General features: G+C 52.2%; 53 protein-coding genes and 3 tRNA genes (1 of these 56 running past the window's edge). 13 read left to right on the forward strand and 43 right to left on the reverse strand.

The window, feature by feature from the left end; all coding sequences use genetic code 11:
- Window positions 1–35: 35 nt before the first annotated feature.
- Window positions 36–644: a phosphatase PAP2 family protein gene (locus M0651_RS11380; protein WP_248551873.1), complete on the reverse strand. Its 609-nt coding sequence runs from the start codon at window positions 642–644 to the stop codon at window positions 36–38.
- 227 nt (window positions 645–871) lie between these two features.
- Between M0651_RS11380 and trhO the strand changes: the two genes are divergently transcribed.
- Window positions 872–1,765 (forward strand): oxygen-dependent tRNA uridine(34) hydroxylase TrhO, encoded by an 894-nt coding sequence (trhO, locus tag M0651_RS11385; protein WP_248551874.1) that lies wholly within the window; start codon window positions 872–874, stop codon window positions 1,763–1,765.
- 39 nt (window positions 1,766–1,804) lie between these two features.
- Window positions 1,805–2,443, forward strand: coding sequence for a helix-turn-helix transcriptional regulator (locus M0651_RS11390; RefSeq protein WP_248551875.1), 639 nt, complete (start codon window positions 1,805–1,807; stop codon window positions 2,441–2,443).
- A gap of 34 nt (window positions 2,444–2,477) precedes the next feature.
- Here M0651_RS11390 and M0651_RS11395 read toward each other — a convergent pair whose 3' ends face one another.
- Entirely contained in the window at window positions 2,478–2,729 is a 252-nt protein-coding gene (locus tag M0651_RS11395; RefSeq protein WP_193416319.1) for a YuzB family protein, read from the reverse strand.
- A 194-nt stretch (window positions 2,730–2,923) separates the two neighbouring features.
- Here M0651_RS11395 and M0651_RS11400 point away from each other — a divergent pair, with 194 nt between their 5' ends.
- Window positions 2,924–3,538, forward strand: coding sequence for a superoxide dismutase (locus M0651_RS11400; protein WP_248551876.1), 615 nt, complete (start codon window positions 2,924–2,926; stop codon window positions 3,536–3,538).
- A 101-nt stretch (window positions 3,539–3,639) separates the two neighbouring features.
- On the opposite strand, the gene M0651_RS11405 is transcribed toward M0651_RS11400, so the two are convergent.
- Window positions 3,640–4,662: a LacI family DNA-binding transcriptional regulator gene (locus tag M0651_RS11405; protein WP_248551877.1), complete on the reverse strand. Its 1,023-nt coding sequence runs from the start codon at window positions 4,660–4,662 to the stop codon at window positions 3,640–3,642.
- A 116-nt stretch (window positions 4,663–4,778) separates the two neighbouring features.
- Between M0651_RS11405 and M0651_RS11410 the strand changes: the two genes are divergently transcribed.
- Together M0651_RS11410 and manA are read left to right on the forward strand one after the other, a co-directional pair.
- Complete coding sequence (locus M0651_RS11410; RefSeq protein WP_248551878.1) at window positions 4,779–5,693, forward strand: ROK family protein; 915 nt, start codon at window positions 4,779–4,781, stop codon at window positions 5,691–5,693.
- Window positions 5,694–5,719: 26 nt separating this feature from the next.
- Complete coding sequence (manA, locus tag M0651_RS11415; RefSeq protein WP_248551879.1) at window positions 5,720–6,667, forward strand: mannose-6-phosphate isomerase, class I; 948 nt, start codon at window positions 5,720–5,722, stop codon at window positions 6,665–6,667.
- Between the two features lie 82 nt (window positions 6,668–6,749).
- On the opposite strand, the gene M0651_RS11420 is transcribed toward manA, so the two are convergent.
- The 5 genes from M0651_RS11420 to M0651_RS11440 form a co-directional block, all read right to left on the reverse strand.
- Complete coding sequence (locus M0651_RS11420; RefSeq protein WP_248551880.1) at window positions 6,750–7,268, reverse strand: DinB family protein; 519 nt, start codon at window positions 7,266–7,268, stop codon at window positions 6,750–6,752.
- 25 nt (window positions 7,269–7,293) lie between these two features.
- Window positions 7,294–7,515, reverse strand: a complete 222-nt coding sequence (locus tag M0651_RS11425) for a DUF3006 domain-containing protein (protein WP_248551881.1) — start codon at window positions 7,513–7,515, stop codon at window positions 7,294–7,296.
- A 7-nt stretch (window positions 7,516–7,522) separates the two neighbouring features.
- Entirely contained in the window at window positions 7,523–8,425 is a 903-nt protein-coding gene (locus M0651_RS11430) for a ComEC/Rec2 family competence protein (protein ID WP_248551882.1), read from the reverse strand.
- A gap of 134 nt (window positions 8,426–8,559) precedes the next feature.
- A complete protein-coding gene (locus M0651_RS11435; protein ID WP_248551883.1) occupies window positions 8,560–10,839 on the reverse strand; it encodes an Ig-like domain-containing protein in 2,280 nt (759 codons plus the stop codon).
- A gap of 173 nt (window positions 10,840–11,012) precedes the next feature.
- A tRNA-Leu gene (locus M0651_RS11440) sits at window positions 11,013–11,098 on the reverse strand.
- A gap of 165 nt (window positions 11,099–11,263) precedes the next feature.
- On the opposite strand from M0651_RS11440, the gene M0651_RS11445 reads away from it, so the two are divergent.
- The 4 genes from M0651_RS11445 (at window position 11,264) to M0651_RS11460 (ending at window position 13,590) form a co-directional block, all read left to right on the forward strand.
- Entirely contained in the window at window positions 11,264–11,464 is a 201-nt protein-coding gene (locus M0651_RS11445; protein WP_248551884.1) for a hypothetical protein, read from the forward strand.
- A gap of 71 nt (window positions 11,465–11,535) precedes the next feature.
- Window positions 11,536–12,198: an S-layer homology domain-containing protein gene (locus M0651_RS11450; RefSeq protein WP_248551885.1), complete on the forward strand. Its 663-nt coding sequence runs from the start codon at window positions 11,536–11,538 to the stop codon at window positions 12,196–12,198.
- A 262-nt stretch (window positions 12,199–12,460) separates the two neighbouring features.
- Window positions 12,461–12,619, forward strand: coding sequence for an aspartyl-phosphate phosphatase Spo0E family protein (locus tag M0651_RS11455; RefSeq protein WP_204801116.1), 159 nt, complete (start codon window positions 12,461–12,463; stop codon window positions 12,617–12,619).
- A 116-nt stretch (window positions 12,620–12,735) separates the two neighbouring features.
- Window positions 12,736–13,590 carry a manganese catalase family protein gene (locus tag M0651_RS11460; protein ID WP_248551886.1) on the forward strand — a complete coding sequence of 285 codons (855 nt, stop codon included), beginning with the start codon at window positions 12,736–12,738 and terminating at the stop codon, window positions 13,588–13,590.
- 637 nt (window positions 13,591–14,227) lie between these two features.
- Here M0651_RS11460 and M0651_RS11465 read toward each other — a convergent pair.
- The 9 genes from M0651_RS11465 to M0651_RS11505 form a co-directional block, all read right to left on the reverse strand.
- Window positions 14,228–14,686 carry a hypothetical protein gene (locus M0651_RS11465; RefSeq protein WP_248551887.1) on the reverse strand — a complete coding sequence of 153 codons (459 nt, stop codon included), beginning with the start codon at window positions 14,684–14,686 and terminating at the stop codon, window positions 14,228–14,230.
- Window positions 14,687–15,001: 315 nt separating this feature from the next.
- Window positions 15,002–15,075: transfer RNA gene (locus M0651_RS11470), tRNA-Ile, on the reverse strand.
- Window positions 15,076–15,088: 13 nt separating this feature from the next.
- Window positions 15,089–15,162 (reverse strand) — tRNA-Met (locus tag M0651_RS11475).
- A gap of 60 nt (window positions 15,163–15,222) precedes the next feature.
- Window positions 15,223–15,387, reverse strand: a complete 165-nt coding sequence (locus M0651_RS11480; protein WP_167521270.1) for a hypothetical protein — start codon at window positions 15,385–15,387, stop codon at window positions 15,223–15,225.
- Between the two features lie 142 nt (window positions 15,388–15,529).
- On the reverse strand, window positions 15,530–17,032 hold the full coding sequence (locus M0651_RS11485; RefSeq protein ID WP_248551888.1) for an ABC transporter substrate-binding protein: 1,503 nt from the start codon (window positions 17,030–17,032) through the stop codon (window positions 15,530–15,532).
- On the reverse strand, window positions 17,029–17,916 hold the full coding sequence (locus tag M0651_RS11490; RefSeq protein WP_248551889.1) for an ABC transporter ATP-binding protein: 888 nt from the start codon (window positions 17,914–17,916) through the stop codon (window positions 17,029–17,031). The genes M0651_RS11485 and M0651_RS11490 overlap by 4 nt, the downstream gene beginning before the upstream one ends.
- 3 nt (window positions 17,917–17,919) lie before the next feature.
- Window positions 17,920–20,820: an ABC transporter permease gene (locus M0651_RS11495; protein WP_248551890.1), complete on the reverse strand. Its 2,901-nt coding sequence runs from the start codon at window positions 20,818–20,820 to the stop codon at window positions 17,920–17,922.
- Complete coding sequence (locus M0651_RS11500) at window positions 20,820–21,926, reverse strand: efflux RND transporter periplasmic adaptor subunit (RefSeq protein ID WP_248551891.1); 1,107 nt, start codon at window positions 21,924–21,926, stop codon at window positions 20,820–20,822. Before M0651_RS11500 ends, M0651_RS11495 begins: the two co-directional genes overlap by 1 nt.
- Complete coding sequence (locus M0651_RS11505) at window positions 21,889–22,737, reverse strand: ABC transporter ATP-binding protein (protein WP_248551892.1); 849 nt, start codon at window positions 22,735–22,737, stop codon at window positions 21,889–21,891. The genes M0651_RS11500 and M0651_RS11505 overlap by 38 nt, the downstream gene beginning before the upstream one ends.
- A 233-nt stretch (window positions 22,738–22,970) precedes the next feature.
- Between M0651_RS11505 and M0651_RS11510 the strand changes: the two genes are divergently transcribed.
- Window positions 22,971–24,572 (forward strand): S-layer homology domain-containing protein, encoded by a 1,602-nt coding sequence (locus M0651_RS11510; RefSeq protein WP_248551893.1) that lies wholly within the window; start codon window positions 22,971–22,973, stop codon window positions 24,570–24,572.
- Between the two features lie 85 nt (window positions 24,573–24,657).
- Here the strand turns inward: M0651_RS11510 and pyrE are convergent, their stop codons facing one another.
- The 10 genes from pyrE to lspA all read right to left on the reverse strand — a co-directional run bounded on the left by pyrE (window position 24,658) and on the right by lspA (window position 36,943).
- Window positions 24,658–25,305 carry an orotate phosphoribosyltransferase gene (gene pyrE / locus M0651_RS11515; protein WP_248551894.1) on the reverse strand — a complete coding sequence of 216 codons (648 nt, stop codon included), beginning with the start codon at window positions 25,303–25,305 and terminating at the stop codon, window positions 24,658–24,660.
- A complete protein-coding gene (pyrF, locus tag M0651_RS11520) occupies window positions 25,302–26,036 on the reverse strand; it encodes an orotidine-5'-phosphate decarboxylase (protein WP_248551895.1) in 735 nt (244 codons plus the stop codon). Before pyrF ends, pyrE begins: the two co-directional genes overlap by 4 nt.
- Window positions 26,037–26,148: 112 nt before the next feature.
- Window positions 26,149–29,361, reverse strand: a complete 3,213-nt coding sequence (carB, locus tag M0651_RS11525) for a carbamoyl-phosphate synthase large subunit (protein WP_248551896.1) — start codon at window positions 29,359–29,361, stop codon at window positions 26,149–26,151.
- Window positions 29,362–29,365: 4 nt separating this feature from the next.
- The gene (gene carA, locus M0651_RS11530) at window positions 29,366–30,502 is read right to left on the reverse strand and encodes a glutamine-hydrolyzing carbamoyl-phosphate synthase small subunit (protein ID WP_248551897.1); all 1,137 of its coding nucleotides are present in this window, start codon (window positions 30,500–30,502) and stop codon (window positions 29,366–29,368) included.
- Between the two features lie 52 nt (window positions 30,503–30,554).
- A complete protein-coding gene (gene pyrC / locus M0651_RS11535) occupies window positions 30,555–31,862 on the reverse strand; it encodes a dihydroorotase (RefSeq protein ID WP_248551898.1) in 1,308 nt (435 codons plus the stop codon).
- A gap of 55 nt (window positions 31,863–31,917) precedes the next feature.
- Window positions 31,918–32,829 (reverse strand): aspartate carbamoyltransferase catalytic subunit, encoded by a 912-nt coding sequence (locus M0651_RS11540; protein WP_248551899.1) that lies wholly within the window; start codon window positions 32,827–32,829, stop codon window positions 31,918–31,920.
- A 1-nt stretch (window position 32,830) separates the two neighbouring features.
- Window positions 32,831–33,376, reverse strand: coding sequence for a bifunctional pyr operon transcriptional regulator/uracil phosphoribosyltransferase PyrR (gene pyrR, locus M0651_RS11545; RefSeq protein ID WP_308195499.1), 546 nt, complete (start codon window positions 33,374–33,376; stop codon window positions 32,831–32,833).
- 707 nt (window positions 33,377–34,083) lie between these two features.
- A complete protein-coding gene (locus M0651_RS11550) occupies window positions 34,084–35,337 on the reverse strand; it encodes an LL-diaminopimelate aminotransferase (protein WP_248551900.1) in 1,254 nt (417 codons plus the stop codon).
- 167 nt (window positions 35,338–35,504) lie between these two features.
- Window positions 35,505–36,452, reverse strand: a complete 948-nt coding sequence (locus tag M0651_RS11555) for an RluA family pseudouridine synthase (RefSeq protein ID WP_248551901.1) — start codon at window positions 36,450–36,452, stop codon at window positions 35,505–35,507.
- Window positions 36,449–36,943, reverse strand: coding sequence for a signal peptidase II (gene lspA / locus M0651_RS11560; RefSeq protein WP_248551902.1), 495 nt, complete (start codon window positions 36,941–36,943; stop codon window positions 36,449–36,451). The genes M0651_RS11555 and lspA overlap by 4 nt, the downstream gene beginning before the upstream one ends.
- A 211-nt stretch (window positions 36,944–37,154) precedes the next feature.
- Here lspA and M0651_RS11565 point away from each other — a divergent pair, with 211 nt between their 5' ends.
- Window positions 37,155–37,892 (forward strand): TraR/DksA C4-type zinc finger protein, encoded by a 738-nt coding sequence (locus tag M0651_RS11565; protein WP_248551903.1) that lies wholly within the window; start codon window positions 37,155–37,157, stop codon window positions 37,890–37,892.
- Here the strand turns inward: M0651_RS11565 and M0651_RS11570 are convergent.
- Window positions 37,879–38,187 (reverse strand): DUF5665 domain-containing protein, encoded by a 309-nt coding sequence (locus M0651_RS11570; protein ID WP_248552021.1) that lies wholly within the window; start codon window positions 38,185–38,187, stop codon window positions 37,879–37,881. The genes M0651_RS11565 and M0651_RS11570 overlap by 14 nt on opposite strands.
- 174 nt (window positions 38,188–38,361) lie before the next feature.
- Window positions 38,362–41,457, reverse strand: coding sequence for an isoleucine--tRNA ligase (gene ileS / locus M0651_RS11575; protein ID WP_248551904.1), 3,096 nt, complete (start codon window positions 41,455–41,457; stop codon window positions 38,362–38,364).
- A gap of 679 nt (window positions 41,458–42,136) precedes the next feature.
- Between ileS and M0651_RS11580 the strand changes: the two genes are divergently transcribed.
- Entirely contained in the window at window positions 42,137–45,157 is a 3,021-nt protein-coding gene (locus M0651_RS11580; RefSeq protein WP_248551905.1) for a family 78 glycoside hydrolase catalytic domain, read from the forward strand.
- Between the two features lie 72 nt (window positions 45,158–45,229).
- Window positions 45,230–46,153 (forward strand): AraC family transcriptional regulator, encoded by a 924-nt coding sequence (locus tag M0651_RS11585; RefSeq protein WP_248551906.1) that lies wholly within the window; start codon window positions 45,230–45,232, stop codon window positions 46,151–46,153.
- 49 nt (window positions 46,154–46,202) lie between these two features.
- Here M0651_RS11585 and M0651_RS11590 read toward each other — a convergent pair whose 3' ends face one another.
- The 14 genes from M0651_RS11590 to ftsA all read right to left on the reverse strand — a co-directional run.
- Entirely contained in the window at window positions 46,203–46,709 is a 507-nt protein-coding gene (locus tag M0651_RS11590; protein ID WP_248551907.1) for a DivIVA domain-containing protein, read from the reverse strand.
- Window positions 46,710–46,840: 131 nt separating this feature from the next.
- Window positions 46,841–47,623 (reverse strand): YlmH family RNA-binding protein, encoded by a 783-nt coding sequence (locus M0651_RS11595; protein ID WP_248551908.1) that lies wholly within the window; start codon window positions 47,621–47,623, stop codon window positions 46,841–46,843.
- Window positions 47,624–47,625: 2 nt separating this feature from the next.
- Complete coding sequence (locus M0651_RS11600) at window positions 47,626–47,901, reverse strand: YggT family protein (RefSeq protein WP_282577874.1); 276 nt, start codon at window positions 47,899–47,901, stop codon at window positions 47,626–47,628.
- A gap of 7 nt (window positions 47,902–47,908) precedes the next feature.
- A complete protein-coding gene (locus M0651_RS11605) occupies window positions 47,909–48,358 on the reverse strand; it encodes a cell division protein SepF (protein ID WP_248551909.1) in 450 nt (149 codons plus the stop codon).
- Window positions 48,358–49,050, reverse strand: a complete 693-nt coding sequence (locus M0651_RS11610; RefSeq protein ID WP_248551910.1) for a YggS family pyridoxal phosphate-dependent enzyme — start codon at window positions 49,048–49,050, stop codon at window positions 48,358–48,360. Before M0651_RS11610 ends, M0651_RS11605 begins: the two co-directional genes overlap by 1 nt.
- Before the next feature lie 8 nt (window positions 49,051–49,058).
- Window positions 49,059–49,910, reverse strand: coding sequence for a peptidoglycan editing factor PgeF (gene pgeF / locus M0651_RS11615; protein ID WP_248552023.1), 852 nt, complete (start codon window positions 49,908–49,910; stop codon window positions 49,059–49,061).
- A gap of 178 nt (window positions 49,911–50,088) precedes the next feature.
- The gene (locus M0651_RS11620) at window positions 50,089–50,427 is read right to left on the reverse strand and encodes a YlmC/YmxH family sporulation protein (RefSeq protein WP_248551911.1); all 339 of its coding nucleotides are present in this window, start codon (window positions 50,425–50,427) and stop codon (window positions 50,089–50,091) included.
- A 184-nt stretch (window positions 50,428–50,611) separates the two neighbouring features.
- Window positions 50,612–52,555 (reverse strand): FAD-dependent oxidoreductase, encoded by a 1,944-nt coding sequence (locus M0651_RS11625; RefSeq protein ID WP_248551912.1) that lies wholly within the window; start codon window positions 52,553–52,555, stop codon window positions 50,612–50,614.
- Window positions 52,556–52,664: 109 nt separating this feature from the next.
- Complete coding sequence (locus M0651_RS11630; protein ID WP_248551913.1) at window positions 52,665–53,483, reverse strand: MerR family transcriptional regulator; 819 nt, start codon at window positions 53,481–53,483, stop codon at window positions 52,665–52,667.
- 130 nt (window positions 53,484–53,613) lie between these two features.
- A complete protein-coding gene (gene sigG, locus M0651_RS11635) occupies window positions 53,614–54,396 on the reverse strand; it encodes an RNA polymerase sporulation sigma factor SigG (RefSeq protein ID WP_248551914.1) in 783 nt (260 codons plus the stop codon).
- Window positions 54,397–54,537: 141 nt separating this feature from the next.
- On the reverse strand, window positions 54,538–55,260 hold the full coding sequence (gene sigE / locus M0651_RS11640; RefSeq protein ID WP_009225609.1) for an RNA polymerase sporulation sigma factor SigE: 723 nt from the start codon (window positions 55,258–55,260) through the stop codon (window positions 54,538–54,540).
- A 19-nt stretch (window positions 55,261–55,279) separates the two neighbouring features.
- Complete coding sequence (spoIIGA, locus tag M0651_RS11645; protein WP_248551915.1) at window positions 55,280–56,251, reverse strand: sigma-E processing peptidase SpoIIGA; 972 nt, start codon at window positions 56,249–56,251, stop codon at window positions 55,280–55,282.
- 187 nt (window positions 56,252–56,438) lie between these two features.
- The gene (gene ftsZ / locus M0651_RS11650; RefSeq protein ID WP_155607746.1) at window positions 56,439–57,554 is read right to left on the reverse strand and encodes a cell division protein FtsZ; all 1,116 of its coding nucleotides are present in this window, start codon (window positions 57,552–57,554) and stop codon (window positions 56,439–56,441) included.
- Between the two features lie 56 nt (window positions 57,555–57,610).
- A protein-coding gene (gene ftsA / locus M0651_RS11655; RefSeq protein ID WP_248551916.1) for a cell division protein FtsA crosses the window boundary here: on the reverse strand, window positions 57,611–57,671 show its end. The gene runs 1,190 nt beyond the window's last position; 61 of the gene's 1,251 nt are visible here — the last part of the coding sequence; its start codon lies beyond the right edge, outside the window; it ends in the stop codon at window positions 57,611–57,613.

Below are 57,671 nucleotides of genomic sequence, written 5' to 3' on the forward strand. Positions count from 1 at the left end.
TGAAAGAAGGCCTTCCATCTGGAAGGCCTTCTTCTTTAGTTCCGACTCCGACGTACGGCGCCCCATGAGCAAACCTCGGCGAGCACCGCTCCCACTAGGAAGCCACCAACGATGTCGCTGGCATAATGCACACCCAAATACAATCGGCTGATCCCAATCACGAAAATAAGCAGCAGCACGATCATTGCCCACACGCGATTCCCCGACTTACCGGACCGAAGCAACAGCAATGCAATCAGCCCAAAGAAAGAGGCGGAAATCATCGCATTCCCACTAGGAAAGCTGTACCCGTCCGGTACGACAAGACGATCCCACAACTCTGGACGCTCACGGGAGAACATGACTTTCAACACCTTGTTGAGCAGCCACCCTCCTGCAAGACTAACCGTCAACCAAATCGCATAACGTCCGTTCCGCAAGTACACCAGGGTCCAGACAAGAGTCAGCAGCAGCACCACAACGAAACCGGTAGTCGACCCGAGCTCTGCTAAGCCTTTCACCGCAGGGGTCAGATTATCGCTTCGCAGCTCGTAGAAGAAATCCCCAATCCCGCGGTCGATCGAGCGTAACCCCTCTGTATGGATCAGTCCGCTCAGCACCACAAACAAGACGGTCAATAAGACCGGCCAAAGCCATTTTTTCAAAACCCGACTCCCCTCTCCAATCGTCAACTGAATCGAAATTATTTTACCGGGAAGTTGGATTTTTCGGCAACCTTTATTTCAAATTTAATTTTTTCACCGCTTCGCTAGGAAAGAATATCCGCTAGACCTTCATTAATATACTTACTATACTTATATATTGACTAAGTTGGGAGCCTTGGACTACAATGCAGTAGAATTCAACATAGAATAGATGGGTGATTAAATTAATGGAACAACACGCCTACCGCGTATTACTATTTTATAAGTTTGTCCGGATCGAGGATCCTGCCGCCTTCACGGCCGAGCATCTGCAATACTGCAAAGAGCTGGGTATTAAGGGTCGCATCCTGATCGCCGCCGAAGGCATTAACGGAACGTTGTCCGGCACGGTCGAGCAAACCGAGAAGTATATGAACGACCTTAGAGCCAATCCGCTGTTCGCCGACATTGTATTTAAGATCGACGAAGTCGAAGGTCATACGTTTAAGAAAATGTTTGTTCGTCATAAAGAAGAACTGGTCACCTTCCGTTACGAGGAAGAGCTTGACCCAAACGTCATCAGCGGCAAACGCCTCTCCCCTGCTGAATTTTACGAGCAGCTGCAGATGGACGATGTGATCGTTCTGGACGGACGGAACGACTATGAGTACGACATCGGCCATTTCCGCAGAGCGATTCGGCCGGAGATCGATTCCTTCCGCGAGTTTCCGGAATGGATCCGTCAGAATCTTGGCGAGCACAAGGATAAGAAGATTTTAACCTACTGCACCGGGGGCATCCGTTGTGAGAAGCTGACTGGCTTCCTATTGAACGAAGGCTTCAACGACGTCGCCCAGCTGGAGGGTGGGATTGTCACCTACGGTAAGGACCCGCAAGTCAACGGGCGCCTGTTTGACGGTAAATGTTATGTCTTTGACGAACGAATTTCCGTGCCGATCAACCGGACGGACGAGGACATCGTGATCGCCAGCTGCTACCACTGCGGTACAACGCACGACCGTTACATTAACTGTCCTGTGTGCAACCTCCAGTATGTATGTTGCGAGGATTGCGAAGACGAGCACCACGGCTTCTGTTCGGATGCATGTCGGGAGGCATCCCTCGCCGTCCCGCAAAGCTAAGGATCGCCAGAACCTATCACCCGAGAGGGAGTGTCACGCATGAACACGAACAAAGACCTTACCACCCGCGAGCGGATTCTACATTTGATGAAGACCGCCGGACCTCTTAGCGCCAAAGAGCTCACGACAGAGCTGCAGATTACGGAAATGGCCGTGCGTCGGCATCTTGGTACGATGGAACGCGACGGGTTGATCGAATCGAAGATGATCCGGCAAACGCAGGGCCGCCCAACGGCGGTGTATGGATTAACAGAGCTGGCTGAGGGGATTTTTCCGAAAAAATATCATTCGCTAACCCTGGATTTGCTGGATGAGCTGGCGGAGGAAAGCGGCGAAGACATGGTGGATCGCCTGTTTGACCGTCGCAAGGAGAAGTTAAGCCGCAAATACATGGCCGACATGCAAGGTAAATCCTTAACTGAAAAGGTCCGCACGCTCTCGGAAATTCAGAACGACAACGGTTATATGACGGAGCTTGAGCATAACGATCGCGGCGAATACGTGCTCATGGAGCATAACTGCCCGATCTCGCAAATCGCCAACCGCTACAATCATGCCTGCGACTGCGAGCTGAATTTGTTCGAATCTTTATTGGACGCCGACGTTGAGCGCACGGAATGCTTGGCCCAGCAGGGGAAGAAATGCGTGTATGTGATCCGCCAGCGGAACCAGGAATAGAAGAACAGCAGCCCTTGGGCTGCTGTTTTCTACGTTATATATCATAGACGTTTAATTCGTCCTCGATGGCTTGCTTAACGAGCCGGATACATTCCTCCGTTGTCTTAGCGGCAACCCGTTTGCCATTAACCAGCGCGTACGGTCTAAGCTTACATAAGCCGCATAAACTAAGACAGTCCTGACGCATCACGGCAATTTCCGGATAGTCCTCTTCCAGCTGCTCCAGTTCAAGTGCGCTCATCAGGTTGCTGTCGCACACTTCAACGATCACAATGCCCAAACCCATGACGTCTTTCACCCCAAACTTATGACTAACTCTGCTTGAACCATCATTATGAGGACCGCGGACCCATTTGTCAATGCTTGCGAATCATTTAACATACTTAACATACATTTATGTTGACTAAGCCGGTGCGCAGATTTATAATTAGATTTGTCGGAATTACTATTACATATCGGAGAAGAAAGGATTGATTTGGAATGGCACATCAATTGCCTGCTTTGCCTTACCCGAACAATGCACTTGAGCCTCATATTGATGAAACAACGATGATGATTCACCATGATCGTCACCATAATACGTACGTTACGAACCTGAATGCAGCTTTGGAGTCTGCTCCTGAACTGCAATCCAAATCCGTAGAAGAGCTAATCGCTGATCTGGACAGCGTTCCGGAAGGTATCCGCACCGCAGTTCGCAACAACGGCGGCGGCCATGCCAACCACTCCCTGTTCTGGGAAACGATTGGACCTAACGGCGGCGGCCAACCTTCTGGCAAGCTGGCTGACGCGATTAACAGCGAGCTGGGCGGTTTTGACAAATTCAAAGAAGATTTCGCCAAAGCAGCTACGACACGTTTCGGTAGCGGTTGGGCGTTCCTGGCCGTAGACGGCGGTAAATTGTCCGTATACAGCTTGCCGAACCAAGACTCTCCGATCATGGAAGGCAAAACGCCAATCCTTGGTTTGGACGTATGGGAACACGCTTATTACCTGAAATACCAAAACAAACGTCCTGACTACATCGCCGCTTTCTTTAACGTAATCAACTGGTCTGAAGTTGAGAAACGTTACGAAGCCGCACTGAACAAATAAGTTAGGAACGCAGGCAGAACGCCTGCTTACATGAAAAACAGAGGGTGTCCCATGGACCGGCTGGCCGGTTTCTCGGGGCACCCTTCTTATTTATCCGCTCATCATCTCAGGGCGACCGAATCGCGCACCACCAGCGTTGGCTGGACTTGCCAATGAATCGACTCCCGGGTTCGGCCAAGCTCCGACAGCAGCAAGTTGATCGCCGCGTCGCACATCCGCTCCTTCTCCACCCGCATCGTCGTCATGTTGAGTCCTTCGACGTTTACGTATGGCAAATCGTCAAATCCGGCGATGGAGACGTCCTCCGGCAGTCGCTTATTTCTCTCCTTCAACAAGCCCGCAAGTAAATAAGCAATCCGATCATTCCCGCAAAAAAACGCCGTTGGCCATTCACCAAGCCCATCCAGAAATTGCGCCATTTCAACCTTGGTGCAATCATACCCTTGAGAGATTGTTAAGCAATCCGCGTCTCGGATGGACAGCCCCTGCTCCTTCATCGCTTTCTCGTACCCAAACCAACGCTCCTCATGACTGGTCGACAGGTTCGTTGGCCCGATAAACCCAATTCGTTGGTGCCCGGCTTCGATTAAATGCGTTACCGCAACGTGAGCTCCCTCCAAATTGCCCGAAGTAACCGCCGGACAAGGCAGGTCGCGGTAATAGGAATCCATCAGCACGAGTGGCGTATCCAACTCCCAAATGCGTTTGGCATACGCCCGATCCGTGATAGCAAACAGAATCACCCCGCGGTACGGAATATCCGCAAACGGGCCAGGCAACGAAAGGGAAATTTCCGTCTCCCGATCAAGTGGAGTAATGACGGCGTTAAAGCCTTTCTTGCGCGCACTTCGCTCCAACCCCCAGATCATATCGTGAAAAAACTGAAAGTGATCATTATCCTGATAACTCATAATTCGCTCCGGAACGAGCACCAGAATGTTGGCCTTTCCGCTCTCTTGGGGAGCATAAGGACCATACCCCATTTCCCTGGCGGTTTGCTGCACGAGTTGGCGCATCTCCTCGCTGACGCCCTTTTTGTTCATCAGCGCAAGCGACACCGCATTCTTGGAAATTTGGAGATGGTCGGCGATATCCTGCATGGATATTTTCTTTTTGCGGCCCATTCTTTTCATTCCTTTCGAAACATGCTACACTTAGCCTACATCCTACTTTACAAATATGAGTTTTGTCAAGTTTGTCAAGTTAAAATGAATCTTCACTTCCACAGGAGGTATGAACGTTGAGTTATGCAATAGGTATCGACATCGGCGGCACCAAAACCGCCATCGGGCTCGTTGGCGCAGACGGCGAGGTTCGCGCCAAGGTCTCCCTGCCGACCGACCAGACAGTGAAGCCCGAGGTCATGGTCGACCGGATGGCGGCCGCCATCCAGGATATCCTTGCCGCACAAGGAATAGCGGAAGCCGAGCTCTTGGGAATCGGGGTTGGGGCCCCGGGACCCCTGAACACGAAGGAAGGGAAGATTGCCGAGCCTCCGAATTTGCGAAGCTGGTGGAACTTCCCTGTCGTCGCCTCGTTGGCGCGTCATTTCAGCCGGCCGATCCGACTGGAGAACGACGCTACCGCTGCTGCCTTGGCCGAGAAATGGCTGGGGGCTGCCAAGGATGCCGAACATTTCGTGTTCGTCACCATCAGCACGGGGATCGGGGCCGGGATCTACTCCCACGGCAAGTTAATCACCGGCGCTTCCGGCAATGCCGGCGACGTGGGACATTTCGTCGTTGATCCGTCCGCCGGCACTTGCGTGTGCGGCCAGAAAGGCTGCTGGGAATATGTCGCCTCCGGAACGGCAGTGACTAGACAAGCCTCGGCTCTGCTTGGCCGGGAAGTTTCCTCCAAGGAAGCATTTGATCTGGCGGCAGTAGGGAATACTTCGATTAAGGAACTTGTTGCCAAGGTATTTGAGAACATCGGCGTAGGCTGTGTAACCCTGATCAACACGTTTGATCCGGAGAAGCTGGTCATCGGCGGCGGCGTCTCGCAGGTGGGTGCACCCCTGTTTGACGCGGTTCGAGATTATGTGGCCAAGTACGCACTGAACCCTTCGGGCCGGCAAACGCCTATCGTCCCTGCCGCGCTGCACCAAGACGCCGGCTTGATCGGCGCCGCCGCATTAGTTCACATTTCATACTGATCTATAAATAAAGGAGTACGATAACCATGAATGAACCGATTTTTCTGCAGCCGATTTTTCAAGAGCGCATTTGGGGAGGGACGAAGCTGAAAGACCTCTTCGGCTACGACATCCCGAATGACCGTACCGGTGAATGCTGGGCCGTATCCGCTCATCCTAACGGTCAAAGCATTGTTAAGAACGGACCTTACCAAGGCACGAAGCTGGGGGATTTGTGGACCTCACATCCGGAGCTGTTCCGCTCTCCGTCCAAGGTATTCCCGCTGCTGACGAAACTGCTCGACGCCTCTGACGATCTGTCGGTACAGGTCCATCCGGATGATGAATATGCCGGCAAACACGAAAATGGCGAGCTCGGCAAAACCGAATGCTGGTACATCGTGGATGCCGAACCGGGGTCTGTGATCATTTACGGTCATGAGGCGAAAACGAAGGAAGAGCTCGTCACGATGATCGAAAACGGCGACTGGGACCATTTCCTGACCAAAGTGCCGGTGAAGCCGGGTGACTTCTTCTATGTCCCTAGCGGTACCCTGCACGCGCTTGGCAAAGGCATCGTGGTACTCGAAACGCAGCAAAGCTCGGATACGACCTATCGCGTATACGATTACGATCGCCGCGACAAGGACGGCAATACCCGCGAACTGCACCTAGAGAAGGCGATTGACGTTACCACGATCCCGCAAGCCTATGTCCCAGCATCCTACGCAACCTCATCCAATGGCGCGCTGACGGTCACCTCCTACGTCTCCAATTCCTTCTTTACAGTGGAAAAATGGAACGTTTCCGGCGGTGAAACCGAAGTTAATGCGAACGAGAAATATACGATCTTCAGCGTACTCGCGGGCAGCGGGACGCTGACCGCAGGCGGACAAAGCTACGACCTGGCAAAAGGCGAGCACTTTATCCTGTCGGCCGGCTTTGGCCCCTACCGCTTAAGCGGTGAGCTCGAAATGATCATGTCCCACGAGTAATCCCGATTCAAAACAAACGGACGGAAGCAGTCATCCTCAGGATTGCTGTTCCCGTCCGTTTTTGTGTTTTTTGTCCGCCTGCTTAAGCTTGGCTATATCGTTCGTTCAAGATCCGCGCATGATGCTGTGCATGCCCCGCGAGAATGTAGGCGAAAGCACGGGCGGAAGCCGGTCCGCCGGCGGCGGTACCCATGCGGGCCCATGCGGCATCGTCCAACTGGCGAGCTAATACTAACGTAGCTTCTCTCACAATCTCGAAGCCGCGCAGCAGCTCCTCTAGCGACAGCCGATCAACCCCGGCATGACGGGCGAACAATTCCTCGTCGAATCCTGCAAGCGGCGTCGTATCACCTCGAGCAATCCTCAGCATACGGTAGCTCATGATTCGCTCCGTATCGGCCATGTGGCCTAACACCTCCTTAACGCTCCATTTCCCTTCAGCGTACCGGTAGTTAGCTTGGGCTTCGCTGACTCCGCCCCATTCTTCGCGTAATTTCTTCACCTGCGACTCCAGGAAGGCAAGCAAATCGCCATCAGGTACTTGGTTGATATAGGTAGTAAAATTTTCCGCGTATTCCCCTGTCTGAGGTTTAGTCAACATCTAAATCACTCCTCCTCTAGATTAGCTACTCTTCTTCCCACACTTCTTCCATTAAAGCGCGGATTTGACGGGTTCTCCTCTCGGTTTCCCGCAGGTTCGGGATCCATTTCTCGCCGTCCCAATCCACAACGTCTCCCGGCTTGACCGAAGGATCAACCTGGGACCGCGGGATGTTCCGGGGTTTCCCGTCTGACTCCAGGATGCATACGTCACCTTCAAAACCTTCAACGATATGGATATGGATCATCCCTATCCTACCTTTCCGTCATGATTTGGTACCCTTGGCCATCGCTAACAATCTCCACGGTACCCTGCAAATCATTGCGATACACTTCCACCTTCTGTTTGGCTAGGCGACCCAGGATCGTCTTCGTTGGATGCCCGTAGGAATTGTCGCCCACTTGAATTATCGCGTACTTCGGTTTAACCGCATTCAAGAATCGCGCTGTGGTTGATGACTTGGAACCATGGTGTCCAACGAGCAGGACATCGGCACGCAGATTTGCTCCCGATTCGAGCATCACCCGTTCACTTTCAGATTCCGCATCCCCGGTCAGCAGGAAGGAGGTATCTCGATAGGTTACCTTTACGACAGCACTCATATTGTTGTTATCGTCGGTTACTGTCGCTGGGGCCAGCATCTTCACCTGGACTTGTTCGTCCCAGGTCAATTCCAATCCGGCCTTGGCCGTTTTGACCTTCAACCCTTTGTCGCGAATCGAGGTCAATAACGATTCGAACGTCTTCGTGTTGGACTGAATCTTCGGCATATACACCTCGCCAATATCCAACTGATCGATCACCCGGTCTAATCCGCCGATATGATCCGCATCCGGATGCGTCCCGATCACGAGATCCAGGTGGCGTATCCCATACGCCTCGAGATAGCGCAGCATCTCATCTTCCTTGTCATTGTTCCCGGCATCGATCAACATCGTGTACCCGGAGGGGCTGATTAGCAACTGCGAAGCGCCTTGCCCGACATCCAGGAATAGGACGCGGAGCTCGCCTTCGCCCTCTGCTTCGGAAGGAAGAGACGCGTTCCCCGACCGCTCCCCGGCCATCTCCCAACCCTCCAGCGTACAACCCGTAAGGAGGACGCCTAACCAAATCAGGATTACGCTAACAACCGTCCAATACCTCTTCTGCCTACTCATAGATGATCGTCCTCTTCCCAGAACATTTGTTCCAATTATAGGGGATGCTTTAGCCTAAAATCAACCAAAACTTGCTAACTCGTAAAAAAAAGAGCCTGCCTTCACTAGGCAGACTCTTGCATAACCATTCTAAATTACTTTACCGATACGCTAACCGACACCGATTTGCCGCCATATTGCGCTTTGATGGATGTCGAGCCTTTTGCTATCGCTTCGATTTTGCCGGCCGATACTTTGGCAACGTTAGTTTTCGAGCTGGTCCAAGTGGCGCTGCCGGTTACTGTGGCTACCTTACCGTTGTCATAAGTTGCCGTGAGCACAAGCGTTTTAGCCGATCCTGGAGTCAATTGTAGTTTTTTCTCGCTAACCTCCAACTTCATCAGCTTCGGAATCACGTTCACCTTTACGGTTACCGTTTGGCCCTGGTAAGAGCCGGTTAATGTCACCGAACCTTCAGCAACCGCCTTCACGGAAGATCCAGAAACCGTAACGACATTCTCGTCGGAGGAAACCCATCCCATTTTAGAAGAAAGGGTTACTTTTTTGCCGTCCGTGTAATACCCGGTAACCTTGATCGATTTCGATTTCTTGATGTTCAACTCGAACGATTGCGGCTCCACCACGATCTTGGAAATTTTTGGTTCAATGGTCACGGACATGCTGAGCGTCTTGTTCTCAAAAGTTGCTTTCAGTGTAGCAGATCCTTTGCTGAGACCTTTGAGCTTCTTCCCGTCGGCCGTCGTCTTCAATACCGCATTCGAACCGGATACCGTCCATTCCACACCGGTTGGATTTACCTGTTCTTCCCCGTTCTCGAAAACAGCCGTGACTTCCGGCAGCGCGTTCTCAGCCCCGATGACAATGCTCATCGAATCTTGCGATGCGAGCAGAGTTAATACCTTTTCCTTCACACTCACTTTAATCGTAACCGTGGTTCCCCGAATCGGGAAGTTTGCATTTGGCGTCAACCCTGTCCCCGCTTCGGAAAACTTTCCGGTCAGCGTGACATCGGCGGATACCATCTTGTCATCTAAATCCTTCGTAATGATTTTCCCGTCTTCCACAACCGCGTACTTCTCATTACTCGAAGTCCAAGTGATTTCATCGCTCAGATCAATGGTTTCCCCGTCCAACTTCGTGCCTGTTACTTTCGGCAAGCCGGCGGATCCTCCTAGGAAGATCTCCAACTGCTCCTTCTCGACTTCGAGCTTGGTCACCGTTGGGAGTACCGTCAATTTGAAGCTCTTGCTTACCCCTTGGTAGCTGGCGTTAATCGTGGTTGATCCTGCCGCCTTGGCGGAAATCACACCGTTATCATCCACGGTTGCGATTAATTTATTTGAAGAAGACCATTCAGCTGTTACTGTCGTTGTCTCATTCGCGGTTTTTCTCACACCGGCACTTACGGACAACGTTTCAGCAATAAACAACGTTTGATCGCCAGATGGCGTCAGCAGGATCGTCTCATACGGAGCACGTACATAAATGTCTACTTTGACCTGCTCCCCAAGATAAGACGCTGTGATCGTCGCTTTACCTGTTGATACGATCTTGACGATGCCGTCTTCCACGGTAGCTACACCATTATCCGTAGAAGCCCAAGTCGCTTTATCGGATACGTCACTAGTGGTAGTGGAATTGCTAGCCATAACCGTTTTGACCCGAAGCTTTACTTCCTTGTCGGCCATGATCAGCTCGAGGTCTTCCTTCTCCCCGATCTCATCTTCAGACGAACTCGAATTCACTTGATACAATTTCAAGCCGGAGTATGGCGAAGTTACCTTCGCTTTGAAAGAAGCGGTCAATCCGGCGTATTTGGCCGTAATGGTGGCTTCCCCCGAACCGGTTAAAGTAATTTGACCCTTCTCAATGGTCAGTACCCCCGCATTGGAAGAGGTCCATTCCGCGTCTGCCGTAACATCCTTAGGTTCGATCGACGCGTTGTCCACCTTCGCTTTAGCCGCAACCGTTAGGTCCGATGCGGAGCTGTCCAGGCTATACTTCCCGTCCAGTTTGTAATCCAAGGTCAATGCGGTGTATGTATCTGTTACTTTAATCGTGATCAACGATTTGGCACCGACATGCGTCGAGTCGTTATTATAGGAAGCCGTAACCGTCGCTGTACCGCTCTTGAGCGCAGTCACCAAACCTTCATCAACCTTAACGATACTCGAATCAGAGGTTGCCCAAACTACTGTGGTAGTCACATCTTTTGTTGCGGTGGATCCTTCGACAGAAGCATTCACTTTGAGCTGTTTCGTTTTGCCCACACCAAGATCGATAGTCGTATTTTCTCCATCGATTTTGATCGAATTGATGTCTCCAGTTGCCGCAAACACGCCCGTCGGAACCATCACCGAAAGGAGCAGCGTCAAGACGAGCATCCAATACGTCATTTTCCTGTTAGCAATCATTGATTTCTCTCCTTTATCTTCATTGCTAAATTACCGGAACCTTTTTCCAGCCCTCTGCGTTTTATATCGACATTTGGTACCTATTTCGTAACGTTTTTTGGCAAAAATAATGCTTTTTTCCTATAAAAAAAGAGCGCATTCGTGTTATCGAATACGCTCTTTCCGGTTCAAGATGCCGAGGACGGGGGTCGAACCCGTACGATGGTCACCCATCGCAGGATTTTAAGTCCTGTGCGTCTGCCTATTCCGCCACCCCGGCACGTCAAGAAAAATCCCGTATTTATGATTATATACAGAATTCGAATCAAATTCAACCAAAAATCTGGACCAGCCTTTTCCGATAAACTATTCGACTGGGATTTATGATAAGTTAGTAGTAGCGCGTTGATCAGCTCGAATTTCAGGAAAGGTGAGGTTTGGTTACATGCATGAGTTAAAAATGGCGGTTACCCTCGGCCATCAAGTGGTCGTTCAGCTCCATGACGGACAAATGATGACGGGACAGCCCAAATGGGGTTCCGCACCGGACAAAGTACAGCTACGCACAACGGAAGGGGCCGTGTGGGTTCAGCTTGACGAGATCAATCATGTGACGCGAATCATTCCGTTTGGAAGATCTTTTTGAATTGCTTGCAACATTTTCAGTAAGCCCTCGTCTAGTAGTTGTCAAAAATAACAAGACGAGGTGATGACCCCATGTTTAAACGTAATCTAGCCCTGTTGTCCGCCGCTGCCATTCTGAGTCTGTCGCTTGCCGGAGAAAGCTATGCGGCTGCAGGCGCCTTTAAAGACGTAAGCCACTCCAATGCCAAAGATAGTATATCTGTATTGCAGGCCAAAGGAATCGTTCGCGGCGTTAGCGCCGACAGTTTTCTGCCGGACGACCAATTAACCACGAGCCAAGGCGTTCAGCTCATCGTCAATCTGTTGGGGCTGGAGCTCAAAACGGAGGTCACTCAAGGTGCTAGCAATTATTTTACCAATGTCAAAGAAGAGGCTTGGTATGCTCCGGCATTCGTCATTGCGCAGAATAGCGGTTTTGATCTGGACACCTCTGTGAACCCGGACAAGCCGATGACGCGTGAGGAATTTACTCATCAGCTGATTTTGGCGATGGAGAAGCATGGCGATTTGCCGAAGATCAATATTAAACCGGTCGAATTTGCCGATGATGATCAGTTGACCGTCTCTTATCAGGGAACCATCCAGCGTGCTCTCGTGCTGGGGATCGCCAAGCTGGATGAGAACAAGCAGTTCCACCCGGGGGACCAAATCACCCGTGCCGAGGCCGCCGTACTGACTTATAATGCGGTCGAATATTTAGCTGCGCATCCCGCTCCAACTCAAGAAAACAAATAATCGCCTTTCTATTACCGATAAAGGACTGCCCAATGGCAGTCCTTTTGATTTCCGAAAAACCTTCAATTTTAATAAAATTCACCGAATCGACAGTTTTTTGCATTTTATATCAGGATTTAGGGAGGATTTACAAAAACGGACATAGAAAGTATAGTTACCACTTTAGCCTGGTGCGGACAGATATAAAGTGGGATCCGCAGGACGGTCGCCAGTGCACAGCGGACGTATAACATAGATACTTCAATTCTGGGAGTTGTTCGCCTTGGATCTTATCCTCAAAATTGAAGAGCTCCGGATGGAATTAAACAGACTCGCCGGAAGCAAACGTCTGGTCGATAGGGAACTAGTCATGGTAAGTCAGCGACTAGACGAGTTGCTCAACGAATACCATCGATTGGTGATCCAAAAGCAAGTCAAATGATTCAGGGAGCCGCGAGAGCGGCTCCTTTTTTCTTTTTCTGGATCATTTCCCCGATGGAAACCCATACTAAAATCGATAAACTCGCAACAAAAACCACCAGAAAGGGGATCCTCATTATGTATTTTTACAAAGAGGACTTGATTAACGTTATTGTCCCCGATAAACCCGATCCCGCTGCAGCCAAAGTTATTCAAGAAACATTAGGCGGGCGTTTCGGTGAAATGCGGACCATGATGCAGTTTTTCTTCCAAAGCAGTAACTTTCGCGGGACGGCAACGCAGTACCGTGACTTAATTCGCGGTGTATTTCTGGAGGAGATCAGTCACGTCGAGCTGGTTCAGCATACGATTAACCAACTGCTCAACGGGGCGGGCGAATCAATGCCCGGTAACGCCGGTGTGGATACCGCACCTCTCGACGAGGCCATTAAGCATGCAAATCCACATCACTTCATTATGGGCGCCCAAAGCTCCCTGCCGGTCGATGCCGCCGGCAACCCTTGGAATGGCAACTACGTATACAGCCACGGTAATCTGATCAGCGACTTGCTGGACAATCTCGTACTGGAATCCACCGGGGTCCTGCAGAAGACACGAATTTACGAAATGAGCTCCAACAAAACGTTCCGCGAAACACTGGCATTCCTGATCGTCCGCGATAACGCCCATCAAAACGCCTTTGCCAAGGCGCTCGAGACGCTGGGAGTCGATTGGGGCAAGCTGTTCCCCGTACCGAATTACGATATCAACAAATATCCGGAATGCCGCAAATATGTCGATATGGGCTTCCACAATGCCCAGTTCAATTTCCGACTTGATCCAACGCGGATCGGCGAGATCTTCAGCGGCCAAACTCCAAGCCGAAATGGCGGCGACCTTAAGGTCACCGACCCGCCGGAGGGCTTCCCGGTCCCGATCCTGCCCGAAATGCCAAACGAGCATAGCCCTGGACTTCACGACTTGAACGCTTAAATCTGAAACGCCGCTTGACCCAAATCATGGGCTCAAGCGGCGTTTGATGTTTAGAGGGTTCCTCTCAAGAACTGGAACTCACGAAAGGGGTTTCCGTATATCCATATAGAGATTAGAAAACGTTTCGTTTAGGAGGTAGCATTGAAAATCACAAGCACCCGATTAACCAAATGGGCAGATGGAATAACCTGGATCTCAAATTTGATCGCATATCTGCCACGATTGATATTGAAATGGTTTCACAACGGCTAAGGAGGGATGATTTATCGGATTTTTGCTTGTAGTGATCACACTCGTCTTTATCGCACTAGGTATTCTCGTCCGCAAAAAACCCGACGTGTTCTGGCGGACAAATGAGGCGTGGAATGTAAGATGCCATTCCATTCATTATTGAGCCAGAACATCTCAATTTATTGGAATGGTCTTATTGGTCAAACCTTAGATCCCTCCACCCGCATAGCGGATGGTTAACATAAAGGAGTTTCTTATATACAGTGATCCTATCTTAATCTTTCTGACAAAATAGCTACCACTACTTACCGCTTCTCTATTAAATATACTCAATTTATTTATTTAATTTCATTTTTATGGAACATAAAAATGCCACCAACCAATTAAGGTCAGCGGCCTTTTGAACTTAATAATCCGGTGTACAGGACAAGTGTCGGGAGAGTGTTGTTATCTTATCATAATACTCTTCTATTACGGGCAAATTATCTTCGTGATTTAGTGAATAATCTTCTCCGGCAGTAAGTGTAAATTTAGACTCTATTGAAAATATCTCCTTTTTATCGCTCGTTTGAAAACTATAATTTATCTTAAAATGATCGCCAAAAACACTGCCATGATCATGATATTCCGCATAAATTTTAACTTTCCCATCCGGCCAGATATATGCATCAGTCATTCGGACTTCGCAATCACCCGCATCAAGACGTCCCATACTCCAAGATGTATTAAGTGTTGCAAGGTTTTGTCCTTTGTCATGTTGTAAACGTAAAGCTTCATCAGTTTCACTACATGGGCATTTTGAATTTGCTAATTCAGCAGAAATATGGGTTTCATCAGAACTCGGCAATTCATAATCATTTTCCATTGTTAATCTCCTTTCAGCATTCAATAATTTTATTATTAGTCTTAAGAAAAATTCAATTCATTAACGTCAATAACAAAAAAAGCCCAACAGCTTTAGTTGCTAGTGGGCTGGTCTACCGGTTCTTCAATAGATTACATATTATTTTTTTGTGCCACCATCTCGTCTATTCCTTAGCTCAAACAATCCCGTAGCCGCCAGGCTCCAGTCCATAGCCGCAGCACCAGCTCCAATTCCGTTAGGGGGATCGTATATTAGCAAATCTCGATCAACTAAACAAAGCAAAAACCCCTTGATTATCAAGGGGTTTCGCGCATATGGGCCCTACAGGACTCGAACCTGTGACCAATCGGTTATGAGCCGACCGCTCTAACCAACTGAGCTAAGGGCCCGGGGAAGCTTGGATTGCGGGGGCAGGATTTGAACCTGCGGCCTTCGGGTTATGAGCCCGACGAGCTACCGGGCTGCTCCACCCCGCGTCAGTAAATAGCGACAATTAATAATATACACGATTCCCGTGGGGTGCGTCAAGCAGTACATTATGGAATAAAACGCACACCGTATTTGCCCTTGCGGGAGCGAAAAATTTCAATTTGCCGCATGTCGTCGAAACCGTAGATCCAGCCGTCTTGCTCCAATCGTCGAGCCAGGCATCCGGCTTGGAATTTCGTTCTGTATAATTTATTGAAATAGATCCACCGCATGACTTTTTCGTCCATCCTTTCTTTAATTAGAGCAAATTGTCCTTGCCTATAGAATACCCAACCTTAACAAAAAAAGCCGCCGGAATCCGTCCGGCGGCCTCTGATCCTTCTGGTAATTTCTGTTCTTTCCTGAAAACGTGGCTTAACCTTTAATAATGGTTCCGCCAGCTGCAGCTCCCTCTTGCGGAACAAATGGCGTGCCATCCTCCTGGAATTGAGTTTTCGGATTGTTCTTAATCTCCTGCAGCATTTTGTTCCCCTTCTCTTCCCATTCCTTGAGCGCCTCTGCCGGCGTTTTCTTGTTCTCCAGGACCTCCTGGAAGAATTTGCGTCCGCTGTCCGTCACGCTGTAAAGCCCCGGTTTCTCGCTCATCAGCTTATCCTGCTTCGGATCGGTAGGAGGTGTTGGTTTCAACAAATAAAACGCCTGGATATTGTAATCGAGTCCGGATTTCGGTTTAATGTACGATTTCCGTGCCAGCATTTCGTACGAATTGCTGCGCGACTTCAGTTTGGCCCAATCCTCGCCATTGATAAATTTAATGAAATCCCATGCCGTATCCGCATTCGGAGCAGCACTGTTGATTGCGAACGTGTTGCTGAGCCAAATATTCCCGCCGACTCCCGGTTTCTCCGGATGCACCGGCAAAGTTACAACATCCCAATCCACGGACTTGAAGTTTTTGATTTTCGAGGCATTGTTGTTCGCATCGGAAATTTCATTGATGTAATAGCTCTCACCAATGGTCATTGCGACTTTCCCGGACAGGAATAAATCGCTGCTGATCGAAGACCAATCACTACCGTCCATTGGATTGCTGGTATTGTCCGGAATTACTTTATCTTTCGATAGCTTGCTGATCGTTTCCCAAACCTTAGTCCATTGCGGCGTGTTGACTGTCATCGTTTCGGCTTTGTCGTCGAACGTCTTCAACTGCAGCGAGTTGACGTAGCTGTTCTGCATATCCCAGAACGGGTCATTGCCTACGTAACGGTTGAAGGAGAATCCGTAAACCCGGTCTTTACCTTCCCCTTTGGCCACCCGCCGTGCCAGGTTAAACACGTCATCCCAAGTCATGTTATCGGTTGGCGGCTCTACCCCGGCATCTGTGAACATCTTCTTATTATAGAAGAGGGCCGAAGACGAGAAGTTAGGCGTTAGGGCATACAAGCTGCCTTCCCCAAGATCCTTGATACCGTCAATGACCGCTGGAACATAGTCGGTCGTATCAAATTTATCCTCTTGAATCAAGGGATCCAGCTGCTTCACCATGTTTTCTTTGATCAGTTGGTTCAGCACCGCCGTGTCGGTTACAACAACGTCTACTGGATTGCTGCCCGTCATAATCTTCTTCATATTATCCAGATAGTCGGGTTGGACATAAGGCTGCGAGCTGTCTTGATAACGGTATTGCGACTGGTCGATGGCAGGCACAACCTCGATGCGTACGTTCTGATGCGTAAACTCGTAAACATCGGTGTATTGCTGCCGGAAATAAGAGTCGTCGTAACTTCCATACAGCACGCCGATACGCAGCACTTTCTCCTGTTCAGGGTCTGCTGCCTTGCTGCCGTTACAGCCAGCCAGCAGGCCAAGTGCCAGCGTCGCCGCCAGCGATACAGATAATAATTTCTTTAACCTCATGATGGATCCCCCTCCAATGATTTAGGTGCTGTGATAATGATTTTCTCCCCATCAAATTCCATGCTCGCCCGTCCGCTGATCCCGACGGATTCCAAATACTCCTTCGGAACCTGCAAGCGCCCAACCCGGTCGACGACGACGAAGGCTTCGTGAACCTCCTGCAGTCCGCCCGCGCCGAGCTCTGCTGCCGCCAAATCGAGATTCGGATTCCGCTTCAGGAATTCCGTGCTCGTTAATCCGTCACGGATGGCAACCACGCGGTCCACTTTACCCGCGAGTGTTAAATCGTGCGTAACGATGACGACCGTGATGCCGAGTTCCCGGTTGACCTCGCGAAAGATCTGCATGATCTGGTCGGAAGTTGCCGTATCTACCGAACCCGTTGGTTCATCGGCAAGCAGCAGCTTCGGTCGGTTGGATAACGAGATGGCGATCGCGACCCGCTGCTGTTCCCCGCCGGAGAGCTGATGCAGCTTGTTATGCATCCGGTCTTTCAGACCCACTCGCTCCAGCAACTCCCTCGCATAAGCTCGATCCAGCTTCCCAGTGAGCAACATCGGCATCTCCACATTCTCCAGGGCAGTCAAATAGGGAAGAAGGTTGCGGGCGTTGTTTTGCCACACGAATCCAACCGTATTGCGTTTATATTCCACCAGCTGATCATCGCGGATCTTGAGCAAATCCCAACCCCCAACGGAGACCTGACCGGCCGACGGCCGATCCAGCCCGCCGAGGATGTTCAGCAGCGTTGATTTGCCACTGCCGCTGTTGCCGATGATCGCCATCATCTCGCCTTGCTCAACGGTCAAATTCAGGCCTTGGAGCGCAACAACTTCGATATCTTCGGATTTGAAAATTTTTACAAGTCCTTCGCAATAAATCATCCCTTAGCGCTCCTCTCCCATTTTTACCGCCTGATGCACGCGCAGGCGCCGGATTTGCCAGAAGAGCAGGCCGGCTCCCATCAACAGCATCACGAACACGACGACGTACAACTGCAAGGTGTCTTGGGAATCAAACACGATTCGGAACGGCGGCACTTGCGTGGTCACGTTGTCCGCCGTTTGCAGGAAAGGCAAGTACAGCTTGCCGGCGATCTTCCCGATGACAATCCCAAGCACGATCGACAGGCCTGCGGTTAAGATTTGTTCAGCTAACAGCATAAACGTCAACTGCTTACGGGATAAGCCCATCGCCCGCAAGATCCCGAACTGGACGACGCGACCCGACAAATTGAAGAACCAATAAAGCACGTACCCAATTAACGATACGATTACCGAGACCAGGAAGCCGAGGCTTAAAATCCCGAATACGCCGCCCCGAGTCGGGTGCTTGCTCTGCGCGGCTAGTTCGCTGCGCACATCATCGACCGAATAAAGTTCGATCCCTTCGTTCGCCAGCTTGGTAATCAGCGGCGCAACCTTGGCGCCCGGCTTCATTTTCAGCCATACCTCATAAGGAATAAGGGGAACCTGGTCGTAGATATAATCCAAATTCGCGATAATAAACGGCGTTTGATCCGGGTATTGGCTAGGCCAATAAGGCAAAATCCCGTAAACGGCAAATTCCACCGTTTGCTCGCCCAAGGCCACCGTAAACACGTCGCCCGGCTTCAACTTGTATTTCTCCGCCATGGTAGACGGTACCAAAGCCGCGCTTTCGTTCATGCCGAGAAAATTCAAATAATTAAATGGATGCGTTGGAAACAGATCATTCCGGAACCACGCCACCTGGGCAAAATCAACATTGTCGATCCCCATCACGTTGCCTTGGCCCGCCGAACGGCCGGAGACGATGATATTGCCTTTCGTCTGTAACACGCGCGCCGCATGCTCGACCCCGTCAAGCTTCCGGAAGATCTCGAACGGAGGTTCGGAATATATCACCTTAGACGGGGTTGGATTCTGCCCACCGCCGCCTGATCCGCCGCCCGGTCTCCCACCTGGGTTCCCGCCGCCGCCCGATCCTCCCGAACCGCCGCCTTGACCTTGACCGGAGCCTCCCTGCGAAGGGCGAGTAATCTCCGGTGTGCCTTCCCATACTGTCCGCATAATGACGTCCGCTCCGTATTTGTACAATGTCCGCTCCGTCGAATTCAGGTCGATCGTTCGGGCTGCGGATGCGTTATATACACCGAGCCCTAATGTTAGAACAAGCAAGATCATCAACGGATAATAGGAAGAAGACGACCTGGACAATTGAGTCAAGCTTAGGTAATACGGAACCGGCAACCACTTCTTGCCGATCCAGCCGATCAGCTTCAACAACCACGGGAACACCCGCAGGAAGAAGAGTCCGATCGAGAATATCGCCAGCGCCGGAACGAAGAACAGAAACGGCTGAACTTGCAGCTCATCCGTAGTCATCCCGGTCTGGAACGTCAGCATCTGCCGCTGATTAAACATGTAGTAGCCGTAACCCGATATCCCCATCAATACGATATCCAGGAACCAGCGCTGCCAGAACGGCGCCCGATCGGAGCGGGCTTGCTTCTGCTTGGTCTTGACGATCGAAGAACGGGCAAACGAGACCGCCGGCAGCAAAGTTGCCAAGATCGCGATAATGACCGCCGCCGCCCCCAACGCCAGAGCATCGAAGTTGAAACCGACCGGAATGGACTTCCGATTCACGAAGGTCAAGAAGCCATCCGCCGATCCGATGCTCTTCGACATAAACCAACCAAGCAAAGGGCCCGCAATCAACGCAATTGCGCCAAGAATCAAACTTTCAAATAAATAAATTAAGATAATCTGCTTCGTGGATGCCCCGCGGCTTCGAAGCACCGCGATATCACTCTGCTGCTTGTCGAGCGCTTGGCGGGCGTTCATAACGATATAATAAAACACCATGGCGATCATCGGCGCCGCCAGCGTAAACAGCAGGGTTTGCATCTGTAAGCTTTGCTTGCGGAAATCATTTAATAGACTGCCAAAAGAAACGTCGACCTTCGTGTCTTTCAGCTTCTGGTACAACTCCACATTCAGCCGGTCCAGCGTATCCGACAGCGGAGAGAGCTGACTCGTTTTGATCTCACCGAGATTGAAGGCGTAATACCAGCTGGAATTATGCAACGGAATCGATAAACGATTCAGCAGGTTTTCATTAAATACTTGATCCGGGACGTAGAGGTTATTCATCATCCCTTCAAAACCTTGATACCAATATGGATCATTTTCATTAGCCAGCTGGAAGGTGCCGACGATCTTCACTTTCAGTGTCACGTCCACACCGCTGTACACAGGATACTCCATCACGTCGCCAACGTGCAGGTCCTGGCGGTACATCGCCTCCTCCAGCATCAGAGCTTCAAGTGTGTCGCCGTCGGCTTGATCTGAGTACAGTTGGCCGCCGGATATGGATATATGATCCTGCAATCCGCTCATGGACACAATCGACATCGTCCGGGTACGGCTCGCATCCACTTTGGTTGGATCCTCCGGAAATACCTCCGTGCTTCGAATCGACCGCGTATTAACATAGGCGTCGTGAGGGAAGCCGATTTCCTTCGGCACCTCGTCGACGATATATTGATTGACGGCCGTTAAAGCTGCGGGATCCGTCTTGGTGCCGCCCGACGCCTGATAACTCATGATCAACGAACCCGCGGGAAGCCCTTCGCTTTCGGCTTTCAGCGTGGTCGCGACCACCCTTTTTAGCGACCCGTCGGAATACATCGGTATGCTGACCGTAAACGAGACGGCGACGATCAGGCCCAGTAAAGTACTTAACGTCAGCCATTTCGTGTTCCACATTTTGCGGAACAGTAAGCGTAATAAAGGTACTCCCATTAACGACCCACTACTTTCTGTCCCGGCGTGAGTCCTTTAACGATTTCTACGTCGGTCGAGGTTTGCATGCCTACCTCGACATCGGCTTCGCGTTTCGTGCCGTCCTCCTCTACTACCTGGACGTAAGTGCGCGAACCGATGGTCCGCAGCGCGGAGATCGGAATCAATACGGCGTTTTCCTTGCGTTCAGTCACGATGGATACGCTAAGCGGACGGCCGCGTTCAATGCCCTCTGGCCATTTATCGAGTTGAACGATCAGATACTTATCGATCGTATCTTTCTCGGGAGGGGTGCCTCCGCCTCCTCCGTTACCGTTTCCGTTATCGGATGAACCGGTATCGACAGGCATTACCTTCACTTTACCTTCAAACACGCCGGCCGCGTTAATGTCCACCTTAGCCTTCATCCCTACGGCAACCTTCGCCAAATCTTCCTTGGCAAACTGAGCCGCGACGACCAGCGAAGATGTATCGGACAACACCGCTACCGTATCGTAAGCTTTGATCGCCGCCCCTTTTTGAGCGGAGACGGAGACAACCGTACCGGAGAACGGCGCCCGCAAGGTTCCGTCGGCAATCGTTTTCTCCAAATCCTCCAACGCTTGGCGCTGTTCCTCAAAGACGATAGAAGCCTCTTCGAATTCGATCGGGTCCTTCTCATCCTTGGTACGAAGCAGTTCCTTCATGGAGATTTCCTGCTTGCGGAACTCCAGCTTCTTCTTACGCAAGTCCTTCTGCAAGTCTTCTACGTCCAGCTGAATAAGAGCATCGCCCTGCTTGACCTTGTCTCCCGCCTTGACCATCACTTCCTTAACGTGGAGATTATCCTCTGTAAAAAACAAAGGCTCTTCCCGCTGGCTCATGATTTTGCCGACCGCGCTGACATTGAGCTCAATCGTCTCCGTCCGCACCTCATACTCCGGCTTCTTCGAGATCGTCGGCGGCGTGATAACCGGTAGGTCCTCCTCCGCCTCTTCGTTCGGCAGCAAGGCGCAGCCCGTGGATGCCACCAGAGTCAAGCTGATGGACAAGATTCCCAACGTTCGAAATAGCCCTGATTTCCCCCTTTTACCCGATAAATTTGCCATCCACCATTTCGTAAACATGGTCCGCTACCTCCAGGATTGTAGGATCGTGTGTGGTCATACAGATTGTCACGCGTTCGGTCTGTATGATGTTCTTGAATACTGCCATGACTTGTGCTCCCATTTGCGAATCGAGATTGGCCGTCGGCTCATCCGCCAGCAACAGCTTCGGACGGTGGGCGATTGCTTTGGCGATCGCCACACGTTGCTGTTCCCCCCCAGACAGCTCGAACGGGCGATGGAACATCCGTTTCCCCAGACCAACGAGCTCCAAGCAGTGGGTCACGCGCCGCTTCCATTCCTGGGGCGGTACCCCTGCCATGCGCAGCGACAGCTCGACATTCTCCCAGGCTGACAGCAACGGAAGCAAGGCGTACGCCTGGAAAATAAAGCCGATCTGATCCCTGCGCAGCAGCGTGTGCTTATCGTCGTTCAGCTCATGCAGCGGTTGGCCGCGGAACCAAATTTCACCCGACGTCGGCTGGTCCAATCCGCCGAGCATATTGAGCAACGTTGTTTTGCCCGAACCGGAACGGCCCTTCAGCATCACAAGTTGACCGGAAAGCACCTCCATGTTGATCCCTTTTAATACCTGGATTTCTCCTCCGCCTACCGGAAAAGAACGACGAACCTCTTTGACCGACAAGATCGGTCCGGTCTCCTTCTCCGGTTCTTCTTCTTGCGCACGGGCTGCAATGACCTCAGCGGCGGCTGTATCCTCTATCACCGTCTCCTCCGAGGCGCTAGCGACTTCCACTTCCGCCTCCGGGACCGGAGAGTCCGCTCCGGACTGAACTTCGACTTTTTCTGTTTTACGAAGCCATCGCATCATCGTGTATCGTTCTCCCATTTCCCTAATTTGTGATTCTGCCTCTTCTTGATCTTCTTGGCCTTGTCTAGCAATTCATTTACGTCTTGCATTATAAACGAAATACTATGGCAAAAAGTTACAACGAAATGAACGAACGGGAACTTTTTTCTTCCAGATTTTAAGCGCTGATGCTAGGTTACAATCCTGTTAAAATTAAGGAGAATTCTACTAGAATCGGCAAGGAGAACTATCTAATGAAAAAATTGATTCCCCCTTTGCTTGCAGTGACGTTATTAATTACCGCCGCCGTTTTCCGTCTGGAACCAGCTGCTGCCGACAAACTCCCGTATACCGATATATCGGCTAGCTATGCGAAAGATGCGATTATTCGATTACATGACGATAACGTCATGAAAGGGACGTCTGCGTCGATGTTTTCTCCCACCCGCTCGATTACTCGGGCAGAGTTCATGACGACGTTGACACGAATCTTTCAGGTGAATCCGGCGGAATCCGCCATTCCGGCTTATCGCGACGTGCCGAAGAGTGCCTGGTATTATGGCACGATCCAGGCGGCGACCGAGCTAGGTCTGACCGAGGGTCTGGGCAACGGCATTTTCCAGCCCGATCAACCGCTGACCCGTCAGGAAGCCGCCGCTTGGCTAGTCCGGGCGCTAAAGCAAACCGCTTCATCGACGAACGTACAAGCCGGTTACAAAGACGAGGCGGCGATCGCCGTCTGGGCCAAGCCGTATATCGGCTCGATTTCGCAGCTGGGGTTGATGCAGGGCAATGGGGGAATGTTCTTCCCGGCGCAGGCGATCACCCGTCAGGAGACCGCCGTTCTCCTGGACCGGCTGCTGCAGGACAAACGTTGGACCAATGCGATTACAGCCAGCGGCCATTCGGAGGTCCGTATCGGCTGGCAATATGGCCAATCCACCGAGGCTTATAAGAAGTCCGTTCTTCAATCGAACGTAAATGTGCTTGCGCCTAGGTGGTATTTTCTCGAAAGTACCGGAAAGATTTCTGATTCAAGCGTTCCTACCTTAGTGACCTGGGCCAAAAATAACGGTAAACAGGTATGGGCCATGGTTGGCAACCGATTTGATCAAGAAACGACGCACAAGCTGCTGGCTTCCAGCTCATTGTCCTCGGACGCAATTCAGAGTTTGAAGTCCTATGTACAAAAATATGGGCTGAACGGCATCAACGTGGATTTCGAAAATGTTGCGGCCGCTGACCGGAATTTGTTTACGTCCTTTATCGGTAAACTGGCCCAGGAGCTTCACTCCGTTTCCGCCGTATTGTCCGTCGATCTTCCTCCCGATCTTGGCACCGACTGGTCCGATGCGTACAATTACGCCGAGTTGGCCAAGAGCGCCGATTATCTGGTCATCATGGCCTATGACGAGCACTGGAGCGGAGCTTCGGCCGGTTCGGTCGCTTCGCTGGGCTGGGTGCAAAAACATTTCGACAAACTGCTCGCCAAAGTACCCGCCGACCGGCTTGTCCTCGGGATGCCGCTGTACACGCGGGATTGGAGCCTCAGCGGCAGCGGAGGCACGTTGTCTTCGGAAGACATTTCCCTCTCGGAACAAAATAACCGCGTAAGCCAATATGGCGTGAGGCCGAATTGGAACGCGGCAGCAGGGCAGTATACCGTGGAATATCGCAGGAACGGCACGCTTCACAAAATATGGCTGGAGGACGCCCGATCCCTTTCTGAGAAATATCGCTTAGGAGCGAAATACGGCGTCGCGGGGTATGCCTACTGGCATATCGGCGGAGACTCACCGGACGTATGGACCAGCCTGAAGAATGCGGAGAAATACGAGGGATTTTCATTTAAGTAAAAATAGAACCACCCCTGAGAGTAGCGAATGCGCTTCTTCTCATGGGTGGTTCTTTATTAACAAAACAGCAGCCTAATTCTCACGTCTATTCCGCGTTGCCAAACGATGCCGGATCCTTCCGCCAAGACTGAAGGAGTTCCAGGTCTTCCGGCTGAATGTCGCCGCGCTTCACGGCTACGTCGATCAGCGCCGAATAATTGGACAAGGTTTGCAGCGGGATACCGGCATCGGCAAACCCCTGCACGGCTTTGTCCAACTGATAGCTGAAGATCGCCAGTACAGCCAACGGCTCCGCTCCAGCTTCGCGTACAGCTTGTGCCGCCTTGATCGAGCTGCCGCCGGTGGAGATCAAATCCTCGATGACGACAACCTTCTGCCCTGGCTTAATCAAACCTTCGATTTGATTCTCTTTCCCGTGTCCTTTGGCCTTGTCGCGAATGTAGGCCATCGGCAGGCCCAGCTTCTGCGAGGCGAAGGCCGCGTGCGGGATGCCGGCCGTCGCCGTTCCGGCGATCACGTCGGCTTCCGGGTACGTTTCGCGAATCATGGCCGCAAACGATTCGGCGATCAAATCGCGAATTTCGGGATACGACATCGTGAGCCGGTTATCGCAATAAATCGGCGATTTGATGCCCGAGGTCCAGGTGAAAGGCTGATGCGGACGGAGCGCCACCGCTCCGATGTCCAGCAAACTGCCGGCGATTTGCGCTTCTACCGATTGAGTGTTTGTCATGACAACATCATCTCCTTAATGATCGATTCCGCCGCTTCGCGCGGATTGGGGGCAGCGATGATCGGCCGGCCAACAACGATATAATCCGTCCCTTGGGCCATCGCCTCGCCTGGAGTTAAAGTTCGCGACTGATCGCCCTGCGGACTGTTCGCCGGACGAATGCCCGGCGTCACCGTCAGGAAGGCTTGTCCGCATTGTGCTTTGATCGCTGGAACCTCGAGCGGAGAAGCCACAACGCCGTCCAGACCCGCTTGACGAGTCAGTTCTGCGTAATGCACGACAGCCTCTTCCACTTCGCCAGGGATGCCGATCTCCTCGTTCATCACTCGCCGGCTCGTGCTCGTCAGCTGCGTGACCGCGATGATCTTCGGCATCGTTAGCGAACGGTCGCTCTCCAGCGCTGCCAGCGCACCCTCGCGGGCCGCCTTCATCATATCTAACCCGCCTCCAGCATGCACGTTAAACAGATCCACGCCTAGCTTCGTGACGCTATTCGCTCCGCCCTTCACCGTGTTCGGGATATCATGCATCTTCACGTCTAGAAAAACGGAGTAGCCCCGCTGTTTCAATTCGCGGATCAAATCCGGACCGGCCGCATATAACAGCTGCAGCCCCACCTTCATGTAGCAAGGAATCCCCTCCAGCTCCTTCAGCAGCTTCCGCGCCTGATCCGCATCGGGGAAGTCCAGGCCGACAATCAGTTTCCCTGCGGCATCTTCAAACGAACGCAAATCCGCTCTCCTCCATTCATGCTTGCGGCTCCGAAGCATGATGCTTCCGAGCCGCCGCTTAATGTTTCGTTTACCCAGCTTCATGATCAAAGTCGATTTTTGAACTTCCTCTTTAAAGCGCCGGCATGGCTTGAGAGGAGAAGTTGATCGTCTCCAGCATCTCCAGCAGCGCGCGGACCGTATCCAGCGAAGTCATGCAGACAACGCCGTTCTCCACCGCTTCCCGGCGGATGCGGAAGCCGTCGCGTTCCGGCTCTTTGCCTTTAGTCAGCGTATTGATGACAAAGTGAGCCTCGCCGTTTCGGATCAGATCCAGAATGTTCGGCACCCCTTCCGACAGCTTGTAGACGGTCGTTACGTGGATGCCTGCCTCAATCAGCGCGGAAGCCGTACCGTCCGTAGCGATAATCTTGTAGCCTAGGCGGTAGAAGCCGCGCAGCAGGTCAACCGCTTCCTGCTTATCCTTATCGGCCACCGTTGCGATGATCGCGCCGGTCGCAGGGATCTTCATGCCCGCGCCGATCAAACCTTTATACAACGCTTTGGCATATTGCGGATCGCGGCCCATGACCTCGCCGGTCGATTTCATTTCCGGCCCAAGCGTTGGCTCAACACGGCGCAACTTGGCGAAGGAGAACACCGGAACCTTGACCGCAACCTGGTTGCTTTCCGGCCACAAGCCGTTTTGGTAGCCAAGATCGCTGAGCTTCGTACCAAGAATACACTGGGTGGCCACGTTCGCCATCGGGATGTTCGTCACTTTGCTCAGGAAAGGTACCGTTCGCGACGAGCGCGGGTTCACTTCGATGACGTACACTTCGTTTTTGTAGATGACGAACTGGATGTTGACCAAGCCAATCGTCTTCAGCTCACGGGCGATTTTCATCGTGATCTCGGCGATTTTCTCCTTCAATTCCTCGGATAAATGCTGCGGCGGATAAACCGCAATCGAGTCGCCCGAGTGTACCCCGGCGCGTTCGATATGTTCCATGATACCCGGGATGAGCACCGTCTCACCGTCGCAGATAGCATCAACTTCCACTTCCTTGCCCAGCATGTAGCGGTCGATCAGCACCGGATGCTGCGGGTTAATATTCACCGCTTCCTCCATGTAGCGGAGCAGCTCTTCGTCGGAGTAGACAATTTCCATCGCCCGGCCCCCAAGTACATAGGACGGTCTGACCAGCACTGGATAGCCGAGAGACTGAGCCGTGCCCACCGCTTCCTCCACCGAAGTGACCGTGCTGCCTTTCGGCTGTGCAATGTCGAGCTTCGATAAGAGAGCTTCGAACTTCTTCCGATCCTCGGCTTCGTCTATGCTCTCGAGGGAAGTACCGAGAATGCGCACGCCCGCCGCTTGCAACGGTGCCGCCAGATTGATCGCCGTTTGGCCGCCGAATTGCACGATGACGCCCATCGGCTTCTCCTCTTCGATTACGTTCATGACGTCTTCGAAGAATAACGGCTCGAAGTACAGGCGATCCGAGGTGTTAAAATCGGTGGATACCGTCTCCGGATTGTTGTTGATGATGACGGCTTCGTAACCAGCTTTTTGAATTGCCCAAACCGCATGTACTGTCGAGTAGTCAAATTCAATCCCTTGACCGATCCGGATCGGTCCGGAGCCAAGCACGACGATCTTCTCCTTGTCGGTTTGGAGGACTTCGTTTTCCGTTTCATAGGTCGAGTAGTAGTAAGGCGTAGAGGCCTCGAATTCTGCTGCACACGTGTCGACCATTTTGTAGACCGGCTTCAACCCGTGCTCTTTACGGAAGTTTCTCACTTCAGCTTCGGTCCGGTGCGTGCCTGATGGCTGTCCGGCAGCGCGCAGCTCGGCGATTGCCCGGTCGGTAAACCCTAAGCGCTTCGCTTCATACAGCGTCTCATAGGAAAAGAATTCTTCCCCCGCAATCTGCTTCTCGAATTCCACCAAGCGTTCGATTTTGTCGAGGAACCACCAGTCGATTCCGGTTAATTCCTGGATTTGCTGCAGCTTATAGCCCCGGCGGAATGCTTCAGCGATCAGGAACAGCCGCTCGTCGTCTGCCTTGATCAGACGGTTGTTTAACGTTTCCTCGTCGATTTTCTCCGCGCCTTTCAGGTACAGGCGATGCGTGCCGATCTCGAGCGACCGGACCGCTTTATGGATGGACTCCTCAAACGTCCGGCCGATAGCCATCACCTCGCCGGTCGCCTTCATCTGGGTACCTAACTTACGATTCGCGTGGATGAATTTATCGAACGGCCAGCGCGGGATTTTGCTGACGATGTAATCCAGCGTCGGCTCGAAGCAAGCGTAAGTCTGCCCGGTTACCGGGTTGACGATTTCGTCGAGGGTGTATCCCAACGCGATTTTGGCCGCCATTTTAGCGATCGGGTAGCCTGTTGCCTTTGACGCAAGCGCCGAAGAACGGCTAACCCTTGGATTTACTTCGATGACATAGTATTGGAAGCTCTGCGGATCCAGCGCAAACTGCACGTTGCAGCCGCCTTCGATGTTCAGCGCCCGGATGATCTTAAGCGAGGCCGAACGCAGCATCTGATATTCACGGTCGGAGAGCGTTTGACTCGGCGCGACAACGATGCTGTCTCCGGTATGTACCCCCACCGGATCGAAGTTTTCCATGTTGCAGACCACAATGCAGTTGTCATTAGCGTCGCGCATGACTTCGTATTCGACTTCCTTCATGCCGGCGATCGATTTCTCGATCAAGCATTGACCGATCGGGCTGTAGCGAATGCCTGAAGCCACCGTCTCGCGCAGTTCCTCTTCCGTGGCGCAGATCCCGCCGCCGGTACCTCCAAGCGTATACGCCGGACGGACAATGACCGGGTAGCCGATCTCATCGGCGAATTGCAGCGCTTCATCCACTGTGGTGATAATAGAGCTTTCCGGCACTGGTTGCTCCAGCTCGCGCATCAGCTCGCGGAACAGGTCGCGGTCCTCCGCTTTTTCGATGGAAGTTAGCTGCGTGCCGAGGAGCTTCACGTTTTCGCGTTCCAATACGCCCGCGCGAGCCAGCTCAACCGCCATGTTCAGGCCGGTTTGACCGCCGAGTGTCGGCAGCAAGCCGTCTGGCCGCTCCTGGCGGATGATTTGCGTCACAAATTCCAGGGTAATCGGTTCGATGTAAACCTTGTCGGCCATGTTGGTATCAGTCATGATCGTCGCCGGGTTGCTGTTGATCAGCACCACCTCAACGCCCTCTTCCTTCAGCGCTTGGCAGGCTTGTGTTCCAGCATAATCGAACTCGGCCGCCTGACCGATGACGATCGGCCCGGAGCCGATGACGAGAATTTTCTTAAGATCTTTGTTGATCGGCATAGGTTTACAGTTCTCCTTTCGCAGCGGCCATCAGTTTGGCTTGGCGAGGCTTTTGCGGGTTCTGCCGCTTATGTTCGCGGATCATCTCGATGAACCGATCGAACAAGTAGCTGTTGTCGTAAGGTCCCGGAGCCGCCTCTGGATGATATTGTACAGAAAAGGCTGGATATTTCTTGTGCTTAAGTCCTTCGATCGTTTTGTCATTATTGTTGATATGCGTCACTTCCAGATCCGTACCGGCGATGGACGCTTCGTTAACGGTATAACCGTGGTTTTGCGACGTAATGTAGCAGCGGCCAGATTCCAGCTCCTTGACGGGATGGTTACCTCCGCGATGGCCGAATTTCAGCTTCTCCGTATCAGCGCCGCAGGCCAAGGCGAACAGCTGGTGACCCAGGCAAATCCCAAAAATCGGATACTCACCCAGCAGCTCGGCGATCATTTCCGCGGCGTAAGGCACATCTTTCGGGTCCCCAGGTCCATTGGACAACTGGATGCCATCCGGGTGCAGACGACGGATTTCGTCCGCGGTCGTGTTATGCGGTACGATCACGACGTCGCAATCGCGCTTGTTCAGCTCGCGCAGAATCCCGCTCTTTGCGCCGAAATCCACCAGCACGATCCGTTCCTTGGATCCCGGACTGCTATATACATGATGCGTCGAGGTTTGAGCCACTTGATTACGCAACTCGGCGATGCTGGTGGCCAGCATCATTTCCTTTAATTCGTCAACCGATTTCGCCGAGGTGGTCAGAATCCCTCTCATGGTTCCCTGGTGACGGATAAGGCGCGTCAGCATGCGTGTATCGATGTCGGTGATACCGGGAATCCCGTATTCCTTGAGCAGATCGCCCAAATTGTATTGAGCACGCCAGTTGCTTGGGGTAGGTTCATAGCGGCGAACGACAAAGCCGTGGATCGATGGAGCAATGGATTCGAAGTCGTCGCGCGAAATACCGTAATTCCCGATCAGCGGATACGTCATCGTGACGATTTGCCCGCAGTAAGAAGGATCAGACAGTACCTCTTGGTACCCCGTAATTCCCGTATTAAAAACGACCTCGCCCGTCTTTTCCCCTTCCGCCCCAAATGAGGTTCCGGTAAACAGCGTGCCGTCTTCCAACAATAGTCTTGCCTGCATCCTGCAGCACTCCTTTATCCATAAACTGAAATACTATATTCTCATCCGCCCATTAATGGGCTAGTTCAATCGCATCATTCCAGATCAATTTACCTTTCACGATCGTAGCGACGGGCCAGCCCTTTAGCTTCCACCCGGTAAACGGAGTGTTGCGTCCTTTCGAGGCAAAGACGCACGGATCAACCGTTCGTTCCACGTTCAGATCCACGATCGTCAGATCGGCCGGAGTTCCCGGCTCCAATCGTCCTGCTTCTAAGCCGAACACACGGGCCGGACCCGCCGTCATCCGCTGCACCAGCATCGCGAGGCTCCAGCGACCTGTAGCCACGAATTTCGTGTACAGCAGCGGGAAGGCTGTCTCGAATCCCACGATACCAAACGGCGCTTGCTGCATGCCTTTCGCCTTCTCCTCTTCGCTATGCGGGGCATGATCGGTTACGACGATATCGAGTGTGCCGTCTTCCAGCGCAGCGATACATGCTTCGACATCCCGGCGGGATCGCAGTGGAGGATTCATCTTCCAGTTGGCATCGAGGCCCGGTATATCCTCCTCGGACAAGATCAGATGGTGAGGGCACACCTCCGCGGTGACGTTGATGCCGATTTGCTTCGCTTGGCGGATCAGCCGAATGGACTGCTCTGTACTTACGTGGCATACATGGTAGTGAACCCCCGTCGCTTCCGCCAGCAAAATATCCCTCCCGACGTGAATCGCCTCCGATTCATTCGGAATTCCCTTCAGACCATGCTTTCGGGCGAATATGCCTTCAGCCACCGGCGCTCCTTCCACAAGCGAGTTGTCCTCGCAGTGGGCGATCACCGGCATCCCAAGTGAAGCGGCCTGCCGCATCGCATCCTTCATCATCTGCGCGCTCTGCACGCCGACGCCGTCATCGGTGAAGCCGATGGCCCCGGCGTCTTTCAAGGCCGCGAAGTCGGTCAACTCTCGGCCAAGCTCGCTTTTGGTGATGGCCGCATAAGGCAGCACGTTTACCAGTCCGGCTTCTTCGGCCTTTTGCAACACGAACCTTACAGTGTCCGGGTTATCCGTGACCGGCCGGGTGTTCGGCATACAGGCGATTGTGGTAAATCCGCCTTGAGCGGCCGACCTTGATCCGGTTTCGATCGTCTCTTTATGCTCGAATCCTGGTTCACGCAAATGAACGTGCATATCGATAAATCCCGGAGTGACCAATCTGCCGCCGGCATCGATGACCTGAGTTCCGGCTTCTGCGTTTTCCTGCCCAAGTTGCCCCGCTTTCTCCACCTTGGCGATGACTCCGTCTTCGATCGTGATTTGAGATAACTCTTGCTCCCCTAGTTCGTTTAAGATGTTGGCATTAATGATGACAAGACGCATGCTTTAATCCCCCCGCTGATTTGAGTTCGTACCGAAAAACCACCGTCGCCGTTGCTTACAGCAAAGCGCGTTCCATGACCGCCATGCGGATCGGAACCCCGTTTTGCATTTGCTTAAAAATCCGGGATTGCGGATGTTCCACCACCGCATCGTCGATCTCCACGCCCCGGTTCACCGGAGCTGGGTGCATGATCAGCGCATGCGGCGCGAGGGCTGCGGCCCGTTCTTCCGTCAAGCCGTATTGCAAGCGGTATTCTTCGGCCGACTTGATCAGCCCGTCCGTGTGGCGTTCCAGCTGCACTCGCAGCATCATAACCACATCGGCGCATAGCGCTTCCTCCATCGGAATGTAAGGGCTGTACGTACTCAGTTCCGGAGCTCGCATATTCTCCGGTGCGCAGAGTTTCACATCAGCGCCGAATTTTTGCAGTGCCCACAGATTGGAGCGGGCGACCCGACTATGCTTGATATCTCCGATAATTGACACTTTAAGCCCACTGAGTTCACCAAAATGCTGTTTCATCGTATATAAATCCAGCAGCGCTTGCGTCGGATGTTCGTTGTTGCCGTCGCCGGCATTCACCAGCGGCACCGATACCCGCTTGGCTAGCTCTTCCAGCATACCGATGGGCTTCAGCCGGATCACGCCTGCGTCAATCCCCATGGATTCCAGCGTGCGGACGGTATCGTATATCGATTCACCCTTCTCCACGCTGGAAGCGGCTGCTGCGAAGTTCAGCACCTGGGCGCCCAGCCGCTTCTCCGCCATCTCGAAGGAGAAGCGAGTTCGCGTACTGTTCTCAAAAAACATATTCGCAACAAAGTGATCCTTCAGCACCGGGATCATCTTTTCTTCTTTCGCGTCCCAGTAGGACGCCCGGTCGAGAATCGCGGAAATTTCCGCTGCGCTTAAATCCTTCAGCCCGAGAAGACTGCGTTCCTTCACTGCGGTTGCGGTCAGCGCCATCTTAGTTCCCCTCCCGTGCTTGCAGGATGCGAACCAGATCGGTGCCGTCATGCTCCGTCAAGAGCACTTCAATTTCTTCCGCCCGCGAGGTCGGCACGTTCTTTCCAATGTAGTCGGCCCGGATCGGCAGCTCCCGGTGTCCCCGGTCGGCGAGCACCGCCAGCTGGATCGACTCCGGTCGACCGCAATCCATGATCGCGTCCATCGCCGCCCGAATGGTACGGCCCGTGTAAAGCACATCGTCGAACAGGATCACTTTCTTGCCTTGAATCGATACCGGGAAAGTCGCTTTGCCGGCCCCCTGGGCGGAATCCTCCTTATCGTCGCGGTAATTCGTGACATCCAGCTCCCCCCATGGAATGGAGGTTCCTTCAATGCTCTCCAGGCGTTCCGCCAACCGTTTCGCGAGGTAAACCCCTCTTGTTTTGATCCCGGCCAGCACACATCCTTCGATCCCTTTATTTCGTTCCAAAATTTCATGTGCAATTCTAGTTAGTGCCCTCCGAATCGCCGTTTCGTCCATTATGATATGACTTTCGTAGCTCACAGCCTGCGACCTCCTTAAGGGATAGGGTCACCTCGCTTCGGTCCGTGATGGGCGCATAAAAAAACTCCTTGCCGGAAATCCAGGCAAGGAGTCTTTAGTCACAGTTATACCATGACTGTCATGTAGGTTTCGGGTAAACAGGACCCTCGCAAAATATGCGAAGTCCGCCCAATTCCCCATTCACGTTACCTTGCCAGCCTCACGGGACTGAATTAAAGGTGCTTATGGTTTACATGAATTATGACAGAATGAGGTTAGCCTGTCAAGACACCCGGCCCAGTTCATACCTACTTGTTACTGAGGTTCATTCCATCTCCCGTGTGGAAGCCTGCTGTGTTGATGATTGTTTATAATTATACATAGTATGTTATATTTATTCAACCCTGAGTTTTGTCGGCTTATCCGCATTGAATAGCGATATTCCCCTCAGTATTAGCCTGATCACTTTGCATGTTTCTATCGCTAACTCGCATAATTATCCAATCACCCCCTTTTCCCAGCCTTTTTGATGATTATCCCGTTGGATCAGTTATCAGAAGAAGAGATTCGAATGGCGAGATAGCTCGGCCACTGAACAAAAGGGATAATCGTAAAAAGGAGGCAACAAGGACAACCAAGGCTGCGGAACAGACGTGTAAAAGAATAAAAAAAATAACCGCCCCTCGGGATTTAACCCTTGGAGCGGCTGCGTTTGTATAAGTCGTCGGTTAGAAAATAAACTTCAGATCGCCAAGACGGCGTTTGATTTCGGATATGACGCGATGCTCTTCGTCCTCACCGTCGGCAATAAACGTGACAGAGAAACGGACGTAATGTCCCGCATCGTCCCACGGCACCGTGGAAATCAGCTTCTCACGGATCAAGAACTGCGAGAAATCTTCGGCCGTCGCAAATGTTGGCCCGTCTTCCACGCCTTTCGGTGCTTCAACGTAGAGGAAAAACGATCCCTTTGGCTTCTTCGCGTTGAAGCCCAAATCGTTCAGCGCGCTGACCAACAGTTCGTGACGGCGTGAGTATTTCTCGGCGATGCGCTCCGTAATTTCCGGATGGGCGAGCCCGTAAGCCGCCGCTTTCTGAATCGCAATGAACTGTCCGGAATCGTTGTTGTCCTTCACGTCGCTGAACGCTTTAACGACCAGTGGATTGCCCGCCACAAAACCGATTCTCCACCCCGTCATATTGTACGACTTGGACAACGAGTGCAGCTCGACACCCACGTCCTTCGCACCCGGAACAGACAGGAAGCTCAGCGGCTTCAGCCCATCATAGGTTAATGCCGCATAAGGGGCGTCATGCACGATAACAACTTGATATTTCTTCGCCCAATCCACCACATTGGCAAAAAACGCTCTGGTCGCGCTAGCGCCTGTAGGATTGTTCGGATAATTTAAATACAGCAGCTTTGCCTTGCGGGCGATCTCTTCCGGAATCGCATCCAGATCCGGCAGAAAATCGTTCTCTTCGGTCAACTGTACCGTATAGACCTCGCCGCCGAGGTATTTCGTATGCGTTCCGATGATCGGGTAACCCGGTACGGTCATGATCGTGATATCGCCGGGATTAATGAAGCAGGAAGGCAGCATCGCAATCGCCGGTTTCGAACCGATCGAATGGACGACCTCTGTGACGGGATCGATGCCTTCGACGTCAAATACATCATGGAGGTACTTCGCTGCCGCCTCCTTAAACTCAGCAATCCCGTTGTCGGCATAACCACGGTTCTCGCGTTTAGCCGCTTCCTCCGCCAGCTTGGCTACGATGCCGGCATCGGCCATGTCGTCCGGTTCACCGACGCCCATATCGATCAGCTCGACCTCGGGGAAATCCTTCTTCGCCGCCGCTTTGGCCCGTTTGATTTTCTCAAATTTATAAATAGCGGTGTCTTTGCCGTAATTCGCCCCGCCAATGCGCTCCGCAAATTGTTGTTGAATATAGGTTTCTTGTCCGTTCAGCGTACTCATATCAGACGTCCATCTCCTTTGTATACATCAAAAATCCATCCTCGAATGGTTCGAACTCGCACTTTAAATATGCAGGAATTCGGCCCATTTAGAGAATGGATTAATCACCAGATCGTTTGTACTATTTGATCAAGCTGTCTCCTGGAGGTGAACAAATGAAGGGTTGCTTAACGGTTTCGGAGCGATTGCAGCACCGCTTCCATGTCGGCAGGAATTGGAGCGCTGAATTCTAAATAACGCCCATCATCAGGATGTTCGAACCCTAATACGGCGGCGTGCAACGCTTGTCCGTCCATCTTGATTCCTTTGCTGCGGCCATATAGCGGGTCCCCCACCAACGGATGGCCAATGAACTTCATATGGACGCGGATTTGATGCGTGCGGCCGGTTTCCAGCTTGAGCTCAAGCAACGTATAGTCACCAAACCGTTCGACGACTTGAAAATGCGTCACCGCCTGTTTGCTGTTCCGTTCGATCACCGTGTACATTTTGCGGTCATGGGGATCACGGCCGATCGGCGCATCCACCGTGCCCTGGTCATGGCTGACATTGCCGTGCACCAGGGCATAATATTTCCGCGTCACGCTGTGTGCTTTGAGCTGCGCTGCCAACGAGGCATGCGCCTTATCGTTCTTGGCTGCCATAATCAGCCCCGATGTGTCCTTATCGATGCGATGCACGATACCAGGCCGGAGCTCACCATTGATACCCGATAAGTCCTTGCAGTGGTACATTAAGGCGTTGACGAGTGTGCCGGAAGAATGACCCGGAGCGGGATGGACGACCATGCCTCGCGTCTTGTTCACAACGATGACATCTCCGTCTTCATAATAAATATCGAGCGGAATGTTCTCCGGCTCGATTTCCGCTGGTTCTGCCTCGGGTATGGTCAACTCCACCCGGTCGCCTTCCGCCAGCTTGTAATTCGCCTTGACCGGGGCCTCGTTTACGAGCAGATTTCCCGCTTCAATCCACAATTGGATCTGACTGCGGGACACATCTTCTCCCAGCTGGGTTTTTGCATATTTATCGATTCGCTCCTTCGCGTCGGCCGATCCAGCGACCCACTCGAGCTTCTCTTCTTCGAAGTCCTCAGACATTTTGTTCAAACTCATACGTTTTCCTCATGCTCCTGATGGGCTGCAGCTTGCTTCTCGCGACGGGTCTCCAGCAACGAATCCAAAATAATCAGCGCAACGCCGACAACAATGCAGGAATCTGCTACGTTAAAAATCGGAAATGTGTACGTTCCAAAATAGAACATCAGAAAATCGACAACTTCCCCACTGACAGCACGATCCAGGAAATTGCCAATCGCCCCGCCGAGTACCAGAGACAACGCAACCGGCAGAAGCTTGTTTGGTTGTTTTCTTACTTTAAGCAAATACCACACGATCCCAACCACCACGACCGTGGTCACCACGATAAAAAACCAGCGTTGATCCTGCAAAATGCCAAACGCAGCACCGCGGTTCCGATGAGAGGTAATAATGAAGAAGTCGCCGATCACCGGAATCTGTTCTCCGATCGTAAGTCCGGTTGCAATCCAATATTTCGTGCCTTGATCCACCAGAAAAACGATTAATGCAATCAAAAAATATACCACGCGGTCAGTCACCTCGTTTTTCATTTCCCATCCGCTACAAAGCGGCAGGATATTCCTCTTCTAAGCTTTGTTTATTGTAGCACAGCCGGAAATGACCCGTCCATGCGCGAAAGGATTTTCCTTAGGTATTTCGTCATAGTTCTGCGCAAAATACCGCTAGAAGAGATGTTTCAAACAACCGCTCTAGACACAGAAAGGAAGGAGCAACCTTATGCCGCATTTGACGAAAACCCAGCTGGCGGAGCTTACCGCAAAGCTGAAGGAAACTCAGTCCGCTTTAGTCGAACAATTATCGGACAATGATCATTATGGCATGAATGAATCCATGCGTGATAATACGAATGAGCTAAGCCCGATCGATAATCATCCCGGAGACCTGGGTTCAGAAGTATATGAACGGGGAAAAGACCTCGCGCTCGCCGAGCACCATGAGCTGCACCTGGCCCGGGTGGAAGACGCGCTCGACCGAATCGAAGATGGCAGCTACGGTTATTGCGCGACCTGCGGAAAACCAATTAGCTTCGAACGGCTTAGCGCGATTCCGGAAACGGCCTACTGTAAGGATCACAGCCCGCAAACCTTCGTCTCCGCCAAACGGCCGGTCGAAGAAACTTTACTGTCCCCTCCGTTTGGACGAACAAGTTTGGATGAACGGGACGACCAAAACGGCTTCGATGGGGAAGACGCCTGGCAGATTGTTGAGAGCTTTGGCACCTCGAATTCTCCGGCGATGGCCGAGGATTCCGAAATTGACGATTATAATGACATGGAGATCGAAGCGTCCGAAGAGCTTGACGGATTTGTCGAGCCTTACGAATCATTTATTGCCACCGATATCTATGGCCAAAACGTTTGCTTTTACCGCAACGGCGTTTACCGGAAACATATGAGTGCCACAGAGCATTTGGAAAGTGAGGATTCGCTGGGAACCGGCTCTAATAAGTATTAAGCTCAAGCTGTCTTTGCACGATCCGCACGATGTCTGCGATATAATCTCCGATGATCGGCAGGTTTAGCGCACCCAGAACCTGCAGGACATAGATAATCGTTGCCGCAAAAAAAGTAAAGCCGATCGCTACGCCAACACCCCGGGCCGTACCGGACAATAAATTAAGCCAGATGAGGCGCCAGGGGCGATTCAACAATTCGGTGTATTCAGCGATACGCGATTTCTCCAGCTGCCTGGTCCAGTTCAGGGTTAGGCGGTATACGGCGTTCATCTGTTCTTCCGGCGTTTCTGGCATGGGCTCCACCGCGGGTTCGGGCGCCGGTTTACGACGAGTCATTTACACCCCATCCTTTGCTCCCCAGAGTATCTGAAAAGACAAACGAGCCCGGTCTCCTTCATGGAAGACCGCAGGCTCGTTTGCTTCAATTGCTATTATTATAGCCTTCCCGGAATAGCTCCATTCAGGCGTTTACGCGTCAATCGAAATCCCAATCGATTTGCTGCCGAGATCCACCGTCTCTGCAGAGCCCTGCGGCTTGCCAAAGGCGACGTCCGTGATCAGTACATTTTCGCGAAGTACATGCTCAAACGCGGTGATCGCTGCTTTCAATTCGTCGTCGACATCCAGGGTGAGGTGAACGCGTTTCTCGATCGGCAGATCCAGCTTCTTGCGGGTATCCTGAACGGCGCGTACGACTTCGCGTACCCATCCCTCTTGCTCCAACTCCGGCGTGATATCCGTGTTTAGGGCTACGGTTAACCCGTAACCGGAAGCGGAAGCGTAACCCGGCTTCGCCTGCTTCTCAACAAGCAGTTCGTCCGCGGTTACCGCCAGTTCTTCGCCTTCCTGAGAAGTTACGGTAAATTGACCTTGTTCCACGATCGCGCGGGTTTGTTCCGGCGCGAGATTCTTCAGGTATCCTTGAAGGAAGCCGATGTTTTTGCCATATTTCTTGCCGGCCACCTTCAGGTTCATCTTCAACGTGAAATCAACGAAGCCGCTGTCGCTGGTTTCGATGTCGATTGCTTTAACGTTGATCTCTTCCTTGATGATGTCTTCATATTCGCTCACGGCAAACTCGCGATCCATGGAGACGATCAGGCTGGATAACGGTTGGCGCGTTTTGATGCCACTTTCGTTGCGGACATTACGAGCCAACTCAACGATTTGACGCGCGCTCTCCATATCTTTTTCCAGAGTCAGATCGATTAACGATTCATCCGCCTGCGGATAGTCGGCCAAATGAACGCTCTCTCCACCGCCCAGGTTAGTGTAAATATCCTCGGCGATCATTGGCGCAAACGGCGCGATCAGCTTGGATACTGTTAGCAGCACGTGAGTCAACGTCTGGTAAGCGGACAATTTGTCCTCCGTCAGGTCGCTGCCCCAGAAACGGTCGCGGGAACGACGGATATACCAGTTGCTCAGCTCATCGATGAACCCTTCAATTGCTTGCGAGGAGTTCACGAAATCATTAACCGCCAAGCCTTTGTCAACGGCCGGAATCAAGCTGTTCAGACGGGACAAAATCCAACGGTCCAGCTTATTCTTCGAAGGACGATGGGCATGCTCTTCTGGTTTATAACCGTCGATGCCGGCGTACAACGTCAGGAACGCATGGGTGTTCACAAGCGTGTCGACCACTTTGGACTTGGCTTCGGCAACGATCCCTTTAGAGAAGCGTTTGCTGTTCCAAGGCGCACTGTCGGACAAGAGCGCCCAACGGAACGCGTCCGTGCCGAATTCGTTGATGATTTCCCAAGGATCGATGACGTTGCCTTTGGATTTGGACATCTTCTGTCCGTTCTCGTCCAGCACGTGACCGGTGGCGATGACCGCTTTGTACGGCGCTTTGCCCGTGAACAACGTGGACACGGCCAGCAAGCTGTAGAACCAGCCGCGCGTTTGGTCAATCCCCTCGCAGATCATGTCCGCCGGGAATTGGTCCGCGAACGTCTCCTGGTTCTCGAACGGGTAATGATGTTGTGCAAACGGCATCGAACCGCTGTCGAACCACACGTCAATCACTTCGCTCGTCCGTTCCATCACGCTGCCCTCACAATGCGGGCAACGAACCTTCACTTCATCCACATATGGCTTATGCAGCTCGAGGTCTTCACTGACATGACCTACCGCGTGCTCACGCAGCTCGGCGATGCTATGCGGTGCAAACTGCCCGCCGCAGTCCGGGCAAACCCATACGTTGAGCGGTGTACCCCAGTAGCGGTTCCGGCTGATATTCCAGTCCACCAGTTCTTCGAGGAACTTGCCGAAGCGTCCTTCACGGACATGCCCTGGATACCATTCAACGGAATTGTTGTTGGCGATCAGCTGATCCTTCACCGCAGTCGTTTCGATAAACCAGCTCTCCATCGCATAGTAGAGCAGCGGCGATTTGCAACGCCAGCAGAACGGATAGCTATGCTCGTATTTCTCTTTGCTGTACAACGTTCCTTGCTCGGACAACATCTTAACGATGTCGAGGTCGCAATCCTTCACGAAGCGACCGGCAAAATCGGTCACCACGTCGGTATAACGGCCTTGGCCGTTTACAACGCTGACAAAGCTGATACCGTTCTCGCGGCAGACGCGGTAGTCGTCTTCGCCGTGCGCTGGAGCCATGTGGACAATCCCCGTACCGCTGGCATCGGTGACAAACGAAGCGCCTACGATCACGTTAATGTTATCGGCTTTGATATAAGTGAATGGCGGCGTATAGGTTTTGCCTACAAATTCTGACCCTTTATGCGTCGACAACACCGTGTAATCGCCTTTCATGACCTTCTCAACCAAGTTCTTAGCGACGATGTATACACCGTCCTCTTGCTTCACACGGGCATATTCCATATCCGGATTTACAGCCAAGGCCACGTGGGATGGCAGGGTCCAAGGTGTAGTCGTCCAGGCCAGCACATATTCGCCGGAGTCGTTCAGCTTGAATTTGGCCGTGGCACTTAAGTCCTTAACATCCTCATAGCCTTGCGCCACTTCATGAGAGCTCAGCGACGTTTGGCAGCAAGGGCAATACGGGCTGACTCGATGGCCGCGGTACAGCAAGCCCTTGTCGTGGATCGTCGCCAGGATGTTCCACACGCTTTCGATGTAGCTGTTATTCAGAGTGATGTAAGGATCATCTAGATCCACCCAATAAGCAATCGCTTCGGTAAATTCGCGCCATTGCTTCTCATAACCGAAGACGCTGTCTTTACATTTTTTCACGAATTCCTCAATGCCGTATTTCTCAATCTCCTGCTTGCCGGAGATACCTAACTCCTTCTCCACGCCAAGTTCAACCGGCAACCCATGCGTATCCCAGCCTGCTTTGCGGACGACGCGATAGCCTTTCATCGTTTGGTAGCGGCCCACGAAATCCTTGATGACGCGCCCGAGCACGTGTCCGATATGCGGTAAGCCGTTGGCGGTTGGCGGTCCTTCATAGAAGACGTAGTTCGGCCGGCCGGCCCGATTTTCAATACTCCGTTTAAACGTATTTTCGCGGCTCCATTTGTCCAGAATCCGCAAGTCGCGCGTACGCGCATTCTCTTTGACGTCGACTTTCTTCATGCTTCTCTTCCTTTCTTTAATTAAGCCTGGAAAATAAAAAAGCCCGCCCCTGAAAGGGACGAGACTTGTGCTCGCGTTACCACCCTTGTTTCATGCGCTCTGAAAGCAGCCGCCGTCTGAACGAGGCCGCAAAAGAACATGACACCTTGATCCCATACGCTTCATATGGGGTTGGTATAACGGCCAACAACCGGCAAAGCTTACTGAATCGGATTTTGATCACGAAGCAGATCAAGTAGATAATTCGACGTCGAATCTTGAATTCAACCGGGCCTTCCGTTGCTCACGTAGCTTCCAGCTACGCTCCGCTACTCAGTCCCTAGTTTCATCCAACCTTCTCGGTGCTGAAAATCCGACTAAGAAGAGTTCAGCCTTACTTCTCCGGGAGGATCTTCCGTCCGCGCTTTGAACGTTGGCTTTCAGCAGGTTGCCAACTCTCTGGAGAACAAAATCGCAGCGTACTGTTCCCATCATCGAATGATTCCAATATGCAAGTACAATATGTAATTAGTTATATCGTATTGACTCCCTCATGTCAACATCGTCAGATTCGGATCAATTGCCCCCCAGAAATGTCCGTTTTGCCCCTCATGAGTACGTTTTCCCCTCCTCTGCTCCAGCTCCTCCTCTTTTATAATGAAAGGGAGAAGACTTGACGCGAAAAGGAGCGAGTAAACCGATGGATACCCTCAGGCAAGCCAAATGGATCTGGCATCCCGGCGAGGTTAGTGCGCGTAACGATTGGAGTTGTTTTCGCAAAACATTTACATGGCCAGACGAGGAGCAAGGACGGCAGGTAAGTCTCAAGTTGACGGCAGACTCCAGATACGTGCTATACGTCAACGGACACCGGGTCGGTCAAGGCCCCCCGCGGTCCTGGCCATTCAGACTAGCCTATGACGAATACGAGATCAGCCATCTGCTGAGACCGGGACAGACCAATGCCATAGCCATCATGGTTATGCATTTTGGAATCAGTAACTTCTATTATTTGCGGGGACGGGGTGGGCTGCTTGCCCAATTGGAGGTCGAAGGCAACCCGCCTCTTCAAGGCGAAGGCCAGGCCCACGTGAAGGCCGCAACCGACGATACCTGGTTAGCCATAACCCATCCGGGTCATGACCGGCGTTCTCCCAGGATGTCCTGCCAGCACGCTTTTGCCGAGAAAATCGACGCCCGTCTTTGGGACGACGATTGGACGCAGCCGGATTACAAGCCCGGTCCGGAGTGGCGTTCTGCCAGCGTGATCGGCCCGGCGGGCTGCGAGCCTTGGGGAATGCCGGTACCTAGGGACATTCCCTATTTGACGGAAGAGCCCGTTTATCCGCGTCGGATCGAACGCTTAAGCAAAGTCAAGCCTGTCCAGTTTACCGCTGCGATCGACCTGCGTAACCATTTTTATGAAGAGAGCACGGATACGGCTAACCCGGCGGAATTCCTCGGCATGCTAACGACCGTCGTACGCTGTAAACAGCATTGCAAGGCCACGCTAGCGTTCATCGATGTTGGAAGGACTTTTCGGAGCTGCCGCCTGGATGGGGTTCATTACGATGAGTCCTCCCTAACGGGAGAAGCCCCCGAACGTTTTCTTCACTTTGATCTCGAGCCTGGCGACCATTTCTTGCTGATCGATGTAAGTGGAGGCACGCACGGCGGCGGATATCATTTTGCAATGGATGCGGAAGAACCGCTGGAGTTCCTGTCTCCCCTCTCGTTCATTCAGGCTGACAATCTCCCCCAAACTGATGACAAATCCGTGTTTGTAACCCTTGGTCCCTTTGACGGCGGCATTCGTTACGATCATCGGCCGAGCCCGCCGATGAATGAGGTGCATCCGGATTATATGAGGGCCAAAGGTCTATCGGATGTGGCCGGTCTTATGACGCTTGCGTCTTGGGTTCGGCCGGTACCCGAAGCGCTGGTCAGCCAGGAAGATGTCTTTATCCTCTCCGTATGGAAGAGGCATGATATCCCCCTGTCCATTCCCGGCATCCTGCAAAACGCGGTCATTCCTGGACCGGAGCCAGCTGAAGTCCCCTGGTTTCCTGACGCGGATACTGAGCTGGTGATTGATTTCGGCAAAGAGCTGTCAGGGTATTTGGAGTTTGAGGTGGAAGCGCCGGAAGGGGCAGTTCTTGATTTCTATGGATTTGAATTTATGCATGAGGGGAGGCGCCAGGATACCTATGGACTGGATCACACGCTTCGATACATCTGCGGCGGCGGACGTCGTCGTTACACTTCACCGGTGAGAAGGGGGTTGCGTTACTGCCAGGTCACCGTACGAAACGCGGCTGCCCCCGTTCGCATCTATTACCTTCGGATGCTGCAGAGCAACTATCCCATTGCTGAGATCGGTCAATTTCAGTCTTCGGATCCACGCTTAAATGAGATTTGGCAAATCAGTCAACATACGACCCGGCTCTGCATGGAGGATACCTTCGTCGACTGCCCGATGTACGAGCAGACCTTCTGGGTCGGCGATGCCCGAAACGAGGCACTGATTAATTATTATTTATTTGGGGCTGACCAAATTGTGGAACGATGCCTGCGATTAGTCCCCGGTTCAAAGTTCCAGACCCCTTTTTACACCAACCAGGTGCCAAGTGGATGGAACAGCGTCATCCCGAACTGGACTTTTTTCTGGGTGATTGCCTGTATGGAGCTCTATCGCCAAAATGGAGACAAAACCTTTGCAGCAGACATTTTCCCGCATATTGAGTACACGCTGAAGTATTATTTGAGCCGGCTGAATGACCAGGGTCTGCTCCAGATCAGAAGCTGGAACCTGCTCGATTGGGCTCCGATAGACCAGCCGAACGACGGTATCGTTTCGCACCAGAATATGTTCCTTGTCAAAGCCTTGACGGCCGCTGCCGCATTAGCTTTGGTTCTCGGCAATACCAAAGCGGAGGCGTTCTACACCGTTCAGGCCAACCGTTTGACGGCCGCCATCAATGCACAATTATGGTCGGAAGAACATGAGGCCTATCTCGACTGTATCCATGCGGATGGACGGCCCTCCGACATCTTCAGTGTTCAAACGCAAGTGGTGGCGCTGTTGTGCGACATCCCCGAGCAGGCCGGGGCCGAGACTCACAGGCTCACCTCTGTCCAAAGCAACATTCGGCTACAACCCGATTCTTTCGTACAAATCGGCAGCCCGTTTATGTCCTTCTTCTATTACGAGGCGTTAGCCAAGCTGGGCGAATGGGATGTCATGATCGAGGACATGCGCCGTCAATATGGGCAGATGATCGATTGGGGAGCCACGACCTGTTGGGAGATGTATCCTCATTTCACCGAAAATCGAGCGAACCCGAACCTGCTGACCCGAAGCCACTGTCATGCCTGGTCCGCAGGACCGGCTTATTTTCTGGGCGCCTACGTCCTCGGGGTGCGCAGTCTCGAGCCCGGTTGGAGCCGGGTCCTCATCGCGCCACAACCTGGCGGCGGGCTGTCCTGGGCACGTGGCTCGGTTCCCGTCCCGGGCGGCGGCAGAATCGACGTCTCCTGGCGTCTGGAGTCGCCGAATCCTGCTGATGGATCTGCGGGTGAACCGCTCATGCCGCCTGCCCTTGCTCGAATGCATTTGCGCATTGTTTCCCCGGATGCCATCGATATTGAGGTTCAGCCTCCAAATGGCGTTGACGCTGTAATTGAGCATATTCGGCTGGCTCCATCCGTTGCGTCGGATTAAGCAGGAACTTAATTGACCCTTACTTGAGCCAGCCCTATAATAAGGGCAACTGCGGCGAAGGAGGGATCCAGGTTGTCTTTGTACCGAGGCGAGAAAGTATTGGACGGGACTGCCTTTTTTACAGATACGCTGCCCTTTTACTTTAATCGGGCCGAGGAGACATTTGATCTGCAAATGCACAGCCACCGATTTGTGGAGATCGTACTCGTGAACGATGGAGAAGGGTTTCATTTTATTGACGATGAGGTTGTTCGCGTCGCGAAAAATGATTTATTCCTGCTCCCGGCCGGAGCAAGGCATGTGTTTCGCCCCGGCCACACGGGTTCACATCGGCCTTTGACCGTATACAATTGCTTATATGAACCAAGTAAACTTCGGTCCTGTTTGGAGCATCTCCCCGGCTTTGAGGAGCTTAGCCGTTCCAAGCTCTTCCTGTTTGGGGAGGATCCTGCAGCGCCGCCGGGACCGGGGTGGCTCCATTTGAGAGATGACGACGGACAATGGAGCGCCTGGTTTCGAACCGCTTATCGGGAATTTACAGAAAGAGCTCCCGGCTATCTCATCCATCTCTACAGTTTATTTATCGAGCTGGCCGTTATGCTGGAACGCCATTTAGGGCGCGGGGAGTTCGCCCCAGCCGCTGCACCGGACAATCGGGTCATGGAGGAGGTCGTTCGCCGTATCAACGCGTCTTTTCATCACCCCATAACGGCTCGCAACCTTGCAGCCTCCGCTCATTTAAGCGAACGCCATTTTCATCGCTTATTCCGGCAATACACCGGCTGTACATTTAACGATTACGTACAAAAGAAAAGAATCGAGATGAGCTGCGAGCTGCTGGCATCCACAAGGCTTCCCGTACAGGAGATCATACGAGCCGTTGGATATGCCGACAGAAAGCATTTCTTGTTCCTGTTCAAGCAATCCACTGGGGTTTCTCCTACGTTATACCGCCGGCAAACCAGCCAAACTGACCGGACCGACAGGTATAAATAAAAAACGCCATTTGGCGCTCCTTCAAGGAAGCCAAATGGCGTTATTCTGCTTAATACAGCTCTTGTACCTCTTGCCCCTTCTCGGTAGCGCGTTCGCGGGTCTCCAGCGTATCCCAGCCGTCGCTGCCAAGTAGATCCAACTGCGCTTCCACCAGCGTACGGAACCGTGCGCGGTAGATGGAAGCCTGTTTCTTGAGTTCTTCCACTTCCATGGCAATTTTACGTGATTTTGCAAGCGATTCATTGATGATCCGGTCCGCGTTCTTCTCCGCTTCCTTCACAATCAATTGAGCTTCTTTCTTCGCATTGTTCTTGACTTCATCAGCCGCTTCCTGCGCAACGATAATCGTTTTGCTCAGCGTATCCTCAATATTCGCAAAATGATCCAGTTTTTCCTGCAAAGTCATCAGCTGGTTGTGAAGCTCCTTGTTCTCCCGGATCACGATCTCATAGTCTTTGATCACTTGGTCGAGAAACTCGTTGACTTCATCTTCGTCGTAACCGCGAATACGTCTGGAGAACTCTTTGTTATGTATATCCAGCGGCGTTAATGGCATGATCCCCACCTCCTAGAAATTTCGAAACTTCCCTTAAACGGGAAGACGTGGTCAATTCAATTACGAGATACATTAGGAAACAGTTCGAACTATCTTATTCGACAAGAATCCGCCATCTCCTGCAAAAGACCTCACACAAATTTACCGATTTTGACACGATGTCTGCCCTTTTTGGTCAGGCCGCCTGCCTCGAGCACTTTAAACCGCCCAAAACCTTGCAAGGCGATCACATCACCGGCCTTTAGAGGCGTAGAGGGATCCTCTTCTGTTCTCCAGTTCACCCGGCAACGGCCCGCTTTGATCGGAATCAACACTTTGCTGCGGCTTAAGCGGAATACATCACTGACGATGCCATCCAGTCGCAAAGAAGCCACCGTCAATTCCAGCGGCTCAAGCTCCTTCTCCATCGTCCTTAGCTCGCTAAGGTTCAGCACTTCCGTAAAAACGCTGACGCGATGTACCTGATGAAGATTCAATTGCAGGAAGGGAGCAATTTCTTCGGCAACCACCACGTGACACCCGTCCTCGCGGACATGAATATCGCCGATTTTATCGCGTTTGAGGCCCAATCCCAATATAGCCCCCAAATAATCACCATGCTGAAGGGCAAGAAACTTCTGGTCCCCCGAGGTGATATCAAGCACCTTCATCCCCATCGGTTCCTCACTAAGATCCCGGTAATCCGGAGCAATAAGAGCCCGACGCCGTTCCGCACCTTCATAACCGCCGTCCAGTCGGATAACCGTGTCCGGATGCCGATTGGCTAAAGACTCCAGGATATAACACTGCCGCGGATCCAGGAAGTCACTTAGCTTGACCTCGTGGTAATCCCCGGCATTCACTACCCATTCCCAGGCCCGGTCGACAAACGGCCGTTCCTCCGGTTTAAAATGTTCATAAATATCGGTTTTCATCTCTAATACCCGAAGATATAGTGCAGAACGCTCATCAATCCGAAGGCAGCCAAACGGAGCACGAACAAGGCAATAATCGGAGATATGTCGATCATCCCCATGATCGGAGGAATAAACCGCCGGAAAGGAGCCAAATAAGGTTCAACCAGCTTACCGAGAAGCTCGCCGATAAAACTGTCACGGGCATTAGGCACCCAAGACATCAGAATGTAAACCAGAATCATATAGAAATAAATATTGTATAGCAGCCCAACGATGGAATCGATATAACCTACCAAGCTGTCATCACCTCATTCTGTTGTAATCGGAATCCTCAGATAATATCTCTGTGATGGATCCCTGAATCTCGACGGTGTCCGGCGTGCAAAGGAAAATATTCGCCCCGACCTTAGAAATGCTGCCGCTCAGCGCGTAAATCGTTCCGCTCAAGAAATCGATGATACGCATCGCCTGATCATTGCGAACCCGCTGCAAATTAACCACAACCGACCGATGAGAACGCAAATGGTCAGCGATTTCCTGCGCTTCTTCATAAGAGCGAGGTTCGTACAGGATCACCTTGACGTTCTTCTGGGAGTGAATGCTGACCACGTTGTTTCCTCTCTGATTTTTACGGGATTCAAAGCTCGGGGTTTCAATTTCCGCATCCTCTTGGCCGGCAAACCGTTCGCGCTCCACAATCTCTTCTTCTTCCTGCAAGCCCAGAAAGTTCATGAACCGGTTCATTACTCCCATTACGTCAATTCCCCTTTCCCCACTAAAAGCGTTCCGAGGCGCACCCAGGTCGCCCCCTCTTCAATCGCCACTTCAAAATCTCCTGACATCCCCATCGATAATTCTGTCAATGGCTCCGCAGTAATCGACAAGGCATTCAGTTGATCTCGCAGCTCGCGCAGCCGGCGAAAGACCGGTCTTGTCCGCCCCGGATCGTCCTCGATCGGAGCCATCGTCATCAGCCCGACGATGTGAATATGCTTCAATTCAGCGGTTTCCCTTAGAAAGTCGGCAGCCGTATCCGGCGTAATTCCCTGCTTCGATTCTTCGCCCGATACGTTCACCTGCAAGAACGCAGTCACATTCGTTCCCAGCGCTGCCGCTCGCTTCTCCAATTCCAGGGCCAGCGACAGCCGGTCCAACGAATGAATATATTGAAATTTACCGATGACGTCCTTGACCTTCTTGCTCTGCAGATGACCGATAAAATGCCAGGTCCCTTGCCCGCCGAGGGCTTCCCATTTAGGGATGGCGATTTGCGGGCGGTTCTCGCCAATATGCTCAATTCCCTCCGCCAGAACTTCACGCGTAGCTTCGGTCGACACGTATTTGGTTACGGCGACAACATGAACTTCCTCGCGCTTTCTTCCGCTTCGCTCGCAGGCAGCTTCAATGCGCTCTTCCACGTGCTTTATCCGTTCCTTCAGTGACACGGGAAGGATCACCTCTCTTTTATGCCAATCCAGCTCGCCATTCTCCCCGTGACGCCACCTTGCGCCCGGTAGGAGTAAAAATACTCCGGATGGCAGCTTGTACACCACGTTGTACATTCGATATGAGTCGGCAATATTCCTGCTTTAATCATAATGATTCGATTCAATTCTTTCAAGTTCAGCATCGTTTTCCCCGCATGGTCTGACGCGGAAGTATAAAGGTTCTCCTCCGCAAGCCCTCCCTCATTGGGCAACGCCTCGCGAACTTTCCCCATCACCGCCTCATCGACCTCGTAACAGCAGCCTCCGATGCTGGGCCCAATAGCGGTGCGAATCTCGCTGCGCTGACTGCCAAACTCACGTTCCATCGTTTGGATCATTTCCACGGCAATATGGCGGACGGTGCCCTTCCAGCCCGCATGGGCCAAGCCGACAACTCCCCTCACGGGATCGGCAAAATAGAGCGGTACGCAATCCGCATAAAATGATGTCAGCAGGATTCCCGGTACGTTCGTCACCAGCCCGTCCGTCTCCTGAAACGCGCTGCTCCGATCCAGGTAACCTTTTCCGCGATCTCCGGCGTGAACCACGGCGACGGCGTTGCTGTGTACCTGCTCGCCGCAGGTCCAGGCTTCGGGCGAGAAACCCAGGGCTTCGGCTAACCGGCGTCGGTTCTCCAGGACATGCAACGGATCGTCGCCGACATGGTAAGCGAGATTCGAGCGATCGTACGGCGGCTCGCTGACCCCGCCTGACCTGCCGGTAAAACCGACGCTGATCCCTGGGATTAGGTCCAACCACGGAGCCAACTCGAACCGTTCCACTTGTTCATCTTTAGCATTCCTTACAAACGGTTCCATCATCCATCTCCCGCCTCTCTTATTTCTAACGGACTGGAGAGCCGTTATTAGCTTGAAATCGTAGGCATCCATGCCTATATTAGCCGAATAAGGTCTGTGGGGTCCGTAAAATCTCAAGTTACTCTCACTGCATATCTTTCAAGTCTACCACAAACCGGCCCGGCGCCGCTTGTGGATTCTAGCTCCGCCGCTCCGCGCGTCCGTCCCGGTCGATATACACAGTGGTATCATAGGTCGTCTGCTGCGATCTGGATTCGCGTAATTCCTCCATCTTGACCAGCACGACGTCGGATCCGATCTTCACGATATTCTTCCAAGGGATGATCAAATCACTGCCGCCTCCGAATATCCCCATGAATTTGCCCCCAACGGGCACGACAATCGCCTCGATAACCCCTTGCCTCAGATCCAGCTCCAGATCGCTGATATGCCCGAGCCGTTTCCCGTCCACGACATTGATGACATCCTTCGTCTGGAAGTCGGAAATTTTCATACTCGCCCTCACCACATTGTCCATGATTTTACCGCCCCCGTCCCGTCTGATTCACTCCGTCCCTTTACTATATGTGCGAGGGATTCTACGCATGCGCCCTTGACCACGGGAAAAGAGACACCGAACAACACAAAAAAGGACCGCTCTTCCGGAACCTGTTCGGTCCCGGAAGAAGCCGTCCTTTCATCAGTCACGTTCGATCTGTCTCTTATTTACTCAGCGCCCCGGCAGCAGCATTTTCGCCGCCCAAACGACCGGAAGTGAACGAATAACCAATACCTACGCCGTTGCCGACGTAAGTGTCATTGAACAGTACGCCTTCGGATTCAAGCCCGACGGCATAAAGTCCTTTTACTGGCACCCGTTTGTCGTTCAGCACTTGGAATTTAGGGTTTACGAGCAAGCCGCCAACCGAACCCAGGTTGTTAATTTCGGCAATGATCGCATAATAAGGGCCGTCACCCATCGGCTGCAAATATTCTTTGGTTTTGCCAAAATCGTTGTCTACGCCGGTTTTCGTCGCTTGTGTATATTTATTGAAAGCGTCCTTGAACACTTCTGCGTCCATGCCAGCGTTTTTGGCTAATTCCTCGATGGTGTTGCCTTTATACCCGTCTCCGTTTTTCACCATCGCATCGAATACGGATACAACGTTCTTCCACGGAGTGTCCAGCTTGAACTTATCGGTGAAATCTGCGTAAAATTCCGGAGGAAGTCCAGGCAACTTCGGCGCTTTGATGCCGTTCATGCCCTTCGCTTCTAGAGCTTTCAACTGCGATTGCGATACGATAACCAGATGGTATGGACCGTTAAACGCACTCGTATTCGCTGCCGCAACCGCCGTCAAAGTAGCCGTCTCGTCTCTGAATCGAGCTCCCGAAGGACCTACGTTCATCAAGGTCGGCAGGTAGCTCAGCATCATCGGATAACTTGCTTCAAAGGAGGAATATTGCTTCTTCAGATTGCTGGTCCCTCTGGCCAATGTCTGATGCAGCATTTGTCCGCCGAAGTTGTCTGGCACCTTCGCGCCTGCCGCCCAAGACATTTTCAGACCTTCGCCAATATTCTGTGCAAGTCCTCCGTTAACGCCCTCAAAACCAAAGGCTTCCTTCACCATTTCTTTGTTGCCAGCGTATCCGCCCGTCGCCATAACGACGCTTTTTGCGCTGATTTCCAGCGTTGTTCCGTCCGCCTTCTCCGCTACGACGCCGGTCACGGCACCTTTAGCGCCTGTCATCAGTTTCTTCGCAGTTGTTTCGGTAATGACCTTGCCGCCGTTTTTCTCTACGGATGCCGCCAGCATCTTGCGAAGGGTTTGTTCACGGGTGTTATAAGCTGGCAGTACATGAAGCTGTTCGCCGCCAAAGTTCATGTAAGTTGTTACATACCCTTTGTTCTTTAACCAATCGTACGTGTCTCCGGATTTCGTGACGTATTGGCGTACCGCCGCTGCATCCACTCTCCAGTGGTTATTGACGATCCAATTGGAGATTTCCTGTTCCACGTTCACCTTTAACCCATCGGCTACCGCGGCGGAAGAGTTATAAAATTTGCCCGCCCAGGACAGGTTGCTGGCGCCGCCGATCACGCCGGTTTTCTCGATGATCACGACTTTAGCGCCTTTGTCCGCTGCCGTCACCGCTGCCGATACGCCGGAAGCGCCTGCGCCGACGACAACGACGTCCGCTTGCAGCTTCTCCGTTTTGCCTGCGCCAGGCTTCTTGACGCTAACCGATTTCAAGGCGTCCACATCGCCGCCTGCTTTCTTCACGGCGTTCTCTACCGCTTTCAGCATAGCATCGCTAGATACACTAGCGCCGCTCACCGCGTCGATCGCCAGCGATTGGTTGGCCAGGATCTGCTCTTTAACTTTGTTAAGTGCCGAATCGCCTAGGCCTTCCGTTTCCGTTTGGCTTACGATTTTGATATCTTTGATCCGATCTGCTTGCTCCATCGTCACTTGCACTTTAATGACGCCATCTTTGCCTTCTGCTTCTCCGGTGTACGTCCCTGCCTTAAACGCGGAGGCCGCCTCCGCGGTGGAAGGACTATTTACCAGCTTCCCGGATTGCCACCCCCAGCCGAACATCGACGCAACCAATACGATGCAGATGGAAAACATGAGCATTTTGTTAAAACGTTTGCTGCGCATTCCCTCTTCTCCCCTTACTGCATATTGAAGCCTATTTTTGTGATTGTTTTCACATATGATAACAAATGAAGGCTTCGTACCAAGCATAAACCTTGGTGCAGCACCAAGGTCAATAGGTTTCCTCTATGGGGATATGTATTTCCAAGAACGAACGTTTTGTCCCTTCATGATTTTCGGTTAACATTAACCGTCCGGTCGCCGCACCGGAAATCACATATTGATGTTCAGCCATATAATTCAGCATAAATCGAAACGTCTCTATGGCAAAGTGCTCGTTCTGAGGAGCCAAAATCACGGATGACACACAGCGGGACGGCGGGATGTACTCCAGATGCTCATCAAGTCCAATCCCGAGTTCACACACTTCGTCTTCCGAAATGGACAAGCCCCAGCTGTAATCTAACAGCTCCGCCTCCGATTCGATGGATTCCCGCTCGATGCGAAAGCAATAAAACGAGTAAGGCAGCAGCTCCATCAAGGTATTTATGGTGCATTCCAACCCTTTCGTGTTCAGCAAATCGTTCTTGTCCGTTTGCTTCAATCGGTAAAGTCCCGGCCTGTCCACTAGCTTGCACTCATAAAGCCGACGCTTCATGCTCTGAACTTCCCGGCTCAGATCGCCCAGTTTATGCAGCAGCATCGTGCTTTTGCGGATCTGTTCCTCCAGCTCCTGCTTACTGTTCTCCATTTTATCGAGAATGTCGTCTAGAGAGGCATTTTGAATCAGACCCGCTACATCCTGCAGCGGAATTTGCAGACTTCGATACCACCGGCTCATCAACAGATCCCGGGCGTCCAGGTCGTTGAAATAACGGTAACTGTTGTTATGGTCCTTCACCGGTCTAACGATGTCGTGCTTCTCATACAGCCTCAGCGTATCCCGGGTGATCCCCAGCAGCGAGGAAAACTCGCCAATACAATACTTCATGATCCTTCCCTCCCTGCGGTTTTTCGCTTCCGCAATCCTATTGCACCCCTACTCTTCTATGATACGAAAGGGGAAGGTCATCAAGATATGGAAATGTTCACATGAAAAAAGGTCCCCGCAGGGACCGGACTTACGACTTCACATGCTTTTGCATTTGTAAAATGGCGGATTTCTCGAGCCTGGACACTTGGGCCTGGGAGATCCCGATTTCGTCGGCAACCTCCATTTGCGTTTTCCCCTCGAAGAAACGCATGGACAAGATCATCTTCTCACGGCGGCCTAACCGCTGCAACGCTTCGCGCAAGGCGATTTCCTCGATCCAGGAAACGTCCTTGTTCTTGTCATCGCTGATTTGGTCCATCACGTAGATCGGGTCACCGCCATCATGGTAGATCGGTTCGAACAAGGAGACCGGGTCCTGGATGGCGTCGAGGGCAAAGACGACGTCCTCCTTCGGCAAACCTAATGCCTCGGAGATTTCAAAAATCGTGGGTTCGCGCGAGTTTTGGTTGGTCAGGTTGTCCCGCATTTGCAGCGCCTTGTAGGCGATATCGCGCAGGCTGCGGGAGACGCGGATCGGATTGTTGTCCCGCAGGTAACGCCGGATTTCCCCGATGATCATCGGCACGGCGTAAGTGGAGAATTTAACATTCTGCGATAAATCGAAATTATCGATGGCTTTCATGAGTCCGATGCAGCCAACCTGAAACAGGTCGTCCACATACTCCCCCCGATTATTGAACCGCTGGATGACGCTCAGCACGAGTCTCAGATTGCCATTTACTAACTTTTCTCTGGCTGATCTTACGTGGTCCTGCTGCAACGAGTGGAACAATTCACGCATTTCCGCATTGGTTAGAACGGGCAATTTTGCGGTATCGACACCGCAAATTTCGACTTTGTTTCGGGTCATCGTGTCTAAACCTCCCAAGGAGAAACTAATGAACAGTATCTCCCGGGACTGCATTTTTATTCCGCTGTCCTCTCTCCATAACAAAGCCGAAATCACGAAACCGCTTCAATATTGAATCCGCTGACGGGATGAATAAAACGCTTAGACCATCTTGTTAAATTCCTTGCGCAGCCTTTTAATAATTCGTTTCTCCAGACGCGAAATATAGGATTGCGAAATCCCAAGCAGATCCGCCACATCCTTCTGTGTTTTCTCATCCCCGTCGACCAGACCGAACCGCAGCTCCATAATCATGCGTTCCCGCTCGGTCAATTTGTCGAGCGCTTTGTGCAGCAGCTTACGATCTACCTGCTCTTCGATGTTACGGTAGATCGTGTCGTTCTCTGTGCCTAACACGTCGGAGAGCAACAACTCATTGCCGTCCCAATCGATGTTAAGCGGCTCATCAAAGCTCACTTCGGTGCGAATTTTGCTGTTCCGGCGCAAGTACATCAGAATTTCGTTTTCGATACAACGAGAAGCGTACGTGGCCAGCTTGATCTTCTTCTCCGGGTCAAAGGTATTCACCGCTTTAATCAACCCGATCGCACCAATGGATACCAAGTCTTCGATGTTGATCCCCGTATTCTCAAACTTCCTGGCGATATAAACGACGAGCCGCAGGTTGCGCTCAATCAGCATAGCCCGAATCGCCGAATCACCGCTGGGCAGCCGCTGAAGCAGGTATTCCTCTTCTTCACGCGTCAAGGGAGGTGGCAGCGCTTCGCTCCCCCCGATATAGTAGATTTCTTCGCTTTTTAACCCAAAAAGAAACAGCAGCCGGTAATACTGCAGCTGCAGCATCATTTTCCACTTTACATGCATGATTTCGTGTCCTCCTAAGTTACGTTCCCGTTTTACGAATGGTGTCTGTGCTTTCTTTCGTCTCCGCCGAGTCTAGCAGTGCGGGATGAACGATCGCCCGGTAAGTCCCTTCCGTCGATAATCGCCCCCCGTCTAAGCCGATCAGCACCCGAGTTGAACGATGTTCCCGTCCTTCCAGTCGCACCGTCACCTCATCGGGCTTGAGTGCCAGCATAAACTGCGTGCCTTTATTAATCCCCCGGTAGGGAACCAGGCGCAGCCGCTCCGGCCAGGGAAAATCTCCGGCTTCCGTCAACTCCAGGATGAGGTTGTCCGCACGCTCGTCAGCCAGCTTGCCCCGATACGATGGGGGAAGAACCCGCTCCCAAAGCGAGGCTTCCATCACCGTAACCGGCAGCCGGCTAAGCGGATCGGATAACTGATTGCCTGTGTCAATCAATCCCGTGCAGGTAATCGTCACATCGCCGACTCGAACCTCCAGCTCAGCCATAAAGGAGTGAATCCGCTCCTGCCGTTCGCGAGCATCCATCACCCGCTTAAACCACCACAAAATGACAACAAAACAAACCAGAATAAACAACGCCCCGATTTTGATTGAAAACGAAAGCCCGCCGGATGCCGAATACCAAATCCCACTCCAGATTTCCCCGGAGTCCTGCAGCAAGTAATGCACACCCAGAATCCCGCCGGCCGCCGCAAAATTGACAATATAAAAGGCTCCCATATTCCGTAAGGAGTTTTGCAAACTTCCAAATCCGAACGCGATCCAGAGCATCGCGACAGAGAATAGAAACTTAACCAGAAACGTGTACAGAAACGAGAGCTCCGGCAAAAACATCATAACGACGTACATCGCTCCAACTCCCGCCGATAAGGCCAGCCGCCAGAGGATGATCTTTTGCTTCCGCATCCAAGCCGTGACCAGGAGCAAGCTTGCATCGATCAATAGGTTCATCAAGAATAGGAGATCGATATAGACAACCAACGGCATTCACCTGCCTGGGTAGATGGTTATCAGTATAAAGAGAATGGAAGGTAAAGTCTGTCTAAAATTGAAAGTAGAATGCCACTATTTTTGTCGACATAGAGGGAGAGATTCGCGTAATCACGGGATAGAAAAAAGACCTTGTCCCATACTCGGGTCAAGGTCTTGGGGAAGACGTTTAAAGACTTATAACCTATTCGTTGTTGTTCCGCGAACGGTTACGGAGAAACGTCGGAATATCCAGTTGGTCACCGCTAGGCTGGTTGCCAAACGGTCTCAGCGTGGAAGCCTGACGGGAATCCTGCGGCTCTGGCGCGCCAGGAGCAGAGGCAGCCGGCTTGCGATTAGGCAACGGCTTGTTCTCAAAACCCGTGGCGATTACCGTCACTTTGATTTCTTCCTTCATATTCTCGTCAATGATCGCACCAAAGATCATGTTCACTTCCGGATCGGAAGCGGAAATCACGATTTCGGCAGCTTCATTCACTTCATACAGGGACAAGTTGCCCCCGCCGGTAATGTTCATAATAACGCCGCGTGCGCCTTCGATCGAAGTCTCCAGCAACGGGCTCATGATCGCTTTACGCGCTGCTTCAGCCGCACGGTTCTCGCCGGTTGCAAGACCGATACCCATCAATGCGGATCCGCGTTCGGTCATGATCGTCTTCACGTCGGCAAAGTCGAGGTTGATCAGACCCGGTACGGCGATCAGGTCGGAAATCCCTTGCACCGCCTGACGCAATACGTTGTCCGCTTCACGGAATGCTTCCAACATCGGCGTCTTCTTGTCAACGATCTCAAGCAAGCGATCGTTCGGGATTACGATTAGTGTATCGACCTTCTCCTTCAAGGCTTCGATACCCAATTCCGCTTGCGAAGAGCGCTTACGTCCTTCAAAAGTGAACGGACGTGTCACGACGCCAACCGTCAGCGCGCCGCATTCTCTGGCGATTTCGGCAATCACCGGCGCCGCGCCGGTTCCGGTGCCCCCGCCCATACCGGCGGTTACGAACACCATATCCGCGCCTTTCAGCGTATTAGCGATCAAATCACGGGACTCTTCCGCTGCTTTCTTGCCGACATCCGGATTGGCACCGGCGCCGAGACCGCGGGTAAGCTTGTCCCCAATTTGCAATTTATGTTCGGACTTGGCCAAATGCAGTGCTTGAGCGTCCGTATTGACCGTAATAAATTCCACGCCTTGCACGCCATTTTCGATCATCCGGTTCACGGCGTTGCTACCGCCGCCGCCAACCCCGATCACCTTGATCTGTGCCAAGCTCTCCATTTCGAAATCAAATTCCAACATACTCTTCCATCTCCCCCTCAATATGCATGGATGGCCCGTGCATCATTCCTAAACCACTATATAAATTCGCTAAACAAATTCTTAAGTCGTTCCATCAAACCCGTCTTCCGAGCGGTT

Source organism: Paenibacillus mellifer (assembly GCF_023195895.1).
Taxonomy (GTDB): Bacteria; Bacillota; Bacilli; order Paenibacillales; family Paenibacillaceae; genus Fontibacillus; species Fontibacillus mellifer.

Coding starts and splice junctions, on each gene's coding strand:
- M0651_RS11395 (WP_193416319.1), bottom strand. CDS start 2,729: ATGGGTTTGGGCATTGTGATCGTTGAAGTGTGCGACAGCAACCTGATG.
- sigE (WP_009225609.1), bottom strand. CDS start 55,260: ATGCATGTAAAGTGGAAAATGATGCTGCAGCTGCAGTATTACCGGCTG.
- M0651_RS11480 (WP_167521270.1), bottom strand. CDS start 15,387: ATGCGGTGGATCTATTTCAATAAATTATACAGAACGAAATTCCAAGCC.
- M0651_RS11450 (WP_248551885.1), top strand. CDS start 11,536: ATGTTTAAACGTAATCTAGCCCTGTTGTCCGCCGCTGCCATTCTGAGT.
- M0651_RS11425 (WP_248551881.1), bottom strand. CDS start 7,515: ATGATCCATATCCATATCGTTGAAGGTTTTGAAGGTGACGTATGCATC.
- sigG (WP_248551914.1), bottom strand. CDS start 54,396: ATGACCCGAAACAAAGTCGAAATTTGCGGTGTCGATACCGCAAAATTG.
- M0651_RS11580 (WP_248551905.1), top strand. CDS start 42,137: ATGGATACCCTCAGGCAAGCCAAATGGATCTGGCATCCCGGCGAGGTT.
- M0651_RS11625 (WP_248551912.1), bottom strand. CDS start 52,555: ATGCGCAGCAAACGTTTTAACAAAATGCTCATGTTTTCCATCTGCATC.
- M0651_RS11550 (WP_248551900.1), bottom strand. CDS start 35,337: ATGAGTACGCTGAACGGACAAGAAACCTATATTCAACAACAATTTGCG.
- M0651_RS11510 (WP_248551893.1), top strand. CDS start 22,971: ATGAAAAAATTGATTCCCCCTTTGCTTGCAGTGACGTTATTAATTACC.
- carB (WP_248551896.1), bottom strand. CDS start 29,361: ATGCCGATCAACAAAGATCTTAAGAAAATTCTCGTCATCGGCTCCGGG.
- M0651_RS11390 (WP_248551875.1), top strand. CDS start 1,805: ATGAACACGAACAAAGACCTTACCACCCGCGAGCGGATTCTACATTTG.
- manA (WP_248551879.1), top strand. CDS start 5,720: ATGAATGAACCGATTTTTCTGCAGCCGATTTTTCAAGAGCGCATTTGG.
- M0651_RS11500 (WP_248551891.1), bottom strand. CDS start 21,926: ATGTTTACGAAATGGTGGATGGCAAATTTATCGGGTAAAAGGGGGAAA.
- M0651_RS11460 (WP_248551886.1), top strand. CDS start 12,736: ATGTATTTTTACAAAGAGGACTTGATTAACGTTATTGTCCCCGATAAA.
- M0651_RS11605 (WP_248551909.1), bottom strand. CDS start 48,358: ATGGGAGTAATGAACCGGTTCATGAACTTTCTGGGCTTGCAGGAAGAA.
- M0651_RS11495 (WP_248551890.1), bottom strand. CDS start 20,820: ATGGGAGTACCTTTATTACGCTTACTGTTCCGCAAAATGTGGAACACG.
- M0651_RS11505 (WP_248551892.1), bottom strand. CDS start 22,737: ATGATGCGATGGCTTCGTAAAACAGAAAAAGTCGAAGTTCAGTCCGGA.
- M0651_RS11430 (WP_248551882.1), bottom strand. CDS start 8,425: ATGAGTAGGCAGAAGAGGTATTGGACGGTTGTTAGCGTAATCCTGATT.
- pgeF (WP_248552023.1), bottom strand. CDS start 49,910: ATGGAACCGTTTGTAAGGAATGCTAAAGATGAACAAGTGGAACGGTTC.
- M0651_RS11405 (WP_248551877.1), bottom strand. CDS start 4,662: ATGGGCCGCAAAAAGAAAATATCCATGCAGGATATCGCCGACCATCTC.
- M0651_RS11400 (WP_248551876.1), top strand. CDS start 2,924: ATGGCACATCAATTGCCTGCTTTGCCTTACCCGAACAATGCACTTGAG.
- M0651_RS11630 (WP_248551913.1), bottom strand. CDS start 53,483: ATGAAGTATTGTATTGGCGAGTTTTCCTCGCTGCTGGGGATCACCCGG.
- M0651_RS11595 (WP_248551908.1), bottom strand. CDS start 47,623: ATGAAAACCGATATTTATGAACATTTTAAACCGGAGGAACGGCCGTTT.
- M0651_RS11620 (WP_248551911.1), bottom strand. CDS start 50,427: ATGGACAATGTGGTGAGGGCGAGTATGAAAATTTCCGACTTCCAGACG.
- ftsZ (WP_155607746.1), bottom strand. CDS start 57,554: ATGTTGGAATTTGATTTCGAAATGGAGAGCTTGGCACAGATCAAGGTG.
- pyrC (WP_248551898.1), bottom strand. CDS start 31,862: ATGCGTCTTGTCATCATTAATGCCAACATCTTAAACGAACTAGGGGAG.
- M0651_RS11570 (WP_248552021.1), bottom strand. CDS start 38,187: ATGCCAGAAACGCCGGAAGAACAGATGAACGCCGTATACCGCCTAACC.
- M0651_RS11540 (WP_248551899.1), bottom strand. CDS start 32,829: ATGGCGCTGACCGCAACCGCAGTGAAGGAACGCAGTCTTCTCGGGCTG.
- M0651_RS11465 (WP_248551887.1), bottom strand. CDS start 14,686: ATGGAAAATGATTATGAATTGCCGAGTTCTGATGAAACCCATATTTCT.
- ileS (WP_248551904.1), bottom strand. CDS start 41,457: ATGAAGAAAGTCGACGTCAAAGAGAATGCGCGTACGCGCGACTTGCGG.
- M0651_RS11590 (WP_248551907.1), bottom strand. CDS start 46,709: ATGCCATTAACGCCGCTGGATATACATAACAAAGAGTTCTCCAGACGT.
- M0651_RS11485 (WP_248551888.1), bottom strand. CDS start 17,032: ATGAGGTTAAAGAAATTATTATCTGTATCGCTGGCGGCGACGCTGGCA.
- M0651_RS11565 (WP_248551903.1), top strand. CDS start 37,155: ATGCCGCATTTGACGAAAACCCAGCTGGCGGAGCTTACCGCAAAGCTG.
- M0651_RS11445 (WP_248551884.1), top strand. CDS start 11,264: ATGCATGAGTTAAAAATGGCGGTTACCCTCGGCCATCAAGTGGTCGTT.
- pyrE (WP_248551894.1), bottom strand. CDS start 25,305: ATGACAAACACTCAATCGGTAGAAGCGCAAATCGCCGGCAGTTTGCTG.
- M0651_RS11420 (WP_248551880.1), bottom strand. CDS start 7,268: ATGTTGACTAAACCTCAGACAGGGGAATACGCGGAAAATTTTACTACC.
- M0651_RS11435 (WP_248551883.1), bottom strand. CDS start 10,839: ATGATTGCTAACAGGAAAATGACGTATTGGATGCTCGTCTTGACGCTG.
- carA (WP_248551897.1), bottom strand. CDS start 30,502: ATGCAGGCAAGACTATTGTTGGAAGACGGCACGCTGTTTACCGGAACC.
- M0651_RS11490 (WP_248551889.1), bottom strand. CDS start 17,916: ATGATTTATTGCGAAGGACTTGTAAAAATTTTCAAATCCGAAGATATC.
- spoIIGA (WP_248551915.1), bottom strand. CDS start 56,251: ATGCCGTTGGTTGTCTATATCGATCTCCTATTCTTGATGAACCTATTG.
- M0651_RS11555 (WP_248551901.1), bottom strand. CDS start 36,452: ATGAGTTTGAACAAAATGTCTGAGGACTTCGAAGAAGAGAAGCTCGAG.
- trhO (WP_248551874.1), top strand. CDS start 872: ATGGAACAACACGCCTACCGCGTATTACTATTTTATAAGTTTGTCCGG.